36 protein-coding genes (1 of these 36 running past the window's edge) are annotated in these 57,671 nt (G+C 73.4%); 20 read left to right on the forward strand and 16 right to left on the reverse strand.

Annotation, left to right across the window (positions count from 1 at the left end; genetic code table 11):
* Nucleotides 1–1,609: phosphoketolase (locus FH608_RS14365; protein ID WP_139631009.1), on the reverse strand; the 1,609-nt coding region annotated here is incomplete at its 3' end.
* Between the two features lie 61 nt (nt 1,610–1,670).
* Between FH608_RS14365 and FH608_RS14370 the strand changes: the two genes are divergently transcribed.
* The 6 genes from FH608_RS14370 to FH608_RS14395 all read left to right on the forward strand — a co-directional run bounded on the left by FH608_RS14370 (nt 1,671) and on the right by FH608_RS14395 (nt 8,146).
* Nucleotides 1,671–3,377 (forward strand): IlvD/Edd family dehydratase, encoded by a 1,707-nt coding sequence (locus tag FH608_RS14370; protein WP_139631010.1) that lies wholly within the window; start codon nt 1,671–1,673, stop codon nt 3,375–3,377.
* 112 nt (nt 3,378–3,489) lie between these two features.
* Nucleotides 3,490–5,121, forward strand: a complete 1,632-nt coding sequence (gene pgi, locus FH608_RS14375) for a glucose-6-phosphate isomerase (RefSeq protein WP_139631011.1) — start codon at nt 3,490–3,492, stop codon at nt 5,119–5,121.
* Nucleotide 5,122: 1 nt separating this feature from the next.
* On the forward strand, nt 5,123–6,583 hold the full coding sequence (gene zwf / locus FH608_RS14380; RefSeq protein WP_139631012.1) for a glucose-6-phosphate dehydrogenase: 1,461 nt from the start codon (nt 5,123–5,125) through the stop codon (nt 6,581–6,583).
* A 39-nt stretch (nt 6,584–6,622) separates the two neighbouring features.
* Complete coding sequence (locus FH608_RS14385) at nt 6,623–6,976, forward strand: GerW family sporulation protein (protein ID WP_139631013.1); 354 nt, start codon at nt 6,623–6,625, stop codon at nt 6,974–6,976.
* Between the two features lies 1 nt (nt 6,977).
* On the forward strand, nt 6,978–7,514 hold the full coding sequence (locus tag FH608_RS14390; RefSeq protein ID WP_139631014.1) for a cupin domain-containing protein: 537 nt from the start codon (nt 6,978–6,980) through the stop codon (nt 7,512–7,514).
* Nucleotides 7,511–8,146 carry a LysE family translocator gene (locus tag FH608_RS14395; protein WP_139631015.1) on the forward strand — a complete coding sequence of 212 codons (636 nt, stop codon included), beginning with the start codon at nt 7,511–7,513 and terminating at the stop codon, nt 8,144–8,146. Before FH608_RS14390 ends, FH608_RS14395 begins: the two co-directional genes overlap by 4 nt.
* Nucleotides 8,147–8,315: 169 nt before the next feature.
* On the opposite strand, the gene FH608_RS14400 is transcribed toward FH608_RS14395, so the two are convergent.
* From FH608_RS14400 to pulA, 4 genes are all read right to left on the reverse strand, one after another.
* Entirely contained in the window at nt 8,316–9,038 is a 723-nt protein-coding gene (locus FH608_RS14400; protein ID WP_139631016.1) for a VIT1/CCC1 transporter family protein, read from the reverse strand.
* Between the two features lie 559 nt (nt 9,039–9,597).
* Nucleotides 9,598–10,239, reverse strand: coding sequence for a hypothetical protein (locus FH608_RS14405; RefSeq protein WP_226899510.1), 642 nt, complete (start codon nt 10,237–10,239; stop codon nt 9,598–9,600).
* A 184-nt stretch (nt 10,240–10,423) separates the two neighbouring features.
* Nucleotides 10,424–11,170, reverse strand: a complete 747-nt coding sequence (locus tag FH608_RS14410) for an SDR family NAD(P)-dependent oxidoreductase (RefSeq protein ID WP_139631017.1) — start codon at nt 11,168–11,170, stop codon at nt 10,424–10,426.
* Complete coding sequence (gene pulA, locus FH608_RS14415) at nt 11,167–13,728, reverse strand: pullulanase-type alpha-1,6-glucosidase (protein WP_226899512.1); 2,562 nt, start codon at nt 13,726–13,728, stop codon at nt 11,167–11,169. Before pulA ends, FH608_RS14410 begins: the two co-directional genes overlap by 4 nt.
* A gap of 186 nt (nt 13,729–13,914) precedes the next feature.
* Here pulA and FH608_RS14420 point away from each other — a divergent pair, with 186 nt between their 5' ends.
* The 5 genes from FH608_RS14420 to FH608_RS14440 all read left to right on the forward strand — a co-directional run bounded on the left by FH608_RS14420 (nt 13,915) and on the right by FH608_RS14440 (nt 22,251).
* Complete coding sequence (locus FH608_RS14420; RefSeq protein WP_139631019.1) at nt 13,915–16,050, forward strand: hypothetical protein; 2,136 nt, start codon at nt 13,915–13,917, stop codon at nt 16,048–16,050.
* Between the two features lie 102 nt (nt 16,051–16,152).
* Nucleotides 16,153–19,557 carry a phosphodiester glycosidase family protein gene (locus tag FH608_RS14425; protein WP_226899516.1) on the forward strand — a complete coding sequence of 1,135 codons (3,405 nt, stop codon included), beginning with the start codon at nt 16,153–16,155 and terminating at the stop codon, nt 19,555–19,557.
* 199 nt (nt 19,558–19,756) lie between these two features.
* On the forward strand, nt 19,757–20,245 hold the full coding sequence (locus FH608_RS51450; RefSeq protein ID WP_153262586.1) for a hypothetical protein: 489 nt from the start codon (nt 19,757–19,759) through the stop codon (nt 20,243–20,245).
* A gap of 66 nt (nt 20,246–20,311) precedes the next feature.
* The gene (locus FH608_RS14435; RefSeq protein ID WP_226899523.1) at nt 20,312–21,193 is read left to right on the forward strand and encodes a thiamine pyrophosphate-dependent dehydrogenase E1 component subunit alpha; all 882 of its coding nucleotides are present in this window, start codon (nt 20,312–20,314) and stop codon (nt 21,191–21,193) included.
* Nucleotides 21,190–22,251 carry an alpha-ketoacid dehydrogenase subunit beta gene (locus FH608_RS14440; protein WP_139631021.1) on the forward strand — a complete coding sequence of 354 codons (1,062 nt, stop codon included), beginning with the start codon at nt 21,190–21,192 and terminating at the stop codon, nt 22,249–22,251. Before FH608_RS14435 ends, FH608_RS14440 begins: the two co-directional genes overlap by 4 nt.
* 16 nt (nt 22,252–22,267) lie before the next feature.
* Here the strand turns inward: FH608_RS14440 and FH608_RS14445 are convergent, their stop codons facing one another.
* Nucleotides 22,268–23,461, reverse strand: coding sequence for an RNA-guided endonuclease InsQ/TnpB family protein (locus FH608_RS14445; protein ID WP_226899525.1), 1,194 nt, complete (start codon nt 23,459–23,461; stop codon nt 22,268–22,270).
* 176 nt (nt 23,462–23,637) lie between these two features.
* On the opposite strand from FH608_RS14445, the gene FH608_RS14450 reads away from it, so the two are divergent.
* On the forward strand, nt 23,638–24,930 hold the full coding sequence (locus FH608_RS14450) for a 2-oxo acid dehydrogenase subunit E2 (RefSeq protein ID WP_139631023.1): 1,293 nt from the start codon (nt 23,638–23,640) through the stop codon (nt 24,928–24,930).
* 39 nt (nt 24,931–24,969) lie between these two features.
* Here the strand turns inward: FH608_RS14450 and FH608_RS14455 are convergent, their stop codons facing one another.
* Genes FH608_RS14455 through FH608_RS14470 form a run of 4 tightly spaced genes read right to left on the reverse strand, consistent with a single transcriptional unit; the run spans nt 24,970 to nt 39,541 of the window.
* Nucleotides 24,970–30,411, reverse strand: coding sequence for a non-ribosomal peptide synthetase/MFS transporter (locus FH608_RS14455; RefSeq protein WP_139631024.1), 5,442 nt, complete (start codon nt 30,409–30,411; stop codon nt 24,970–24,972).
* The gene (locus FH608_RS14460; protein WP_139631025.1) at nt 30,408–36,599 is read right to left on the reverse strand and encodes a non-ribosomal peptide synthetase; all 6,192 of its coding nucleotides are present in this window, start codon (nt 36,597–36,599) and stop codon (nt 30,408–30,410) included. The genes FH608_RS14455 and FH608_RS14460 overlap by 4 nt, the downstream gene beginning before the upstream one ends.
* Nucleotides 36,596–38,086 (reverse strand): condensation domain-containing protein, encoded by a 1,491-nt coding sequence (locus FH608_RS14465; protein ID WP_139631026.1) that lies wholly within the window; start codon nt 38,084–38,086, stop codon nt 36,596–36,598. The genes FH608_RS14460 and FH608_RS14465 overlap by 4 nt, the downstream gene beginning before the upstream one ends.
* A 3-nt stretch (nt 38,087–38,089) precedes the next feature.
* Nucleotides 38,090–39,541 carry a class I adenylate-forming enzyme family protein gene (locus FH608_RS14470; protein ID WP_139631027.1) on the reverse strand — a complete coding sequence of 484 codons (1,452 nt, stop codon included), beginning with the start codon at nt 39,539–39,541 and terminating at the stop codon, nt 38,090–38,092.
* A 168-nt stretch (nt 39,542–39,709) separates the two neighbouring features.
* On the opposite strand from FH608_RS14470, the gene FH608_RS14475 reads away from it, so the two are divergent.
* The 3 genes from FH608_RS14475 to FH608_RS14485 are packed head-to-tail and all read left to right on the forward strand — an operon-like array spanning nt 39,710 to nt 43,777.
* The gene (locus FH608_RS14475; protein WP_139631028.1) at nt 39,710–39,943 is read left to right on the forward strand and encodes an acyl carrier protein; all 234 of its coding nucleotides are present in this window, start codon (nt 39,710–39,712) and stop codon (nt 39,941–39,943) included.
* Nucleotides 39,936–41,351, forward strand: a complete 1,416-nt coding sequence (locus FH608_RS14480; protein WP_139631029.1) for a condensation domain-containing protein — start codon at nt 39,936–39,938, stop codon at nt 41,349–41,351. The genes FH608_RS14475 and FH608_RS14480 overlap by 8 nt, the downstream gene beginning before the upstream one ends.
* Nucleotides 41,348–43,777: a N,N-dimethylformamidase beta subunit family domain-containing protein gene (locus tag FH608_RS14485; protein WP_139631030.1), complete on the forward strand. Its 2,430-nt coding sequence runs from the start codon at nt 41,348–41,350 to the stop codon at nt 43,775–43,777. Before FH608_RS14480 ends, FH608_RS14485 begins: the two co-directional genes overlap by 4 nt.
* Before the next feature lie 170 nt (nt 43,778–43,947).
* On the opposite strand, the gene FH608_RS14490 is transcribed toward FH608_RS14485, so the two are convergent.
* From FH608_RS14490 to FH608_RS14505, 4 genes are read right to left on the reverse strand one after another with little or no spacing between them, the layout of a single operon-like run.
* Nucleotides 43,948–45,783: an NAD-dependent epimerase/dehydratase family protein gene (locus FH608_RS14490; RefSeq protein WP_139631031.1), complete on the reverse strand. Its 1,836-nt coding sequence runs from the start codon at nt 45,781–45,783 to the stop codon at nt 43,948–43,950.
* On the reverse strand, nt 45,768–46,703 hold the full coding sequence (locus tag FH608_RS14495) for a methionyl-tRNA formyltransferase (protein ID WP_139631032.1): 936 nt from the start codon (nt 46,701–46,703) through the stop codon (nt 45,768–45,770). Before FH608_RS14495 ends, FH608_RS14490 begins: the two co-directional genes overlap by 16 nt.
* Entirely contained in the window at nt 46,700–47,389 is a 690-nt protein-coding gene (locus FH608_RS14500; RefSeq protein ID WP_139631033.1) for a PIG-L deacetylase family protein, read from the reverse strand. Before FH608_RS14500 ends, FH608_RS14495 begins: the two co-directional genes overlap by 4 nt.
* Complete coding sequence (locus FH608_RS14505; RefSeq protein WP_139631034.1) at nt 47,376–48,380, reverse strand: NAD-dependent epimerase/dehydratase family protein; 1,005 nt, start codon at nt 48,378–48,380, stop codon at nt 47,376–47,378. Before FH608_RS14505 ends, FH608_RS14500 begins: the two co-directional genes overlap by 14 nt.
* Before the next feature lie 164 nt (nt 48,381–48,544).
* On the opposite strand from FH608_RS14505, the gene FH608_RS14510 reads away from it, so the two are divergent.
* The 3 genes from FH608_RS14510 (at nt 48,545) to FH608_RS14520 (ending at nt 53,354) form a co-directional block, all read left to right on the forward strand.
* A complete protein-coding gene (locus FH608_RS14510; RefSeq protein WP_226899527.1) occupies nt 48,545–49,711 on the forward strand; it encodes an amidohydrolase family protein in 1,167 nt (388 codons plus the stop codon).
* A gap of 205 nt (nt 49,712–49,916) precedes the next feature.
* Entirely contained in the window at nt 49,917–50,564 is a 648-nt protein-coding gene (locus tag FH608_RS14515) for a carboxymuconolactone decarboxylase family protein (protein WP_193318418.1), read from the forward strand.
* 132 nt (nt 50,565–50,696) lie between these two features.
* A complete protein-coding gene (locus tag FH608_RS14520; protein WP_139631036.1) occupies nt 50,697–53,354 on the forward strand; it encodes an AAA family ATPase in 2,658 nt (885 codons plus the stop codon).
* Nucleotides 53,355–53,371: 17 nt separating this feature from the next.
* Here FH608_RS14520 and FH608_RS14525 read toward each other — a convergent pair whose 3' ends face one another.
* Both FH608_RS14525 and FH608_RS14530 read right to left on the reverse strand, forming a co-directional pair.
* A complete protein-coding gene (locus FH608_RS14525; protein WP_139631037.1) occupies nt 53,372–54,202 on the reverse strand; it encodes an SDR family oxidoreductase in 831 nt (276 codons plus the stop codon).
* Nucleotides 54,203–54,452: 250 nt separating this feature from the next.
* Nucleotides 54,453–55,745 carry a helix-turn-helix domain-containing protein gene (locus FH608_RS14530; protein WP_193318419.1) on the reverse strand — a complete coding sequence of 431 codons (1,293 nt, stop codon included), beginning with the start codon at nt 55,743–55,745 and terminating at the stop codon, nt 54,453–54,455.
* 65 nt (nt 55,746–55,810) lie between these two features.
* On the opposite strand from FH608_RS14530, the gene FH608_RS14535 reads away from it, so the two are divergent.
* Together FH608_RS14535 and FH608_RS14540 are read left to right on the forward strand one after the other, a co-directional pair.
* A complete protein-coding gene (locus FH608_RS14535) occupies nt 55,811–57,046 on the forward strand; it encodes a lipase family protein (RefSeq protein WP_139631039.1) in 1,236 nt (411 codons plus the stop codon).
* Nucleotides 57,047–57,050: 4 nt separating this feature from the next.
* Nucleotides 57,051–57,671: the 5' portion of an alpha/beta hydrolase gene (locus tag FH608_RS14540; protein WP_139631040.1), read on the forward strand. The gene runs 261 nt beyond the window's last position; 621 of the gene's 882 nt are visible here — the first part of the coding sequence; its start codon is at nt 57,051–57,053; its stop codon lies beyond the right edge, outside the window.

Consider the following 57,671-nt stretch of genomic DNA (forward strand, 5'->3'; position numbering starts at 1 on the left):
TGGCGTCCGGCGGCAGGTAGACCCGCACCACGGACGCCTTCTTGTTGAGCACCACGTCGAGGAAGCCGGGGTCCTGGTGGCTGAAGCCGTTGTGGTCCTGGCGCCACACGTGCGACGACAGCAGGTACGTCAGCGACGCCACCGGCCGCCGCCACGGGATCTCGTGCGCCGTCTCCAGCCACTTGGCGTGCTGGTTGAACATGGCGTCGATGATGTGGATGAACGCCTCGTAGCAGTTGAACAGCCCGTGCCGGCCGGTCAGCAGGTAGCCCTCCAGCCAGCCCTGGCACAGGTGCTCGCTCAGCACCTCCATCACGCGCCCGCCGGGGGCCAGGTGCTCGTCGGTCGGCAGCACCTCGGCGTCCCACGCCCGGTCCGTGGCCTCGAACACCGCCGACAGCCGGTTCGAGGCGGTCTCGTCCGGACCCATCAGCCGGAACGTGCGGGGGTTCGCGGTGATCACGTCGCGCAGGAACCCGCCGAGCACCCGCGTGGGCTCGCTCGACTGCGTGGCGGGCGACTTGACCTCGACCGCGAACCGGCGGAAGTCCGGCAGCCGCAGCGGCTCCAGCAGCTCGCCGCCGTTGGCGTGCGGGTTGGCGCTCATCCTGCGCGTCCCGCGCGGCACGCCGTCCAGGATGGCGCGTACGGGTGCGCCGCCCGCGTCGAACAGCTCCTCCGGCCGGTACGAGCGCATCCACTCCTCCAGCATGGCCAGGTGGGCGGCGTTCTCGCGGACCTTGGCCAGCGGCACCTGGTGCGCCCGCCACGTGCCCTCCACCGGCTTGCCGTCCACCTCGCGCGGCCCCGTCCAGCCCTTCGGCGTCCGCAGGACGATCATCGGGAGCCGTTCGGCCTCGTTCCTCTTGTACGCGGCCATCTCCTCGAACACGGTGTCGAGGGTGGCGGCCATCTCCTCATGCGAGGGGCCGACGACGTGCGGGCGGTAACCGTACCCCTCCATGAGTTTGCGCAGTTCGGGCTCGGGGATGCGGGCGAGCACGGTCGGGTTGGCGATCTTGTAGCCGTTCAGGTGGAGGATGGGCAGCACGACGCCGTCGCGGCGGCGGTCGGCGAACTTGTTGGAGTGCCAGCTAGCCGCGAGCGGCCCCGTCTCGGCCTCGCCGTCGCCCACGACGCACGCCACGACCAGGTCCGGGTTGTCGAACGCGGCGCCGTACGCGTGCGCGAGCGCGTAGCCCAGTTCCCCGCCCTCGTGGATGGAGCCGGGCGTCTCGGGGGCGACGTGGCTGGGGACGCCGCCGGGGAAGGAGAACTGGCGGAACAGCCGCCGCATGCCCTCGACGTCCTGGGAGACGTCCGGGTAGCGCTCGGAGTAGGTGCCCTCCAGCCACGCGTGCGCCACCGCCGCCGGTCCGCCGTGCCCCGGCCCGACGATGTAGATCATGTCCTGGTCCCGCTCCTTGATCACCCTGTTGAGGTGGGCGAAGCAGAAGTTCAGGCCGGGGGTGGTGCCCCAGTGCCCGAGCAGGCGCGGTTTGATGTGCTCGGGTCGCAGCGGCTCGGTGAGCAGGGGATTGTCCAGCAGGTAGATCTGCCCGACGGACAGGTAGTTCAGCGCTCGCCAGTACGCGTCGATGTGTTCCATCCCCTCCAGCTTCCTCCCCCTGCCGGGCTGAATCCCTTTACGGCCCGATAAGGTGCCGTGCATGGCTTTGAGGAGTTCGCTCTGGTACTCGGGAAACGACCGCAACTCCTACATCCACCGGGCCTGGATGCGGCGTGGGCTGCCGCGCGAGGCGTTCGAGGGCGGCAAGCCGCACATCGCGATCGCCAACACCGCCTCCGACCTCACCCCGTGCAACTCCCACCTGAACGAGGTGGCCGAGAGCGTCGCGCACGGCGTCTGGGAGGCCGGCGGGGTGCCGCTCAACCTGCCGGTCGTCTCCCTCGGCGAGACGAACGTCCGCCCGACCGCCATGCTCTGGCGCAACCTGGCCGCCATGGCGACCGAGGAGATGCTGCGCGCCAACCCCGTCGACGGCGTGGTGCTGCTCGGCGGCTGCGACAAGACCATCCCGTCGCTGCTCATGGCCGCCGCCTCCGTCGACCTGCCCGCCGTCGTGATGCCCGGCGGTCCCATGCTGACCGGCCACTTCCGCGGCGCCCCGCTCGGCTGCGGCACCGACGTGTGGCGGCTCAGCGAGGAGGTACGCGCGGGCACGCTCTCCCGCGAGGAGTTCCTGCGGTCCGAGTCGTCCATGATCCGCAGCCGTGGCCACTGCAACACCATGGGCACGGCCTCCACCATGGCCTGCATGGCCGAGGCGCTCGGCATGACCATCCCGGGCACCGCGGGCACCCCCGCCCCCGACAGCCGCCTGCTCGAGCGCTCCCATGAGACCGGCCGCCTGGCCGTGGAGCTCGTGGCGCGGGAGCGCCGGCCCAGCAGGGTGATGACCAGGGGCTCGTTCCTCAACGCGATCGTGACGCTGGCCGCCGTCGGCGGCTCCACCAACGCCGTCGTCCACCTGCTGGCCATCGCCGGGCGGCTCGGCGTCGACCTGTCCCTTGACGACTTCGACCGCACCGGCTCCGGCGTGCCGCTGCTCGTCGACCTCCAGCCGGCCGGGCGGCACCTGATGGACGACCTGTTCAGGGCCGGCGGCCTGGCCGCCGTGCTGAAGGAGGTCGAGGACCTGCTCGACCCCGAGGCGGTCGCCGTCACCGGGCGGCCGCTCGTCGAGCACCTGGCGGGCGCCGAGATCTGGGACGAGAGCGTCATCCGGCGGCGCGCCGACCCGCTGCTGCCCGACGCCGGCATCGCCGTCCTGCGGGGCAACCTCGCGCCCGGCGGCGCGGTGATCAAGCCCGCCGCCGCCTCGCCCGAGCTGTTACGGCACCGCGGGCGGGCGGTCGTCTTCGAGTCCATCGAGGACGTGCACGCCCGGCTCGACTCGCCAGCCCTCGACGTCGACGAGACCTCCGTGCTCGTGCTGCGCGGCTGCGGGCCCAAGGGTTATCCCGGCATGCCCGAGGTGGGCAACCTGCCGCTGCCCGCCAAGCTCCTGGAGAAGGGCGTGCGCGACATGGTGCGCATCAGCGACGCCCGCATGAGCGGCACCGCGTACGGCACCGTCGTGCTGCACACCGCGCCCGAGGCGGCGGCCGGCGGGCCGCTGGCGAAGGTGCGCACCGGCGATCCGATCGTGCTCGACGTGGCCGCCAGGCGGCTCGACGTGGACATCCCCGACGCCGAGCTCGCCGCCAGGCGGCCCGCCACCACCGGGTACGCCGAGCCCGCGCGCGGCTGGGAACGCCTCTACGTCGACCACGTCACCCAGGCCGACCGCGGCGCCGACCTGGACTTTCTGATCGGTTCCAGCGGCGACCGGGTAGGCCGGGAGTCCCATTGACCTTCCCCAGCATCGGGTCAGCAATCATGGCTCCGCCGTGCGCGGAATCAACCGTGCTGGGTACGAGGTTACGGGACGATGGCCATCCGGCTTGGCGACACGAGGAGGAAGCGTGAACGGCGACATCACCCAGAGCCAGGAGTGGGCGGCTCTCGGCAAGCATCACGAGGAGCTGGCGGGCAGGCACCTGCGCGAGCTGTTCGCCGGCGACCCGGGCCGGGCCGGGCGCATGACGGCCGACGCCGGCGACCTCCACCTCGACTACTCCAAGCACCGCGCCACCCAGGAGACCATCGACCTGCTGGTGGCGCTGGCCGAGCGGGCCGGGCTGCGCGACCGGATCGCCGCCATGTTCGAGGGCCGGCACATCAACGTAAGCGAGGACCGCGCCGTGCTGCACACCGCGCTGCGCCTGCCCCGCGACGCCGAACTCGTGGTGGACGGGCAGGACGTCGTCGCCGACGTGCACGCCGTGCTCGACAAGATGAGCGCCTTCGCCGACCGGGTCAGGTCCAAGGAGTGGAAGGGCGCCACGGGGCGGCCCATCGAGACCGTCGTCAACATCGGCATCGGCGGCTCCGACCTGGGCCCCGCCATGGCCTACGAGGCGCTGCGCGACTACGCCGACGCGGGCGTCACGGCCAGGTTCGTCTCCAACATCGACCCCGCCGACATCATCGGAAACCTCGCCGGCCTCGACCCCGCGACCACGCTGTTCGTGGTCAGCTCCAAGACGTTCACCACGCTGGAGACGCTCACCAACGCCAGGGTGGCCCGCCGCTGGCTGATCGACGCGCTGGGAGCCGACGCGGTCGCCAAGCACTTCGTGGCCGTCTCCACCAACGCCGGCAAGGTCGAGCAGTTCGGCATCGACACCGACAACATGTTCGGCTTCTGGGACTGGGTGGGCGGCCGCTACTCCTACGACGGCGCCATCGGCCTGTCCCTGATGATCGCGATCGGGCCCGAGCGGTTCCGCGAGATGCTGGCCGGCTTCCACGCCATCGACGAGCACTTCCGCACCGCGCCGTTCGAGTCCAACATGCCGGTGCTGATGGGCCTGCTCGGCATCTGGTACGCCGACTTCTTCGGTGCCGAGACCCACGCCGTGCTGCCCTACAGCCAGCGGCTGCACCGCTTCCCGGCCTACCTGCAGCAGCTCACGATGGAGTCCAACGGCAAGTCCGTGCGCGCCGACGGCACCGCGGTCACCGCCGAGACCGGTGAGATCTTCTGGGGCGAGCCCGGCACCAACGGGCAGCACGCCTTCTACCAGCTCCTCCACCAGGGCACCCGGCTGGTGCCGGCCGACTTCATCGGCTTCGCCGAGCCGTTCGACGACCGCGAGGGCATGCACGACCAGCTGACCGCCAACCTGCTGGCGCAGACGTCGGCGCTGGCGTTCGGCAAGACGGCCGAGGAGATCGCCGCCGAGGGCACCCCGGCCGACATCGTCCCCCACAAGGTGATGCCGGGAAACCGGCCCACCTCCACGATCCTCGTCCCCAAGCTGACCCCCTCGACGCTCGGGCAGCTCGTCGCCCTCTACGAGCACATCGTGTTCGTCGAGGGCACCGTCTGGGGCATCGACTCGTTCGACCAGTGGGGCGTCGAGCTGGGCAAGAAGATGGCGCTCGACCTGGCTCCCGCGCTCATCTCCGAAGATCCGCCCACCGCGTTCCCCGACGTGTCCACCGAGCACCTCGTGCGGCGCTACCGCGAGCTGCGCGGGAGGCGGGTCTGACATGGCACACGCATCGAGGAGCGGCCAGACGCCTGAGGGCGGCCACACCACCACCGGCGGCCACGCCCACGGGGGCGGGGCGCATCGGCGGGGGGCCGAGCGGGCCGGGGCGCTGGTGCTGTTCGGCATCACCGGCGACCTCGCGCGCAAGCTGGTCCTGCCCGCCCTCTACCGCCTGACCGCGGACGGCCGCCTCGACGTGCCCATCATCGGCGTCGCCAAGACCGACATGGGCCTCGACGGCCTGCGCGAGCACACCCGCGAGGCCGTGGGCGGCGTGCGCGACGCGGCGTTCGACAAGCTGGCAGGCAACCTGCGCCTGGTGTCGGGCGACTACCGCGACCCCGAGACGTTCGCCAGGCTCCGCGACGAGGTGGCCGGCAAGGGCTTCGTCGTCCACTACCTCGCCGTCCCGCCGTCGCTGTTCGCCGCGGTCGCCGAGGGCCTGGCAGGAGTGGGCCTCAACCACGACGCCAGGCTCGTCGTGGAGAAGCCGTTCGGCCACGACCTCGACTCCGCCCGCGCGCTCAACGACGAGCTGCTCAAGCACTTCGACGAGGACCACCTGCGGCGCGTCGACCACTTCCTGGGCAAGGAGCCGGTCGAGGACCTCATGGTCTTCAGGTTCGCCAACACCCTGCTCGAGCCGATCTGGAACCGCAGCCACATCCGCAGCGTCCAGATCACCATGGCCGAGGACTTCGACGTGCGCGACCGCGGCGCCTTCTACGACGCCAACGGCGTCATCCGCGACGTGGTGCAGAATCACCTGCTGCAACTGCTGGCCATCCTCGCCATGGACGCGCCGCCGTCCACCGACGCCCGCGCCCAGCTCGACGAGAAGTGGCGGGTGCTGCGCGCCGTCCAGGCCATCGACCCGTCCGACACCGTACGCGGCCAGTACTCCGGCTACCTCGACACCCACGGCGTGCGCCCCGGCTCCACGACCGAGACGTTCGTGGCCCTGCGCGCCTACGTCGACAACTGGCGCTGGGCGGGAGTGCCGTGGTGCATCCGCTCGGGCAAGGCGCTGCCGACCACCGACCTGGAGGTCGTGGCCGAGCTGCGCAAGCCGCCGGTGACGATGTTCCGCGGTGGCGACATGCCGCCCGGCCCCAACCTCATCAGGTTCCGGCTCCAGCCGGACGCCGGGGTCACCTTCGACCTGCTGGCCAAGGAGCCGGGCAAGCAGCACACCAGGCCGGTGCCGATCAGCGTCGACTTCACCAAGGTGCTCGGGCCGATGGAGGCCGCCTACGAGCGGGTGCTGTCCGACGCCGTCAGCGGCGACCCGCGGCGGTTCGCCCGGTTCGACCTGGTGGAGGAGTCGTGGCGGATCGTGCAGCGGGTGCTCGACGTGCCCGAGGCGCCGCTGCCGTACGAGCGGGGCTCCTGGGGGCCCGAGCAGGCCGCGAAGATCGCGCCGGGTGGCTGGCACGAGATCTCCACCACGTTCGACTGAAAGAGGACGGTCCGGGCCTTCCACGGGAATGATGGGGGAATGGACATCATGCAGCTGGTCGAGCAGGCGAAGGACACCGCGACCGTCCGCCGGGTCTTCGGCGAGCCGATCCACCACGGCGACATCACCGTCATCCCGGTCGCCAGGGTCGCCCAGGGCGGCGGTGGAGGGCACGGCCAGGGCCGGGGCGAGAAGGGCGAGGAAGGCGGGGGGAGCGGCGGGGGCTTCGGCCTCAGCGCCACGCCGGCGGGCGTGTTCGTGCTCAAGGACGGCGACGTGCAGTGGCGGCCGGCGGTCGACGTCAACCGCATCGTCATCGGCGGCCAGATCGTGGCCGTCGTGCTGTTCCTGACCGTGCGCTCCATCCTCAGGAAATGGGCGCGCAGGCGCTGACGTGCTGGTCGACCTGCTCGCCGCGGACCTGCCCGGCCGAGACTTCCTGCTCCCCGGCACCAACCTCCCGGTGCGCCGGCAGCGGCTGAACGGCTCCGCCTGGCTCGTCCGTCTCCCGCCGGGCTGGGCCCGCGCCGAGCACGGGCACTACCTGGCGGGGGAGGAGTTCGTGCTGCTGGAGGGCGAGCTGTGCGTCTCCGGCGTCACGTACCGTCAGGGGCAGCACGGGTGGCTCCCGGCGGGGGCGCTGCGCCATTCGAGCGCCGCTCCCGGCGGGGCGCTCGTGTTCACGTCCTTCGACGGGGAGGACACGTGGGTGCCCAGCGAGCTGGACGAGCCCGACGGCCCGACCCTGCGCACGCCGCTGGAGAGCGTCGTCATCCCCGAGGGCGGCCTGCGGCTGACCCCGCACTCCGCGCTCCTCGACACGCCCGTGCCCCTTCACCGCCCCGCCGAGATGATCACCGTGCCGACCTGGACGTGGGAGCTGTCGACGTTGATCCCGGAGGGCCGGGTCCTTGTAAGGTGGCCCGCATGAGCTCTATGGCGCAGGTTGCGGCTTTTGGCGGGATTGTGCTGCTCGGGGCGATGTCGCCCGGCCCCGACTTCGCGGTCGTCGTACGCCGCTCCGCGCTCTCGGGGCGCCTGCACGGCATGTCCGCCGCGACGGGCACCGCCGTCGGAGTGTTCGTCTGGGTGGTGGCCGCCGCCACCGGCATCGCGGCGGTGCTGGCCGCCTCGGCGGTGGCGTTCACCGTGGTGAAGGTGGTGGGCGCCGCCTACCTGTTCTACCTCGGGGCCCGCGCCCTGATCTCCGCCCTGCGCACGGGTGGCGGCTTCGCCCTCGACGCGGCCGGCCCGGCGCGCCGCGGCGCCGGGGCGGCGTTCGTGGAGGGCCTGCTCACCAACGTGCTCAACCCCAAGGCGGCGCTGTTCTTCGTGGCCCTGGTGCCGCAGTTCGTCAGCTCGGGGGCGTCGGCGGGGGAGACGCTCGTGCTGTCGGTGATCGCGCTGGCCGGGACGGTCGCGTGGTTCCTGCTGGTGGCCAACGTGGTGGGCACGCTGCGCAAGGTGTTCGCCCGGCCGGCCGTCCGCCGGGTCGTCGACGGCTTGACGGGCGCGGCCCTCATCGGCCTCGGCATCAAACTGGCCGCCGCCACCCGCCCCTGACGCCCTCAAGCGGCGCCATCCGCGGGTGTGTGACGCCCCTTGAGCAGCCATCAGACGGCATCCCGACCGCGTCATGCGAGAGACGGCATCTCCGATCGCGTCAGGAGATTCGATCGCGTCAGGAGAGACGCATCGGCCACCGCGTCATGAGCCGTCATCCCCTGCCGCGTCATGAGACGGCCACGCCCAGCAGATGCCCCAGGCCGAACGTCACGGCAGCGGCCCCGGCGCCCAGCGTGAGTTGTCGCAGGCCGCCCAGCCACCACGGCCGCGCGGTCATCCGCGCCACCACCGCCCCGAACCCGAACAGCGCCAGCACGCTCACCACCAGAGCCGCCACCAGCCCCGACGCCCCGAACAGGAACGGCACCAGCGGCACCAGCGCCCCGGCCGCGAACGCGCAGAACGACGAGCCGGCGGCCACGTAGGGCGAGGGCAGGTCGTCGGGGTCCACACCCAGCTCCTCCCGTACGTGGACCCGCAGCGCCTGCTCGGGATCCTCCGACAGCCCCGCGGCCACCTGCCGGGCGAGGTCGTCGTCCAGCCCCCGGGAGCGGTACAGCGCCGCCAGTTCGGCCCGCTCGCCCTCCGGGTCGCGGGCCAGCTCCCGCCGCTCGACGGCGATCTCCGCCCGCATCAGCTCGGTCTGCGACTTGACCGACGTGTACTCGCCGGCCGCCATCGAGCACGCCCCCGCGACCAGCCCGGCGCACCCGGCCAGCACCGCCCCCCGCCCGGCCCCGGCGGCACCCACGACTCCGGCGATCAACGCGAAGTTGGACACCAGCCCGTCCATCGCCCCGAACACCGCCGGCCGCAACCATCCACCGGTGACATCGCGGTGACTGTGGTGCTTTTCCGGCGAATAGGGTCGTGTCAGCTCAATAGTCATGAAATACCTCCGATCACGATATTGCGAAATGTAGACAAATATCACCAAGATCCGCAACGCAGGAAAGGCTTACCTGACCTGCGGAAAGGCATCTGCCGACGAGTTTCCGGAAACCGCGCCTGACCGGGTCAACGGACGGTAATGGCGCCGCGTCACTCGCTGTGATCACGTGAACGCAAAATAGTCGCTTGAAGGCGCGCGCGCATGCGTGGCTCGACCCATGGAAAACGGCGGGGACATGAGCGCTCCGCCGGTGGGGGGCTGGTTAGCCGCCGAAGGGGAAGGACAGGCGCTGCAGGCCCTTCCCCGTGTCGTTCGATCCCGCGGAACTGCTGGGAAACTCAGGCGGCGCCCGGTGGGCGGGCGCCGCGTGAGAGCCTCCAGGCCCGGATCGGCCGCGGGCCCGTGGAGGCGCGGAACCACGCGCCCTCAGCGCCGGAGCCGCTCGGTCGCGGAACGGCGCGGCTTCAGTGCTGGTGCCGGTCGGTCGTGGGTCGGCAGGGCTGACGTGCCGGCGCCGGTCTCTCATGGATCGGCGCGGCTGAGGCGACGGTGCCGGTCAGGCGTGGATCGGGGTAGGGGCGGTCGTCGGCTCGGGAGCGGGGCGGATCAGGGCGGCGCAGTCGTCGATGGCCTCCTCCAGGAGCCGGCGCAGGAGCGCGTCCGGGTCCGGGATGCACGCCTGGACGATGCCCACCACCGACAGCTGCACCGCGTTCGGCGCCGCGTACCGGCGGAAGCCCTTCTGGGTGATCCTGGCCGCGCGGCTGAAGCGCCGGGCCTGTTCGGCCGCGTGCGGCACCGCCTCCATCGCCTGGCGGCTCAGCTCCCCGAGCCGGCCGGGCGGCGCCCCGTCGAGCCGGGCGAGCATCTCCTCGGCCGCCAGCACCGACACGGCCAGGGCGAGCTGGCGTTCGGCCGCAGCCACCGGAAGGGCGGTCGTGGCGCAGCGCAGCGCGATGCGCGCGTCCACCCGCAGGTCGTCGCCGGCCAGCCCGATGATGGACGGCACCAGCCGGACGAGCTGGGCGCGGCTTTCGTCGCCGGTGTTGTCGTTCACCAGGCGGGCGAGGGCGGCCAGCAACGGATGGGTGCAGGCCGGGTGGTCGCTCCACCGTTCCCCGGCCAGGTAGGAGGCCAGTTCCATGAAACAGGCACCGCGTTTGGGGTTGCGATGCCTGCCGCGGGACAGGACCGGCATGTGATCAAGGTGATTGTCCACGGGTGCTCCACTGCTCCACGCGATCGCGGTCTACCCAGTCTGCGCTGTCGTGACCGCCAACGCCAGTGATGTGCCTTTTCCGTCCTTGATGTTCTCTCTACCCGTCTCGCCGCACTCATATCCGCACGACGGATCCGTACACGGACAAGGTCCATCCGACGGGTCAGACCGCCGTGCGGCCGCCGTCCACCGCGAGTGTCGCCCCCTGGACGAAGCCGGCGCGCGGCGACGCGAGGAACGCGATGGCCTCGGCGACCTCCTCTGGCGTCCCGGCACGGTCCGCGGGGGCGGCCTGCGCGAGCCGGTCGAGGTCCTCGCCCATGCCGGAGGTCCCCTCGGTGCGGATCGGCCCCGGGCGCACGGCGTTGACGCGGACGCCGTGCGGGCCGAACTCCGCCGCCCACGCCTTGGTCAGCAGCTCCACGGCCGCCTTGCTCGACCCGTACAGGCTCATGCCCGCCATGCCGAACTCCGCCACCATCGTGGTGACGTTGACGATCACACCGTGCCCCCGTTCGGCCATGGCGGGGGCGAGCTCGGCGACCAGGAAGTAGGGGGCCTTGACGTTCAGCCCGTACACCCAGTCGAAGTCCTTCTCGCTCATCCGGTCCGTGGGCCCGAACGGGTAGACGCCGGCGTTGTTGACGAGCACGTCCACGTGGCCGAGCAGGCCGGCCGCGGCGCGGGCCAGCGAGCGCGCGGACTCCTGGTCACGCAGGTCGGCCGCCGCGAAGTGGGCGGTGCCGCCGATCTCGCGCAGCTCGGCCACGGCCTGCTCGCCGCGCCCCGCGTTCCGGCCGGACAGGACGACCTCGGCGCCGAGCCGCACCAGCGCCCGCGCCGTGGCCAGGCCGATGCCGCCGCTCCCACCGGTGATCAGCGCCCCGGACCCCGACAGCTCTCCGTTCATCGACCCTCACCCCCGGTTGCTCTCTGTGTCCATCCCATCACATCGACGAAGACCGCCACCGTCCGCCCCGGCACCGTCAGCGTGCCGGTGGCCGGGTCGAACGCCGCCTCCCTCACCACGGGGTCGCCGGAGGCCGCCTGTACGGGGTGCGGCGCCACCGCCCGGCCGGCCAGCGCCTCCATCGGCTGGGCACGCGCGTACGGGGTGGCGTTGAAGACGACCGTGACCGACGACCAGCGCGGATCGAGCCCTGACGTGTCCACGTGCATGGCGATCACGCCCTCCGCCGACGGGGGGAACGACAGCCGCCGCGTCACCTCCGCCGCCGACCCCAGCGCGAACGCCGGGGAGGACGCCCTGATCCGCAGCAGCTCCCCGAACCGGGCCCGGCAGGCGCGGATCGCCGCGCAGTCAGGCCGCAGCGCCGGGTCGGCGAGCAGCGGCGCCGCGTACGGCCACCTGGCCTCGTTGTCGGCCCTGGGCGGCAGGCCCGCGCCGAACCCGTTGCCGCGCTCGCAGTCCCACAGCAGCCGGTTGAACCAGTCGCCGGAGTCGTAGGAGTTGCGGTCGAGCGACTTCGACCGCAGCCGCTCGCTGCCCGCGTGCACGAACGCCGTCCCCTGCCCCAGCAGCACCGTGGCCAGCGACAGCACCTGCATCCGCACCCGGTCCGCCATCGGCGTGTCCTGCGGCAGCTTGTACGCCAGCGCGTCGAAGAGCGTCTCGTTGTCGTGCGCGTCCACGTACGCCACCGCCTCGCCAGGCTCGGCCGCGTAGCCGGTGGGGGAGCCGTTGTGGTCGACCTCCGACCCCTTGCGGCCGCAGGGCAGCACGTAGTCGCGCAGGCTCCCGGTCAGCCCGACCCTGATCACGTCGGCGTAGTGCGCCAGCCTGGCCCGCTGCTGCTCGGGCGGGCCGTTGGCCGGGGAGCCGTTGGGCGCGCCCGCGAGGCCCGAGCCGAAGCCCTGCACGCGGGGGTCGGCGTCGAACGGGGCGCCGCCGCGCACCGCGTCGCGCAGGCGGTCGGTGAACGTGCCGATGCCGGTGCCGGCCAGGTTGGCCTGTGTGGCCTGCTCGAACCTGGCGCCATCGGCCACCTCGCCGAAGTTCCATCCTTCGCCGTACAGGATGATCGACTTCCCGTCCACGCCGTCCCTGGCCACGGTCAGCGCGTCGAGGGCGCGGCGGACGGCGAGAAGGTTGGCCTTGGGGTGGTGGCCCATGAGGTCGAAGCGGAAGCCGTCGATCTTGTACTCCCGCGCCCAGGTGACGACCGAGTCGACGACGAGCCTGCCCATCATGAGGTGCTCGGGCGCGGTGTTGGCGCAGCAGGTGGAGTCGGCCACCCGGCCGTCCTCCAGCAGCCGGTGGTAGTAGCCGGGCACGATCGGGTCGAGCACGGCGGTGGAGTGGGTGTGGTTGTAGACCACGTCCATGACCACGCGCAGCCCGGCCCGGTTGAGCGCGGCGACCATGCCGCGGAACTCCCTGATCCGCTCGCCCGGCTCGGTCGCGTACGAGCCCTCGGGCACGGTGTAGTGCAGCGGGTCGTAGCCCCAGTTGAAGGAGTCGGTCGCGGCGGTGCGGGCCACGAGCTCCTGCTGCAGTTCCGAGTCGGGCGGCAGCGCGGCGAGGTCGCCGTCCGGCTCGGTCCGGTCGGCGGCGCGCTCGGGGACGGTGGCGAAGTCGAACACCGGCAGCAGGTGCACGTGCGTCAGCCCGTCGGCCGCCAGCGACCGCAGCTCGCGCGTCCCGGCCGAGTCGACGCCGAAGGCCGCGTACGTGCCGCGCAGCCCGGCCGGGACGCTCTCGTCGGAGGCGGAGAAGTCGCGCACGTGCAGCTCGTAGATCGACGCCCGGTGCTGCGGCACGGCCGGGGGCTTGGCGAGGCGGTCCCAGCCGGGCGGCTTGTGCGCGTAGCCGTCCAGCCGGACGAGCCGGCTGTGCCCGCCGTCCGGCGTCACGTCCAGCCCGTACGGGTCGGTGACCTCGTGGGTGCCGGAGAGGTGCGTGACGAGGAACGTGTACTCCCGCCCCCACCAGGTGGGCAGCCCGCGCACCGACCAGATCCCCGTCTCGTCGTCACGGCGCATCGGGTGGACGGTGCGGCCGCGCGGGCCGTACAGGGCCAGCTCGACCGTGCGTGCGGTGGGCGCCCACACCGACAGCCTCGGGAAGATCCGGCCCGCCGGCCCGAGCCGGGCGCCGGCCGCCGCGGCGTAGAGGTCGTCGAGCACGCCGGGAATCTGCACCCCGGTCGCCGCCGCCAGGGCGCCGGAGGCGTCGCGCGCCTCGGCCACGACGCGGTCGCGCAGCGCCGCGCGCACCAGGCCGGCGTCACGCGGGTCGACCTTCAGCGCGGTGTACGAGGCCAGGTGCGGCCACGCGCGCCGCTGGCCGTCGCTGAGCGTGCCGGGAGCCAGCCGGAGGACCCCCGAGCCGGAGGCCAGGCAGTGCCGGTACGACGGATCGACCTGCCAGGCCACCGTGTCACGGTCGATCCAGTGTGCCCTCGCCTCGCCGGTCACGGCCGCCGCGCACCCCTTCCTGGAAGTCACGATGGGAGCCCCGGTCAGCCGGTGATCCCCCGGTGATCTTGGCTCCACCATAGGCGACTGCCTGCGCGAACGCCGGTGGACACGGCGTGCGGCCCCCGCATCTTGACGGCGGAGCCCACCGCCCGATCGCCCGGAACGGTAGGGTTTCCGCCGTTCCCTGCGCGAGCATCCCAAGGAGGTCCGACGGTGAGATGGCTGCTCCTCCTGCTGGCGTCGTCCGCCCTGTGGTGGGCGGTGCCGCCCGCGCACGCGGCGGAAGCGGCCACGAAGGCGCCGCCGGGGCGGGTGGCGTTCATCGGGGTGCCGGGACTGCTCTGGGACGACCTCGACCCGGACGACACCCCGCACCTGTGGCGGCTGGCGGGCGAGAGCGGGCTCGGATCCGTGTCGGTGAAGGCCGTCGGCACCGTGACCTGCCCGTACGACGGATGGCTGACCGTGTCGGCCGGGGTGCGCTCGGCCGTCGGGCACAGGTGCGGGCTGCCGCCCGAGCCGGTCGCGCGCGGCGGCGGGGCCGTCGTCGGCGAACTGCGCGAGCTGCGGGAGCGGCGTGACGGCACCTACGCGGGCACGCTCGGCACCGCCGTGCACGCCGCCGGGCAGTGCACCGCCGCCGTCGGGCGCGGTGCCGCGCTGGCCCTGGCCGACCAGGACGGCAAGGTGGACCTGTACGCGCCCGCGCCCGACGGGCTGGCCGACTGGTCGCGCTGCCGGGTGCTGGCCATGGACGTGGACGCGCTGGTGAAGCCGTACCTGGTGGACGACCGGCTGCCGCAGGACGCCGAGCCGATCGCGCCGGAGCGGCGGCGCGCCCTGGTGCGCGAGGCCGACGCCCAGGTCGGCGCGGCGCTGGACCGGCTGCCCCCGGACACCGAGATCCTGCTGGCCGGCATCGGCGACCACGGCTCGGTGCCGCACCTGCGCGTGGCGATGTGGAAGCGCGCCGGCGCGACCGGGGCACGCGCCGCAGGGGGCGCCCAGGGGCCGGTCGAGGGGCCGTCCGTGGGCGCCAACTCCACCAGGCGCGACGACATCACCGTCCTGCCCGACATCACGCCGACCGTGCTCGCCGCCGCCGGCATCGCGCCGCCGCCCACCGTGGTCGGGGTGCCGTGGCGGCTCGGCGGCCCCACCACCTCTGATGACCTGCGCAGGGACGACCTCAAGGGCACGACCGTACGCGGCACGACCGGCGTGTTCTTCACCGCCTTCGCCGTCGTCCAGGTCGCCTTCTACGCGCTGGCCTACTTCCTGCTGTCCAGGCGCAGGCGGCTCGGGCTGGTGGGCACCGCCGCCATCGTGCTGGCCGCCGTCCCCGTCTCGACGTACGCGGTCAACCTGCTGCCGTGGGAGCGCAGCCCGTACCCCGTGGCGACGCTGATCGGCGGGGTGCTGGCGGGCACGGCGGCCATCGCGGCGCTCGCGCTGGCGGGGCCGTGGCGGCGCGACCCGCTGGGGCCGCCCGCCGCCGTGGCCGCGACGACCGGCGCCGTGCTGGTGGGCGACCTGCTGACGGGGACGACGCTGCAGTTCGACAGCCTGATGGGCTACACCGCCGTGGTCGGCGGGCGCTACTACGGGCTGGCGAACATCCCGTTCGCGCTGCTCGCCACCGCCGTGCTGATGGCCACCGCGGTGGCGGCCGAGCACCTCGTACGGGCGGGCCGCAGGACGGCGGCCGTGGCCGTGGTGGCGGGGCTCGGCGTGGCGACGATGCTGCTGGCCGGCTGGCCCGGCGTGGGCAGCGACTTCGGCGGCGTGATCGCGTTCGTGCCGGGCATCGCGGTGACGGCGCTGCTCGTCGCGGGCAAGCGGGTGTCGGTGCTGAAGCTGGCCGGGTTCTGCGTGCTGGGCGGCGTGGCCGTGTCGGTCATCGCGGTGCTCGACCACCTGCGCCCGCCCGCGTCGCAGACGCACCTGGGCCGGTTCGTGGGCCAGGTGATCGACGGGACGTTCCTGCCCATGATCGGGCGCAAGCTGGGCGCCATGCTCAACACCATGCTCTCGCCGAACCTCATGCCGATCGTCCTGGCCGGCCTGGCCTTCCTCGTCTTCGCCGTGCTGCGGCCCGGGCAGATCAGCGCGGGCATCGTGCCGCGGGCGTTCGCGCGGGCGCCCATGCTGCGGGCCGGGCTCGTCGGAGCGCTGGTCAGCGGCGTGGTCGGCATGCTGGTGAACGACTCGGGCACCGCCGTGCTGTCGATGGTGGTGGCGCTGGCCGTGCCGCTGGTGCTGCACGCCGGCGTGCGGTCACCGGAGCCCGCCGCGAGCCCGGTGGAGGAGCGCGGCCGCGCCGGCGACGTGCTGGCCGGCGAGACGTAGGCGGCGCGGCGGGCGGGGGCGTCGGGGCGGCAAGATCTGAAATTTTCTTTTAGTTCACGCCTAAGACTTGAAAGTTATATCCACGGGCGATTGAGTTCGGTCGTGCAGTCCCTCAGAATCCTGACAGCATCGGCGCTCGCGTTAGCCCCCCTGGCCCTGGCCGCCGCGCCCGCGCACGCCGATCCCGCACCCCCCTCAGAGGACGCGCCGAAGGCGTCGTCCTACCCGCCGCCGTCCACGCTGCTCGCCCACGACGCCGGCCAGAAGCTGGAGACCGCCAAGAAGACCCGGCCGGTCGCGCCGGGCATCTCCCTGACCTCGTTCGACACCTATGACGAGCTCGGCTGGCTGCGCGCCGACGCGATCACCGCCGAGCTCGGCCCCGCCCGCGCCGACTACGTCTTCTCCGGCGAGGTGTCCAGGACCGAGCCGCTGTCCGGGCCGGCCACGCGCTCGCACGCCGTCGCGGCCGTCAACGGCGACTTCTTCGACATCAACAACTCCGGCGCCGCCCAGGGCATCGGCGTGCAGGACGGCTCGCTGATCCAGTCGCCCGTCGCGGGCCACGAGAACGCGGTCGCGATCACCGGCGACGGCGTCGGGCGCGTGCTCAAGATGTACTTCGAGGGCACCGCCACGCCGGACGGCGGGTCGCCGATCGCGCTGACCCAGTTCAACCAGATCGTGCAGAGCGGCGGCGTCGGGCTGTTCACGCCGCTGTGGGGCTCCTACACGCGGGAGCGCGCCGTCGCGGGCGCGACCGCCGTCACCGAGGTCGTCCTGGCCGACGGGGTGGTCTCCGAGGTACGCACGTCCGCGGGCTCTGGACCGATCCCCGCCGGGACGACGATCCTGCTGGGCCGCGACGCCGGGGCCGCCGCGCTGTCCGCGCTCAAGGCCGGCGACCGCGTGGACGTGCGCTACCAGCCCAAGTCGTCGGACGGCAGCGAGGTCAAGGCGGCCGTCGGCGGCAACTGGGTGCTGGTCAAGGACGGCGTCCCGCAGAACTCCACCGACGCCTCCGCCCACCCGCGCACCGCCGTCGGCTTCTCCGCCGACGGCAGGAAGATGTACCTGCTGACCGTGGACGGCCGCCAGGCCGACAGCCGCGGCGTGACGCTCGACGAACTGGCCGCCATGATGGTCGACCTCGGCGCCGCCAACGCGCTCAACCTCGACGGCGGCGGCTCCTCCACGATGCTGGCCCGCGAGCCCGGCTCCGCCGGCGTCCAGGTGGAGAACAGCCCCTCCGACGGTGGCGAGCGGCACGTCCCCAACGGTCTCGCGCTCTACGCGCCCGAGGGCAGCGGCAAGCTCAAGGGCTTCTGGCTGGAGACCGCGAGCGACCCCGCGGGGGCGCCCGGCGTCGGGCCCGTCGCCGGCGGCCGTCCCGACCGGGTCTTCCCCGGCCTCAGCAGGCGGCTGACCGCCGCCGGCTACGACGAGACGTACGGGCCCGCCGCGGGCTCCCCGCTCTGGCGCGCCACGCCCGCGGTGCACGGCGTCGTCCGCGACGGCGTCTTCCACGCGCTGGTGCCCGGCCAGACCACTGTCACCGCCTCGCGCGGCAAGGCCAAGGGCACCATCGAGCTGACCGTGCTCCAGCCGCTCCAGCGGCTCGGAGCCACCGCCGACCGGCTCGGCCTGGCGGGAGCGAGCGGCCCGGACGAGCCCGGCGCCACGTTCGGCGTGGTCGGCTACGACCGCAACGGCAACTCCGCGCCCATCGAGCCCTCCGACGTCAGCCTCGACTACGACAAGAGCCTGTTCGAGGTGACCCCCGCCGAGCAGGGCTACTTCTCCGTCAAGGCCAGGAAGGACACCGGGTCGGGCCTGATCACCGCCAAGGTGGGCAAGATCAGCACCGCCGTGCCGGTGACGGTCGGGTTCGAGGACAAGCCGGTCGCCGACTTCGAGGACGCGGCCTCCTGGACCTTCGCCGCCGCCCGCGCCACCGGCTCGCTGTCGGCCGCGCCGGGTCAGAGCGGCGGCGGGCTCAAGCTGTCGTACGACTTCACCGGCTCCACCGCGACCCGGGCCGCGTACGCCAGCCCGCCGCAGCAGATCGTGATCGACGGGCAGCCGCAGGCGTTCGGGCTGTGGATCAACTCGACCGGCAAGGGCGAGTGGCCCAGCCTGGAGTTCTACGACGCGCTCGGCCAGTCGCAGATCCTGCGCGGGCCGTACATGACGTGGACCGGCTGGAAGCACGTCGAGTTCACCGTGCCGCCCGGCGTGAACTACCCGCTCAAGCTGCGGCGGTTCTACGTGGCCGAGACCAAGGCGGACGCCCGGTACACCGACGACATCCTCATCGACGGGCTGGTCGCCAAGGTGCCGCCGTCCGTCTCCGCGCCCGAGACGCCCACGATCGCCGACCCGGTCGTCAAGACGGACGTGGCGCGGATGCCGTGGCGGTTCGCGGTCATGTCGGACGCGCAGTTCGTGGCCAGGGACCCGGACAGCGACCTCGTCAAGAACGCGCGCCGCACGCTGCGCGAGATCAAGGCCGCCAAGCCGGACTTCCTGCTGATCAACGGCGACCTGGTGGACGAGGCGTCGCCCGAGGACTTCGCGCTGGCCAAGAAGGTCCTCGACGAGGAGCTCGGCGGAACCCTGGAATATCACTACATTCCGGGCAACCACGAGGTCATGGGCGGCAAGATCGACAACTTCAAGGCCGTCTTCGGTGACACGTACGGCGTCTTCGACCACAACGGCACCCGCTTCATCACCCTGGACACCTCGCGTCTGAACCTGCGGGGCGGCGGCTACGACCAGGTGGCCATGCTCCGCTCCGAGCTCGACAAGGCCGCCGAGGACCGGTCGATCGGGTCCGTCGCGGTCGTCTTCCACGTCCCGCCGCGCGACCCGACGCCCGGCAAGGGCAGCCAGCTCGGCGACCGCAAGGAGGCCGCGCTGGTGGAGGGCTGGCTGGCCGACTTCCAGCGCACCACCGGCAAGGGCGCCGCCTACATCGGCGGGCACGTGGGGACGTTCCACGCCTCGCACGTGGACGCGGTGCCGTACTTCATCAACGGCAACTCCGGCAAGAACCCGGCCACCTCACCCGACGACGGCGGGTTCACCGGCTGGTCGCTGTGGGGCGTGGACCCGGTGACGGCCTCGGAGGCGGAGCACGTGCGGCGCAACTGGTTCGCCGACGCGCCCGACTGGATCGGCACGCAGGTCCGCCCGCACGTGGACGACCTCGTACTCACCGCCCCGGCGACGGTCGAGGTGGGGACGCCCGGCACGGTGAAGGCGTCGGTCGAGCAGGCCGGCCGGACGGTGCCCGCGGCCTACCCGGTCTCGGTCGCCTGGTCCGGCTCGCCGAACCTGCACGTCGGCAGCCGCCGTACGGCCAAGCCGTGGCACGTGGCCGTCCTCGACCCCGAGACGGGGACGCTGACGGCGCTGAGGAAGGGACAGGTGACGGTCGCCGTCACGGTGAACGGGGTCACGCGGCAGGCCGCCGTGGCCCTGACCGCCCGGGCCGCCGCCTGACCCACACCTCTGGAGGTCGCCGGACGGCCGCCGCCCACGCCGCCTGTCGCGGCGCGGGCGGCGGCCGACGGCAAGAGTCCTGAAAGCGGCGGCCGTACGGCGGCAAGCGGGATGAAATCAGCGGCCCTCCGGCGGCAAGCCGGATGAAATCGGTATGCCGCACATTGTCGTCATCTCACCACGAAAGGACGGCCCCCCGATGACGATCTCCCGCACTCTCGCCGCCACGACCGCCGCCATCGCCGCCACCGTCGGCGCCCTCGCCGCAGTCGCCCCCGCCGCCCAGGCCGCCACCTCCTCCGAGTTCGCCCGCACCACGTGGGGCCCGTACTACGCGCCCGGGCGCGCCGCCCAGGCGGCCGGCACCCTGACGGCCACGGGAGAGGACCACGCCGACCTGCCCACCGCCGACGTCGTCCGGGTCTCCGGCAAGGTGTACGACCGCACGCGCCGCACCTCCACCTGCGGCTGGGCGGTCTTCCGCATCACCTACCGCTCCGGGAACGAGCTGCCCTTCCGCCACCGCTGGGCCCGCACCTGCACCTACCGCACCCCGAAGCACTTCTCGTTCTCCGCCAAGAACGTCTACCAGGTGGAGCTCAAGGTCTGCTCCGAGGCCAAGTCCAGCAAGCCGTCCCTCGTCTGCCTGTACGCCGGCACGTGGAAGACCCTCTACCTGTCGAAGTAGGGGCCTGGACGGGAAATGCGCCGGTTGTTAGCCTTTCAGGAGGTTTTCCTGGTGCTCGAGAGGCCAATGGACAGACTCTCTGACGACGACCTGGCGCTGTTACTGCTGATCCGGTGCTTCGAGCGGAAGCTGCTCGCGCTCTTCGAGCAGGGCGAGCTCAACGGCACCACCCACACCTGCCTCGGCCAGGAGTACATCCCCGTCGCCCTGCGGACGCTGCTGCGCGAGGACGACTGGGTGTTCAGCAACCACCGGGGACACGGCCACTACCTGGCCAGGTTCGAGGACCCGGAGGGGCTGCTGGCCGAGATCATGGGCAGGAAGGGCGCCGTGTGCGAGGGCGTGGGCGGCAGCCAGCACCTCAAACGCGACCGCTACCTGTCCACCGGCGTGCAGGGCCAGAGCCTGCCCGTGGCGGCCGGGGTCGCGTTGCGGCTCAAGCGGCACGAGCCCGGGGCGCTGGCCTGCGCCTACGTCGGCGACGGCACGTGGGGCGAGGGCGCGGTGTACGAGGCGCTCAACCTGGCCGCGCTCTGGCGGCTGCCGCTGCTGGTCGTGGTCGAGCACAACGGCATCGCCCAGTCCACGCCGACCGCGTTGCAACTGGCGGGCACGATCGAAGGGCGGGCGCGGGCGTTCGGCGTCGAGCACCACCGGATCGGCGTCCCCGACATCCCGGTGATCCGGGCCGGGCTGGCGCCGCTGGTCGAACGGGTCAGGACGGACCCGGGCCCGCTGGTGGTGGAGTTCGCCACCCACCGCCTCGGCCCCCACAGCAAGGGCGACGACACCCGCCCGCCGGACTTTCCCCGCACCGACTGGTACGCCGCGTACCGGGCCGCCCACCCCGTACAGTCGGCCACGATCGAGGAGGCGGCCCGCACCCGGATCGACCGCATCGCCGCCGAGGTCGCCGCCCGCCCGCCGGCCGTCTGGACGGCCGCGTGAGGGTCGGCGAGAACCTCAACCGCGCCCTCCACGGGCTCCTGGCGGACGACCCCTCCGTGTACGTCCTCGGCGAGGACCTCCTCGACCCCTACGGCGGCGCCTTCAAGATCACCAAAGGGCTGTCGACCCGCTTCCCCGACCGCGTGCTCACCACCCCGCTCAGCGAGGGCGCCGTCGTCGGCGCCGCCTCCGGGCTGGCGCTGGCGGGCGGCAAGGCGGTCGTCGAGATCATGTTCGCCGACTTCGTGGCGCTCGCCTTCGACCAGATCCTGAACTTCGCCGCCAAATCCGTCACCATGTACGGCACCAGGGTGCCGCTGCCGCTCGTGATCCGCTGCCCGTCCGGCGGCCACCGCGGCTACGGGCCCACCCACAGCCAGAGCCCGCAGAAGCACTTCATCGGCATCCCCGGCCTGTCGCTGTTCGAGATGTCGCCCTTCCACGACAACCGGGCCGTCCTCGACCGCATGCTGGCGCTGGGGGAGCCGTGCCTGCTGTTCGAGGACAAGGTGCTGTACACGCGGCGCATGTACGAGGTGGACGAGCTGTTCAGGTGGGACCTCGTGGACGACGTCGCCGTCGTCCGCCTCGACCCGGGCGGCCCGGGCGGCTCGGGGATGTCGCGCGGTGACGCCGGGCCGGGCGGCCTGGAGATCCCGGACGGCGATCTCGACTACGTGCTCATCGTCCCGGGCGGGCTCGCCCACCGGGCGCTGGCCGCCATGCGGGCGCTGCTGCTCGGCCACGACCTGGCGGGCGTGCTGCTCGTCCCCTCCCGCCTCTACCCGTTCGACCCCTCGCCGCTGCTGCCCATCCTCGGGAGGGCGCCGCTGGTGTGCGTGGCCGAGGACGGCAGCGCAGGCGGCACCTGGGGCGGCCACGTGGCCGCCGACCTGCACACCCGCCTCTGGGGCCGGCTGCGCCGCCCCGTCAAGCTGGTCCACTCCGCCGACAGCGTGATCCCCACCGCCGCCCACCTGGAACGCGAGGTGCTGGTGCAGGAATCCACGATCCGCCGCGCCGTGCTGGAGGGGCTCGGTGACTCCTCCGCTCCTTGAAGGGAGCGGCTTCTCGCTAAGCCGCTTCCGCAGCCTGGCGAAGGGCAAGCCCTGCCCTCAGGATGTTCTTGGCCGCGTTCACGTCGGCGTGCGCAGCGTGGGCGCACGCCATGCATCGGAACTCGGCTTGGGTGAGGCGGTTGTCCTTCGCGCAGTGCCCGCAGCGGGCACAGGTGCGGGAGGTGCTGGCAGGGTTCACTGCGATCAGCTCTCGACCGGCGCTTTCAGCCTTGTGCGACAGGATCGTCAAGAACACCCCCCAGCCCGCGTCGTGGATGCTTCGGTTGAGCCCGGATTTCGCGGATCCCCGGTTGGGCAGGTAGCCGTCGTCGCCGTCCGGCTTGGGTGTGGCGCGCCTGGTCATGCCCGCGACGTTCAGTGCCTCGTGCACGATCACGTCATACTCGCGAACCAGGTGCAGGGTGGCCTTGTGCGCGCCGTCCAGGCGCTGCCGTCGCACCTTGGCGTGCAGCGCGGCCACGCGTGCGACGGCCTTACGGCGACGCTTGGAGCCGCGCTTCTTGCAGGCCAGGTCCTGCTGCGCCGCCGCGAGACGGTCAGCGGTCGCTGCCAAGTGACGCGGGTTGGCCACGTGCTCGCCGTCGCTCGTGGTGACCAGCGACGCCACGCCCATGTCGATCCCGGCGACCGCACCGGTCGCGGGCAGGGTCTGCGCGGGGACGTCCTCGCACGACAACACCACGTACCAGCGGGAGCCCTCCCGCTTGACGCTGATCGTCTTCACCCGGCCCTTAACGGCGCGGTGCTGGTGCACCCGCACATGCCCGATGCCGAGCAGGTAAACGCGTGTCGCCGGTTCGTGTGGCTGGGAGTCCCAGGTTGCGCCGTTCTTGATCGCAGGCCATTCGACCGTGTCGAATCGGCCCCGGCCCCTGAAGCGCGGGTAACCCGGCTTCTGCCCCGCCTTCACCCTGCGGAAGAACGCCGCGAATGCCCTGTCGAGACGGCGCAGGGTCTGCTGCTGGGAGCCTGCCGACCAGCGGCCCTGACCGCCAGGGTCCGCCTTGCGGATCTCCTTCAGCTCCGCCGACTGGTCGCCGTAGCGGATCGTGACACCGGCCTTGGCGTAGGCGGTGCGGCGGTGCTCCAGAGCGGCGTTGTACAGCTGCCGGTGGTCCTCCAGACACTGCGCGAGCACGGCGGCCTGTCTGCTGGTGGGGCGCAACAGGAACGTGAACGACCTGCGCACACCCACCTCCCACGTTCGGTAACGAGACGACCACGGTATCGGCCGGCACCGACACAACCCGGAAGGACGTCTGTGATGCGCGGACCTGGCAGGTCAGGGCACGCTCGAACCTTGACGGCCCTCCCGCTCCCGATTCCCCCGACGGCTAAAGCCGCCGGTCCCCTCGAGAGGTTCTGATGGCTGAGATCCGGGTGCCGAAGCTCAACACCAACGACGAGGCGTACGTGCTGCTCGAATGGCTGGTGGCCGACGGGGCGGCGGTGCGCGCGGATGAGGTCGTGGCGTCGGTGGAGACGTCCAAGACGGTGGAGGAGCTGGTCAGTGCGTACGAGGGCGTCCTGACGCACCTGCTGCCGGCGGGCTCCGACTGCGCGCCCGGCCAGCCGATCGCCCGCATCGCAGAGACCCCGCCACCCGGCTTCCCGCCCGTCGCCGCGCCGGCCCCAAGGGAGAGCCTGCCCGCACCGGTCGAGGGCGTGCCTGCTCCCGTCGGAGACATGCCTGCTCCGGCCCCTTCGGCTCCTGCGCGGGCGCCGCTCATCACGGAGCCCGCGCAGGCGCTCATCGACGAGCTCGGCATCGACCCCGCGCGGGTGCTCGCCCTGCCCGTGAAGGTCGTGCGGCGCGCGGACGTCGAACGCCTCGTAGCCTCGGACGCGCAGTTGCCGCGTCAGCCGGCGCCCACCACCGACATCGCCGGGCGCGCCGGTACCGGCGGCCCCGCTGAGGCGGTCGGCCCGGGAGAGCCGTCCGGCCCCACCGAGGATCGGGGAGGGTCGTCCGGCCCCGGCGAAACCGATGACCTCGGTGGAGCGGTGCGGGGTTCGAGTGCGCGGGCGCTCAGTGCGAACCAGCGGGCCGTGGGCAGGACCGTGAGCCTGTCCCACCGGACGATCCCCGCCGCCTACGCCGCCATCAAGGTCGACGTCGGCAGCGCCACGAAGGCCGCCCGCGACCTCACCAAGCGCCTGCGCACGCTCGTCGGCCTGCCCGACCTGCTCGTCGCCGCCGTGGCCCGCCTGCACCCCGACTTCCCGCTCTGCTTCGCCACCCTCGTCGGCGAGGGCACCGCGGCGGTGCCGGGCAGCCCGCACGTGGGCGTCACCATCGACCTGGGCAGCGGTCTGTACGTGCCGGTCGTCAGGGACGCGCACCGCAAGAGCGTGCCGGAGATCGCGAAGGAGCTGGCCGGGTTCCGCAGGCTGGCGCAGCACGGCGGCTTCCGGCAGGAGCAGCTCGACGGCGGCAACATCGTCGTCACCCTGCACCACGACCCCGACATCGTGATGGCCGTCCCCATCGTCTTCCCCGGGCAGGCGTGCGCCGTCGCGCTCACCTCGCCGCAGCGGGAGGGCGAGCGCACGGTGGCGGTCGTCGGCCTGGCCTACGACCACCGGCTGGTCAACGGGCGGGACGCCGTGCTGTTCCTCCAGGCGCTCAAGGAGGCCCTGGAGACGCCCGAACCCTAGGGGCAGGCGTTTGTTCGAGCGTCTGGAGACGTCCGAGCCCTAGAGGCGGCGTTGTTCGAGGGCCTGGAGGCCGACGAGGTCGTCGGGGGTGGCGTCGGCGCCGCCGTCCACGAGCCCGGGCAGCCGCGAGCGCAGCGCCACGACCGCCAGCACCGCCATCGCCACCGCGAACGCCACGTACATGAGCCCCACGCCCCGCCCCTCCCCGGTCCCGATGAGCGCGCCCACGGTGGAGGCGAGCGGCCCGTCCGGGGTGAGCAGCGGGTCGAGCACGGCCGCCCCGTACGGCGCCACCAGCCCGAAGCCCACCGGCAGCGTGGACCAGGCGATCAGCGTGTTCAGCGCGAACACCCGCCCGTGGAAGCGCTGCGGCACCTTGACCTGCACGATCGTGGCGTAGATGCCGTTGAGCAGCGTCACCCACAGCGACATGCCGAACGCCCCGACCCCGATCACCACGAGGTCCGCCCGCACCCCCGTCACCAGGCAGAACCCGGCCAGCGCGAGCGTGCACCAGAGCACGCCCCGCATCCGGCGGTGCACGGGCCCGCCCCACACCGTCATCCCCAGGCCGCCGACCAGCACCCCGAGCCCGGACAGGAACGAGATCCGCCCCACGTCCTGCAGCCCCGCGAACGACAGCACCAGCGGCGAGATCATCAGGAAGAGCGGCGACAGGAACACGTTCAGCACCGCGAAGAACACCAGCATGCGGCGGAAATCGAGCCGCCCCCACGAGTAGCGGAACCCGGCGACCAGCTCCGTCATGACCGGCTCCTTGCGCCGCCACGCCATCGTCGCGGGGAAGCGCACCAGCAGGGTCACCACGATCGCGAACACGTAACTGGCCACGTCGAGGACCAGGATGCCCTCCAGCCCGATGACCGCCAGCAGCCCGGCCGCCGCCAGCGGCACGATGAGCTGGCTGACCCCGTTGGCCATCTGGACGATGCCGTTGGCGTGCCCGAGGTGCCGCTTCGGGACGAGCTGCGGCACGGCTGAGCTGTAGGCGAGGCGCTGGAACGTCAGCGCCACCGACAGCAGCACGAGCAGCGGGTAGAGGTACGAGGTCCGCAGCTCGCCCGTCCACAGCAGCACGCCGAGCAGCAGTTGTGTGCCGAGCGCGCCGAAGTCGCCGTAGAGCATGACCTTACGGCGGTCGCCGCGGTCCACGATGGCGCCCGCCAGCGGCGCGACGACCATGCCGGGCACCAGGTTCAGCACGGCGAGCAGCGCGAACTGGGCGAGCGAGCCGGTGGTGAGGTAGATCCAGATGGGCAGGGCGAAGCCGGTCAGCGCCGAGCCCACGATCGAGACGAGCTGGCCCGCGGCGACGCCGAGGAAGCGCCGCATGCTCGGCTGCGGCCCCTCGCCGGGTCCCTGCCGCGCCGGGCCCCGGGCGGGCCGGCCGGCGTGGGAGACCTCGCGTAACCGCCAGTTGGCCGCTGCCGTCGAAGCCCCCGAGGTCGAAGCCTCCGAGGTCGAAGGTTCCGAGGTCGAAGGTTCCGAGGCCCGGGGTTCCGCCGCCGTGGGGGCGTTCCGTTCCAGGGCCGGGTGGACACGGGTGACGATCTCGGCCAGCTCCCGCGCCCGGTACTTCAGGAAGAAGTGCCCGGCCTCGTCCAGCTCCACCACGGCCGCCGTCGGGCTCAGGAAGTGCCACTCGCGGTAGCGCTCCTCGAAGTACTCGGTCGCCGGGTCGTGCTCGCCCGCCACGCTGATGATCGGCGCCCGCAGCGGCGTCACGGCGCGGTCGAAGAGGCCGGTGAAGTACTCCTCGGCCGCCTCGGTGTCCTCGCGCATGTTCCTGATGATGTGCCGCGCCTGCCCCGGTTCGAGCTCGCTCATGTCGAGCCCCATGGACGTCAGCCAGTTGGCGTAGCTGCGGTCGCCGCGCAGGTATTCGCGCCGGGCCAGCCGGGACAGCGCCGCCAGCGCCCGGTTCCCCGGCCGGGCGAACGGGAAGATCGCCCCGATGTAGACCGCTTCGAGCCGCCGTCCGGCCTCCTCCAGCCGCCGCGCGATCGCGACCGTCAGGGCCGACCCGACCCCGCAGTGCCCGTACAGCGCGAGCGGGCCGCGTACCTTCTCCAGGATCTCGCGCACGCACCGGTCGGCCACCTCCTCCAGCGGCAGCCGGTCCTCCTCCAGCCCCACGTCGTGGCCGGGGATGGCGACCGCCCACAGCGCGTGCGTGGCGGGCAGCGCGTCTGCCAGCGGCTGGTAGGCGACGGCCGAGCCGCCGCCGTACGGGACGCACACGTACGTGAGCTCGGTGCGGGTCCTGCGCGGCGTCAGCTCGTGCAGCAGCCCGCGCGGCCCGGCGGCGCCGGCGTCGGCGAACGCGGCCAGCTCCCGCACCGTCGGGTGCTTGAACAGGTCCACCACCGCGACCGGCGAGGCGAGCCGCCTGCGCAGCTTGGCCACGACCTTGATGGCGAGCAGCGAGTGGCCGCCGAGCTCGAAGAAGTCGTCGTCGACGCCGAACTCGGCGCCGTCCAGCACCTCCGCCCAGACGGCGCTCACCACCCGCTCGGTCTCGGTGCCGGGCGGGGTGCTCGTTCCGGCCGGGGCGCCAGCGGGTGTGCCAGTGGGTGTGCCGGTGGGGGCGGGCAGGCGGCGGCGGTCCACCTTGCCGTTGGCCGTGAGCGGGAGCCGGTCGAGGGCGACGAACCTGGCGGGCACCATGTACGCGGGCAGCGTCTCGGCCAGGTGGGCGCGCAGCCCCGCCGGGTCGGGGCGCGAGGTGACGACGTACGCGACGAGCTGCGTCCCCGTGCCCGTCCCGTCGGTGGTGACCACGCACTCGGCCACGTCGGGGTGGCGGGCGAGGTGGGTCTCGATCTCGCCCAGCTCGATCCGGTAGCCGCGGATCTTGACCTGGGCGTCGGCCCGGCCGAGGAACTCGATGACGCCGTCGGCGCCGTACCGGCCGAGGTCGCCGGTGCGGTAGAGGCGCTCGCCCGTGACCGGGTGGGTGAGGAAGGAGGCGGCGGTGCGCTCGGGGTCGCGCCAGTAGCCGGTGGCGACGCCGGCGCCGCCGATGTACAGGTCGCCGGGCACGCCCACCGGCATGTCGCGCAGCCCCGGGCCGAGGACGTGGAAGCTCTGGTTGGCCAGGGGCCGCCCGTACGGGATGGAGGTCCAGGACGGGTCCACCTCGCCGATGGGGTACGCGATGGACCAGATGGACCCCTCGGTGGCGCCGCCCAGGCTGATGACCCGCGCGTCCGGCGCCAGGGCGCGGATGCGGCCGGGGAGCGTGAGCGGGATCCAGTCGCCCGACAGCAGCACCAGCCTCAGCGAGCGCAGGTCGGTGCCCTCGTGCTCGGCGTGGTCCACCAGGAGCTCCATGAGCGCCGGTACGGAGTTCCAGACGGTGACGCGTTCCCGCTCCACCAGGCGCGCCCAGGCGGCCGGGTCCTTGTCGCCCGCCGGGTCGCCCATGACGAGCGTGGCCCCGGCGGCGAAGGCGCCGTACACGTCGTACACGGACAGGTCGAAGCCGAGCGCCGACAGGGCGAGGAACCGGTCGGCGGGGCCGACGCCGAAGCGGTGGTTGAGGTCGCGCACGGTGTTGAGCGCGGCCCGGTGCTCGATCATCACGCCCTTGGGGGCGCCGGTGGAGCCGGACGTGAAGATCACGTACGCGAGGTCGTCAGGCCCGGCCGGGCAGTCCGGCTCCGGCGCGTCGCCGCCGGGGACCGTCAGGCGGGTCACGCCGTCCGGCCAGGCCAGCTCCAGCCAGGGCTGGACGACGGCGATCGCGCACCCGCCGCGCTCGATCAGCTCGAAGCGCCGCCGCTCCGGCAGGTCGGCCTCGATCGGCAGGTACGCCGCCCCCGCCAGGTTGATCGCCGTCACCGCGACGGCCTGCTCCCAGCCCCGCTCCATCACCACCGCGACCAGCCGCCCCGGCCCGGCCCCGGCCGCCCGCAGCTCGGCGGCCAGCGCCCGCGCCCGCCGGCGGAGCTCCCCGTACGTGATCCCGCCGCCGGGGTGGCGCACGGCGACGGCGTCCGGCGGCGCGGCGGCCATGGCCGGCTCGTGGAGCAGGCCGGGCGGGCCGAGGTCGACGGCGGTGTCGTTCCAGCGGCGCCGCTGCTCCCGCTCCTCCGCCGTCAGCAGCTCCAGCCGCGACACCGGCGCCGCCGGGTCGGCCGCCACGCCCTCCAGCAGCGTGACGAGATGCCCGGCCATGCGCGCGATCCGCTCGCCGGAGAACAGCGCGGTGTTGTAGACGAACAGGCACGACCCGCCGCCCCCGCCGTAGAGCTCCAGGTCGAAGCGGGTCGCCCACACGCCCGGCTCGAACCCCTCCAGCGTCAGCGGCCCCGGCTCCGGCTCGCCGCCGTAGTACTGCATGGCCAGGATGACCTGGAACACCGGCGACCTGGACGGCTCCCGCGCCACGTTCAGCTCCTGCACCAGCCGCTCGAACGGCACGTCCTGGTGCGTGTACGCGTCCGTGGCGAGGTCGCGCACCCGGCACAGCAGCTCCGCGAACGACGGATCCCCGGACAGGTCCACCCGCATCGCCAGCATGTTGACGAAACACCCGATCAGGTGGTCCAGCTCGGGCAGCGACCGCCCGGCCACCGGCGAGCCGATCGCCACGTCGTCCTGCCCGGCGTACCGGCCGAGCAGCACCGCGTAGGCGGCCAGCAGCACCATGTACGGCGTCGCGCCGTGCTCGCGTCCCAGCCGGTCCAGCCGCGCGGCGAGCTCGGGGGCGATCGCGAAATGGTGCGCGGCGCCCGCGTAGGTCAGCTCGGGCGGCCGGGGCGCGTCGGCCGGCAGCTCCAGGGGCTCCAGCCCGGCCAGCCGCTCGCGCCAGAACTCCACGTCGCCGCCGGGCCGGGCGCGCTGCCAGGCGGCGAAGTCCCCGTACGTCACGGGCAGGGCGGGCGCCGTCCCGCCGGTGCAGAACGCCAGCAGCTCGCGCAGCAGCAGGTTCGCCGACCAGCCGTCGGCCGCGATGTGGTGCACGGCCAGGGCCAGCACGTGGTCGGCGGGCGCCAGCCGTACCAGCAGGGCCCTGATGACGGGGCCCGACGCCAGGTCGAACGGCTCGGCCAGGAACGGCCCCACCAGCTCCCGCGCCGCCTGCTCCGATCCCGCCTCGGCGACTGTGAGCGGCACCTCGGCCTCGTCCGAAACCAGCACGTCCGGCTGCCCGTCCGGGCCTTCGGGGAAGCGGGTGCGCAGCGGCTGGTGCCGCTCGCACACCCGGCGCAGCGCCGACCTGAGGGCGTCCGCCGTGAGCGGCCCGCGCACCCGCCGCACCAGCGGGATCGTATAGGCGGCGTTGCCGGGGGCGTACTGCTCCATGAACCACAGCCGCTCCTGCGCGTACGACAGGGGCGGCGCCTGGTGGGCGGGCAGCGCCGGGATCGCGGGCGCCGGGTCGCCGTGCCGGCGGTCGCGCCTGCGCAGCCGCTGGGTCAGCAGCGCCCGCTGTGCCTCGCTCAGCTCCGTCACGAATCCTCCCCCCGCAGGAGGCTCATGGCCTGCTCGTCGGAGAGCCCCGCCACCTCGGCCACCAGCGCCTCCTCCACGGCCTGCGCCAGGGAGGCGACCGTACGGCGGTCGAAGAGCGTGCGGATCGGCAGGTCCACGCCCGCGAGCGCGCGCAGCCTCGCGGCCACCCGGATGGCGAGCAGCGAGTGGCCGCCGAGGGCGAAGAAGTCGTCGAACGCGCCGATCTTGTCCGCGCCGAGCACCTCCGCCCAGACGTCGGCGACCAGTTCCTCGGCGTCGGTCCCGGGCGGGGTGGCGTCGTCTCCCACCGGGCCGTCCGGGGGCGGCAGCGCGGCCCGGTCCAGCTTGCCGTTGCGGGTGAGGGGCAGCGCGTCGAGCAGCACCCAGTGCGCGGGCACCAGGTACGGCGGCAGCACCCGCCCCGCATGGGCCGCGAGGGCGGTGGGCGCCAGGTCGGGGGAGCGCGGCACGACGTAGGCCACCAGATCCCCGTCCCTGGCGAGCACGGCCGCCTCCCGCACGCCGGGGTGGGCGAGCAGGCAGTGCTCGACCTCGCCCGGCTCGACCCGGAAGCCGCGCACCTTCACCTGGGAGTCGAGCCGGCCCAGGAACTCCAGCTGCCCGTCCCGCCGCAACCGCACCCGGTCGCCCGTGCGGAAGTAGCGACCGTCCGGGAGTGTGACGAAGGGCGCGTCGGAGGCGTTGAGGTAGCCGCGGGCCACGCCGGGACCGCCGATGTACAGCTCGCCGGGGGCTCCCGGCGGGGTGGGCGCGCCGTGCCGGTCGAGGATCTTGACCGGGGTCCCGGGCAGCGGGCGGCCGATCGGAGGGCGCACGTCGCCGCCCGTCGGCTCGTCGCCCGTCGGCTCGGTCCCGGTCGGATTGGTGCCCGTCGGATTGGTGCCCGCCGGGTCGGCGTCCGTCAGCTCGGCGGCCGTGGCGATGATCGTGGTCTCCGTGGGGCCGTACGTGTTGAGCAGGCGCACCCGGTCCCCGAAGCGGCCGCGCCAGCGCGCCACCGCGTCCGCGCGGACCTGCTCGCCGCCCAGGATGACCAGGCGCAGCCGTTCCGGCCAGGCGATCTCGTCGATCAGGTCCACGAGGTGGTGGAAGTAGGCGGTGGGCAGGTCCAGCACGGTCAGGTCGGGGCGGCGGGCCAGCAGGTCCGGGAGGGTCGCGCCGCCGTCCGGCAGCAGCTCGACCGTGGCACCGGCGGCCAGCGCGGGGTAGATCTCCTCGGCGTGCGTGTCGAAGCTCAGGGAGGCGAGCTGGACGACGCGGTCACCGGGGCGCAGGCCGTACGCGGTGCGCATCCACCGGACCCGCCCGGCCAGCCCGGCGCGCTCGACGGCGACGCCCTTGGGGGTGCCCGTGGAACCCGACGTGTGGATCACGTACGCCAGCCCGGGGAGCGGCTCCCGTCGCGTCCCGGCCGTGATGGCGGGCCCTTCCGAGACGGTCAGCGAGGTGCCGGCGGCCAGGGCGCGCAGGCGTTCCGGCGGGTACTCCGGGTCCAGCGGCACGTAGGCGGCGCCCGCCCGCCAGATGGCCAGCATGGCCACCACGGCGTCGATCGAGCGGCCCATCCGGAGCCCGACCAGGTCGCCGTCGCGCGCGCCCCGCTCGGCCAGCTCGGCGGCCAGCCGGGCCGCCCGCCGGTCCAGCTCGGCGTACGTCACGGACCCGGCACCGCACCGCACGGCCACCTCGCCGGGATGCGCGGCCACCGACTCGGCGACCATGTCCAGCACATCACCGGCCGACCCGCCGGCCCGCTCACCTGACACCATCCGGGAGTGGTCGGCCGGGGTGAGCAGCGGCAGGCGCGACAGCGGCACCCGCCGGTTCCCCTCGTCGGCCACCCCCCGCAGCACCACCGCGAACCGCTCCGCCAGCTCCGCCACCGTCTCCGCGTCGAACAGCCCGGCGTCGTACCCGAACGCCACCCGCAACCGCCCCGGCGAGCGCCACGCCTCCACCGTCAGGTCGAACTTGGCCTGCCGGAACCCGTCGTCGAAGAACGACATCCGAGCAGCCCCGAGCCGGTCGCGCTCGCCGGTGGCGGTCTGGCTGTTCAGCGTGAACAGGGTCTGGAACATCGGTTTCCTGGACAGGTCACGCTCGACGTCCAGCTCGGCCAGCAGTTGCTCGAAGGGCACGTCGTGGTGCGCCATCGCCTCCAGCACCGTCCCGCGCGTCCTGGCCAGCAGGTCCTCCAGCGCAGGGTCGCCCGACAGGTCGCCGCGCAGCACGAGCGTGGTGCTGAGGTAGCCGACGATCGGCTCCAGCTCCACCCGGTCCCGCCCCGCCGTCGGCGTCCCCACCAGGATGTCCTCCTGTCCCGTGTGCCGGGACAGCAGGATCTGGTACGCCGCCAGCAGCACCATGAACAGCGTGACCCGGTGCCGGCGCGCCGTCGCCTCCAGCTGCGCCAGCAGCTCGCCGGGCACCTCCATCACGTGGAAGTCGCCCCGCGTCGGGCCAGGGCGGTGCGGCCGGTCCGTGTGCAGGTCCAGCGTGGGCGGGTCGGCCAGCCGCGCCCGCCAGTACTCGAGCGCCGCGCTCCGGTCCTGCTCCCGCCGCCACCCGGCGACGTCCCCGTGCTGCACGGCCAGCGGCGGCAGCTCGGCCGAGCCGTACAGGGCGGCCAGGTCGTCCAGGAACACCGTGATCGACCAGCCGTCGGCCACGATGTGGTGCAGCACGACGCAGAGGACGTGGTCGTCCGGGCCGAGCCGGATGAGCGTGAGGCGCAGCGGCGGCGCGGCGCCGAGGTCGAGCGGGGCGTTCGTGCGGGCGGCGACGAGGGCGCGGGCCTCCGCCTCGTCGCGGGCGTCCAGGCGCTCGATCCGGGCGGGCGCGGGGCGCTCGACGACCGCCACCGGCCGCCCGTCCACCTCGGGGAACCGGGTCCGCAGCGACTCGTGCCTGGCCACCAGCCCGGTCAGCGCCCGCTCCAGCGCCGCCACGTCCAGCGGGCCGTGGAGCCTGCGCACGATGTACATGTTGTACGAGGCGTCGGACGGGTCCAGCCGGTGCAGGAACCACAGGCGTTCCTGCGCCGGGGAGAGCGGCGGCAGCGTGCCGGCCGGGCGCGGCACCAGCGGGCTGCCCTGCTCGCCCGCCAGGTCCTCCAGCGTCGCGGCGAACCCGGCCACCGTCGGATGCGTGAACAGCTCCCGCAGCGGCGCCGTCGTCCCCGCCGCCGCCAGCCGGGCGATGACCCGGGTGGCCAGCAGCGAGTGGCCGCCGAGGGCGAAGAAGTCGTCGTCCGCGCCGAGCGCGCCGGTGCCGAGCACCTCGGCGAAGATCCGCGCCACCTGCCGCTCGCGAGCGGTGGCGGGCGCCCCGCCCCGGCCCGCCGCCGGGCGCTCCGGCCGGGGCAGCGCCCGGCGGTCCACCTTGCCGTTCGGGGTCAGCGGCAGCGCCGCCAGCGGTACCACCACCGACGGGATCATGTACGGCGGCAGCCACTCGGCGGCCCGCTCCAGCAGGTCCTCCGGCAGGTCCATCGGCAGGTCCTCCGGCAGGGCGCCGTCCGCGGAGGCGGGCACCACGTACGCCACCAGCTCGCCGCCCCGCGCCATCACGGCCGCCCGGCGCACCTCCGGGTGGCGTTCGAGCGTGGCCTCGACCTCGCCGGGCTCCACCCGGTGCCCGCGCACCTTGACCTGCCCGTCGCCCCGCCCCAGGAACTCCAGCGTGCCGTCGCCGAGCCAGCGCACCCGGTCGCCCGTCCGGTACCACCCGCCGGGGAACGGCTCCGGCGGCTCGCCCGGCGAGCGCAGGTAGCCGAGCGCCAGCCCGGCCCCGCCGATGACCAGCTCCCCGGGGACGCCGACCGGCGCGGGGCGGCCCCACGGGTCGAGCACCCGGACCGTGGTGTTCGCGATCGGCCGCCCGATGAGCACCCGGTCGGGGGACGGCGGCACCTCCCAGGCGGTCGACCAGATCGTCGTCTCCGTCGGCCCGTACATGTTGAGCAGCCGCCCCACCCGCCTGCGCAGCCGCCTGGCCAGCGCGAGCGGCAGCGCCTCGCCCCCCGCCAGGGCCACCAGCCCGGACGGGTCCAGCCCGCCGGACAGCAGCATGCTCCACCCCGACGGCGTGGCCTGCACGTGCGTGACCCCGGCCGCGCCGACCAGCCGGGCCAGCGCCACTCCGTCGCGCGCGGTGGCGTCGTCGGCCAGCACCAGCCGCCCGCCCGTCACCAGGGGCAGGTAGAGCTCCAGCCCGGCGATGTCGAACGACAGCGCCGTGCTGCCCAGCCACACGTCCTCCGGACCCGACCCGAGGAGGTGCTCCATGCCGGCCAGCAGGTTGACGAGCGCCGCATGCGGCACCGCCACCCCCTTGGGCGTGCCGGTGGAGCCGGAGGTGTGCAGCACGTAGGCGGGCGCGCCGGCCGCCTCGGGAAGCGCCGCCCCGGGAAGCGCCGTCTCTGGAAGTGCCGTCTCGGGAAGCGGCGTCCCAGCGTGGAGGGCCTCCGGGCCGAGCCGTTCGACGTGCTCGGGCAAGGGGGCGGACGGCCCGGCCAGCGCGAGCCGTACCCCCGCCTGGTCGAGCATGGCCGTGACGCGCGCGCCCGGCAGCGCCGGGTCCACCGGCAGGTACGCGGCCCCGGCCGCCAGCACGCCCAGCAGCGTCCCCGGCAGGTCGGCCGAGCGCGGCACGCACACCGCGACCACCGACCCGGGACCGGCCCCGCGCGCCGCCAGCACCCCGGCGACGAGCCGGGCGCGCGCGGCCACCTCGCCGTAGGCGCGCCGCTCGGAGCCGCACTCCACCGCCACGGCGTCCGGCCGCGAGCCCGCCCGCCGCAGGAACAGGTCCACGACGGTGCCGGACGGCACCTGCAGCGCGGTGCCGTTCCACGAGTCGAGCAGCCGACGCTCGTCCTCCGGCATCGGCTCCAGCTCGGACAGCCGCGCGCCGGGATCGCGGACGGCGCACTCCAGCAACGCGCGGTAGCGCGCCGCGAACCGCGCCACCGTCTCCGGCGAGAACAGCTCGGCGGCGTAGACGAACGCGCCGCGAAGGCCGCCGTTCCGCTCACCGTCCGGCCACAGGTCCACCCGGAGGTCCACCATGGCGGGCGGCGCGCCGTGCGGGAACGGCTCGCTCTCCAGCCCCGCGAACGTCGTGGCCTCGCCGTACCCGACCGCCGCGTTGTGCAGCCCGAACATGGTCTGGAAGAGCGGCGTGCGGCTGAGGTCGCGTTCGATGTCGAGCGCCGACAGCACCCGCTCGACAGGCGTCCCGCCGTGCGCCATCGCCTCCAGCACGGTACGGCGGGTGCGCTTCAGCAGCTCGGTGAACGGGGGATCGCCCGACAAGTCGCCCCTGAGCACCATCGTGGAGGCGAACATCCCGACCATCGGCTCCAGCTCGGGCCGGTCGCGCCCGGCCGTGGGGGAGCCGGCCACGATGTCGTCCTGCCCGGTGTGCCGGGCGAGCAGCGCCTGATAGGCGGCCAGCAGCACCATGAACGGCGTGCACCGCTCCGCCCTGGCCAGCCGCCGCACCGCGCCGACCAGGGCCGGGTCGAGGTCGAACCACACCTCGGCGCCCGCGCTGCCCCGGCGGGCCGGGCGCGGCCGGTCCAGCGGCAGCTCCAGCGGCGCGGCGCCGTCCAGCCTGGCCGTCCAGTAGCCGACGTCGGCGTCCGCGGCCCGCTGCGCGTCGGCGTACTCGCCGTACGTCGTGGCCAGCGGCGGCAGGTCGGCGCGCGTGCCGTCGAGCCGGGCGGTGTAGCACCTGGCCAGGTCGTCCATGAGCACGTTCAGCGACCAGCCGTCGCCGATGATGTGGTGCAGCACGACGCACAGCACGTGGTCGGCGGGGCCCAGCCGGACCAGCGTGACGCGCAGCGGCGGCGCGGAGCCCAGCTCGAACGGGGTGTTCGCGCGCTCCTCCAGCAGCCGGGCGGCCTGCTCCGGCGTGTCCAGGTCGACCCGCTCGACCGGTACGGGGCCCGGCGGGTCGACGACGGCGACCGGCCGGCCGTCGTGTCCGGGGAAGCGGGTGCGCAGCGGCTCGTGCCGCGCCACGACGTCGGCGAACGCGCCGGTCAGCGCGCCGGCGTCGAGCGGGCCGCGGATCCGGCGCACCACGGCCACCCGGTAGGCGGGGTCGGCGGGGTCGAGCCGGTGCAGGAACCAGAGGCGCTCCTGGCCGAGTGAGATCATGCGCGCAGCTCGCTGACCGCCGCGGCCACGCCGCCGACCGTGGGATCCTCCAGGAACACGTCGAACGGCACCTCGACGCCGAGCCGTTTCCTGATCCTGGCGCTGATCTGGGTGATGGTCAGCGAGTGGCCGCCGAGGTCGTACAGGTCCTCGTCGGGGGAGATGTCGTCGATGCGCAGGACCTCCATCCAGATGTGCCGGATCTGCTCGACCAGCTCGCCGTCGAGCGTCGCGGCGTCCGCGTGCGGTACGGGCGCCTCGACCGGCGGCGCGGCTCCGGGCGCGGCGTTCCTGGCGGCGGCGGGCAGGGGCAGGTCGGCGAGCCGGAGCGCGGGATCGCAGGCCAGCACCGCCCGCAGGTGCTCGCCGGCCGCCGCCACGTGCTCCCGATCGATGAGGTCGGGGCTGTAGTGCAGGGTCAGCCGCAGCCCGTCGTCGCCGTCCACGGCCTGCAGGTGCAGCACGTTCCGCACCATGTGGTTGGACATCTTCCACTCGGCGCTCACCGACAGCCCGGGGAAGGCCACGTCGGCCGCGCGCCGCCGGAAGCTGATCGACACGGGCGCCAGCGCGGGCCGCGGCCGGATGCCGCCGGCGGCCCTGGCGGCGGGCACGTCGCGGATGCGGTTGAGCTGCCGGAGCTGCGCCCGCAGCTCGCCGGCCAGCTCGGCCAGGGTCGTGTCCGGCGCTGGCGCGGAGTAGACGGGCAGCTCGGTGGCGAACAGGCCGATGTGGTCCCGCGTCTCCCGGCTCCTGGTGGACATGGCGATCGCGACCGCCGCCTCGGCGTTGCCGTACCCGAAGAGCAGGGCGTGCACGCCCGTCAGGAACCACTCGAACCGGCTGCCCCCGGTGCGCTCCCACCCGGACATCGCGTCCGTCAGGTCGAGCAGCACCGTCTCGCCGCGGCCCGCCGTGCGCGCCGTCCGCGCTTCGCCGCCGATCACGACCGCGGTCAGGTCGCGCCAGCGCTCCCGCCAGTACGCCGCGGCCTCGGGCGGGATCGCGGCGGCGGACCCGTACGGCATGGGCAGCGGCGGCAGCGGCCGGCCCGAGTACGCCGCCGCCAGGTCGCGCACCAGCAGGTCCTTCGACATGCCGTCGAACACCAGGTGGTGCCCCACGAACAGCAGCAGGTGCCGCGACGGCGTCACCTCCGCCAGCGTGAACCGCGCCAGCGGCCCCCGCCCCGGGTCGAACGGCCGGGCGATCTCCTCGCGGAGCAGCGCGTCCGCGTCCGGCGCCCGCGTGAACTCCACGGGCGGCCGGTCCGCGGCCGGCACCAGGTGCAGCTCGCCGTCGCGGTCCTCGAAAGCGCACCCCAGCACCGGCTGGCGGGCGAGCACCGACTCGCACGCCTTGAGCATCGCCCCCCGGTCCAGCGGCCCGTCCAGCCACAGGGCGAACGGCATGTGGTACGTCGTCCCGGTGCCGTGCATCATCTCGGTGATCCACATGCCGTGCTGGGCCTGCGAAGCCAGGACCATGCGTCACTCCTCTGCCATACGGCGCAGTTCGCGCTTGATGACCTTGCCCGCGGCGTTCCTGGGCAGGGCGTCCAGGGTGAGCAGCACCGTGGGGAGCTCGTGGGCGGCCAGCCGGGGGGCGAGGAAGGCCCGCACGTCGCGGAGCGCCAGCGGCCCGCCTGCCACCACGGCGGCGGCCACCGCCATGCCCATCACCGGGTGCGGCACCCCGAACACCGCCGCGTCCGCCACGGCCGGGTGCTCGTGCAGCGCCGCCTCCACCTGGAGGGTCGACACCTTGAACGCGCCCGACTTGATCACGTCGCTGTCGCGGTCGACGAGATACAGGTAGCCGTCGTCGTCGAGGTAGCCGAGGTCGCCCATCCGCACCCAGCCGTCCCGCCGGAAGGCGTCGTCCCGGTCCCCGCCGTAGGAGGTGCGGGGGTGCGCCGCGGCCCGCAGCCACACCTCGCCGGTCCGGCCGGGACCGGCCGGAGCGCCGTCCTCGCCGGCGACCTTGAGCGCGGAGCCGCCCGCCGCGCGGCCCAGCGAGCCGGGGCGGTCGGGGTCGTAGATCATGATGGTCTGGGCCGGGGCCGCCTCGGTGGAGGTGTAGTAGTTCGCGACGGTCGCGTTGCGGAACGCCCCCGTCAGCCCGGCGGCCACCGCCGGGGGCAGCGCGGCGGCGGCTGAGCCGAGCAGCAGCACGCTGGACAGGTCGTGGCGCTCGTGCACGCGGGCGCTCAGCAGCTCGGCGGCCATCGCGGGCACGACGAAGACGGTGCCGGCCGCGTACGCCTCGATCAGGGCGGCGAAGCGGGCCGGGGTGAACAGCGGGAGCGTGACCACGGCCGGCGCGGCGGTGAGCGCGTGCAGCAGCATCACCTGGCCGGCGTTCGTGCCGATGGGGAAGGCGTGCACCAGATGCCGGGAGTGCGCGAAGGGGCGGCGCTTGGGGTGGACGGGCGGGGAGGTCAGGTTCGCGTGGGTGGCGGCGACGGCCTTGGGGCGGCCGGTCGTGCCGGAGGTGTAGAGGATCTGGGCGAGCGCCAGCGGGTCCAGCTCCGGCAGCTCGCCCGTGCCGCTTTTTCCCGATAATTCGCCGTACGGGATGAGCGGCGGAAGCTTGTGCGGGACCTCGTGCGGGAACGCGGTTCCGCCGCCGCCGTGCACCACCGCCGCGGCCCCGCAGTGCTCGATCATGTACGCCAGCTCCGGCGGCGCCAGCCGGTCCGGCAGCGGCACCGCCACGCCGCCCGCCTTCAGCACGGCCATCCAGCTCACCGCGTAGTCCAGCCAGTCGCGGGCGCCGAAGACCAGCGCGATCCGGGCGCCGCCGAGGGGGCCGGGGAGCGCGCGGGCGACGGAGGTGGCGCGCTCGTCCCACTCGGCCAGGGTCAGGCTGCCCTGTCCGGCGACGATCAGCGCCTCGTGGTCGGGGTCGGTGGCGGCTCGGGACGTCAGGAGATCGGGCACTGGAAGGGCCGACTGAACCACCCCCAGAATTATTTTCGCCGTGCGGCTTGACGCTAGAAAAAATGCACATACGCGTCAAGCCCTTGCCCGCGGGCGCTTGCCGACGTCCGCCGGCGCGTGACACACTCGCCCCGGATTCCCCGACAAGGGAGGGTTCGCCAGGTGCTGATGGATGGGGAGCTACACGAACGGCTCGCCGACATGATCGCCAAAGCCGCCGACGGGGCGGTCGATCCAGCCGAGGTGCTGGCCGGGCAGGCCCGGCTGAGCGATCTCGGCGTCACCTCACTGGCCTATCTGCGGTTGATCGACGCGGTGGACGCCGAGTTCGGGGTGGAGCTCGATCCGGCGGCCGTCGACAGCCTCGACTCGCTGGTGGACTACATACGGCTCCATGGGTGAGACCTGTGAGGAGCAGCCGCCGACCGGGTTGCTGACCGGGCCAACAGCCGGGCCGTCAACAGGGCCGTCAACAGGGCCGCCGACAGGGCCGTCGGCCGGAGCGTCGGCCGGGCCGCTGACGTGGGGGCAGCAGGACATCTGGCGGGCGGTGGTCGCCGCCGCGCCCCAGGAGCGCTACCTCACCATCGTCCGCTCCTTCGCCGCCCCCAGGCGCCGCCCCGTCACCGTCGAACGCGCCGCCCTGGCACTGGAGCGGCTGGTCGCCAGGCACGAGTCCCTGCGCACCCGGCTCACCGGGCCCCGCGACGCGCCGCTCCAGCAGGTCTCGGCGGTGGTGCGGCCGCTCTACGAGGTGGTCACGGAGCCCGTGGAGGAGGTGTGCGAGCGGCTGGCGGCGGAGCCGTTCGCGTACTGGGACGAGTGGCCGCTGCGGGTGGCGTTCGTGGTGGACGGGGGATATGTCCGGCATATCGTGCTCATCCTGTGCCACCTCGCCGCCGACGGGCACGCCGCCGAGCTCCTGGTCAAGGACTTCCGCCTGCTCCTGCTCCGCGACACCCTGCCGCCTCCGGACGGCGCCACCCCCCGCGAACTGGCCGCCTGGCAGCACTCGGACGCCGGGCGGCGGGTCTCGGAGGAGGCGATCGCGTGGTGGCTGGAGGAGTACGCCCGGATGGATCCCGTGCCACCGTACGCGCACACGCCTGAGGAGCCGCGCTTCCTGGAGGCCACGCTGCGCTCGCCCGGCCTGGCCGCCGCCACGCGGGCGGTCGCCGCCCGCAACCGCGTCAGCTCCTCGACCGTGCTGCTGGCCGCGGCGATGCGGCTGGCCGGCGGGCTGACCGGGCAGCGGCACTGCGGCATGCGGGTGATCGTCAACAACCGCTTCGCGGCCGGCCGGCGTGACGCCGTCGCCACGATCTCGCAGGAGGCGCTGGTGGTGCTGGACCTCGACGCTCCTTCCTTCGACGCGCTGGTACGCCAGGCGTGGGGGAGGGCGATGCGGGCGTACCGGCAGGCGCAGTACGACCCGTACGCGATGGAGGCGGCCGTCACCGGCGCCGGTCCCGGGATCAGGTCGTTCGGCTGCTTCAACGACCAGCGGCTCGCCCAGGAGGACGGCGCCGCCGGCGCGAGCACCGAGCCGGCGGCGAGGAGGAACGGCGCCCCCGGGGAGAAGATCGAGATGGCGGCGGCGCGTACGGACGGCACGGGCGAGGGGAAGACGGAGGTGGCCTGGACCGACGCGATGGACCGCAACATCTGCGACTTCCGCCTGCACGTCGGCGGCGAGCCGGGCGGCATGGAGGTCTCCTGCTACGCCGACACCGCCCTGCTGCCGCCGTCCGGCATCGAACGCTACCTGCTCGACCTGGAGGGGCTGATCCTGGAAGCCGCGCGAGCATGAGCCTGTACGCCGAGGCGACGTCCTGCGCGCAGGGGGAGGCACTGCGCTTCCGGCTGCTCGACGGCGAGGGCGGGCCGATCGCGGTGGAGGACGTGCCGTCGGGGCGGCTGGTGCTGCGGGACGCGGCGGCGCCGGGCCCTGCCTGGACGCTCAAGGTAGGATCCGACTGGCCCAGCTCCCTCTACCGAGCCATTTACCACGATTTTTCGGCATATTTCGTGGTTCGTGCGGCGGCGCCCGCTTCGCCCATCCTGGTGTCGATCCCGTTCCCCACATGGGAGGCGTACAACCGGCCCGGCGTCCCCGGCGAGGGCCTCTACCAGTCGGAGCAGCCCGACCGGGCCGTCAAGGTCACCTTCGACCGGCCGGGCGCCGGACCGCAGATCGAGGAGTGGGAGCTCGGCCTGTTGCGCTGGCTCGACCCCGCCGGCTACACCGTCGACTACTGCTCCGGCCTCGACCTGCACGGCGGCCTCCCCCTGCTCTCCCGCTACCGCCTGCTGGTCGTCAACGGCCACGACGAGTACTGGTCGTGGGAGATGCGCGACGCGGCCGAGGAGTTCGCCCGGCGCGGCGGGAACATCGCCATCTTCTCCGGCAACACCTGCTGGTGGCAGGTCCGCTTCGAGGACGACCTGCGTACCATGGTCTGCTACCGCGACGCCGCCACCGACCCCCTCGCCGCCACCGACCCCGGCCGCGTCACCGTCGAGTGGCCGAACGAGCCCGTCAACCGCCCCGAGAACACGCTGACCGGCCTGTCGTTCAGGAACGGCGCCGGCTGCTGGGTGGACTCGCGCGTCATGGCCCAGGAGTCCTACACCGCCCGGTTCACCGACCACTGGGTCTTCGAGGGCACCGGGCTGGCGGACGGCGACACGTTCGGGCGCGGGGCCATCGGCTACGAGACGGACGCCGCCGACCTGGAGTGGGTGGCCGGCGTGCCCAGGGCGTCCGGCCGCGACGGCACCCCGCCGTCCTTCGTCGTCCTCGCCACCGCCGACCTGTCCCACTGGCGCCGCTACGGCAAGGGCGGGGCGGCCACGATGGGCGTCCACCGGCTCGGCTCCGGCACCGTCTTCAACGCGGGCACCATCAACTGGGGCAACACCCTCCACGACCCGGTGCTGGCCACCATCACCCGCAACGTCCTCAACCGCCTCTCCCACCCGCCCCCCACCCCCACCTGGGACCCGATCGGCCCCACCCCACACCCCACCCAGCCTGACCCACCGGCAGCGGCACCCCCGATGGTGGAAGGCGGCGCACCGGCAGCGGCACCTCCGGTGGCGGAGGGCGGCCCATCGACTGCGACGCCCCAGGTGGCGGAGGGCCGCCCGCCGGAGGTGGCACCCCTGGCGGTGAAGGGCGGAGCGCCGGAGGCGGCACTCCATGGGCCGGAGGAGGGCACACCCGACGCAGCGGCTCCGGCGGCGGATGGTGGCACGTCTGATGTGGTGGGGCGCCCAGCGTCTGCTCCGGCCGCTTCGCCCGCGCGGGCGGCCGCGCACCTTGCGCCGGACTCCGCCGTACACCTCCTCGCCGACGCGGCGCCTGGAAAGGCGAGGGAAGGCACACCGGCTCTGGCGGCCCACGAGAGGGATGATGGCACCTCAGATGGGGCGGGCCAGGGGGCCGAGAGTGACGGGCTTCATGTGACGGCGCGCGGGACGGAGGACGGCGGGTCCGATGGGGTGGGCCAGGGAGCGGGGGGCGGCGCGTCCCATGTGGCCGCTCACAGGACGGCGGGTGGGCGGCGGCGGGGTGGGGCGGTGCGGGCGTTGGTGTGCTGCGAGAGCCGCCTGTACGCCGTGTGCCCCGACGGGACGCTGGCCGTGCGCGACGTCTCCGGCCAGAACCTTCCCTGGCAGACGATCGGCGAGACGGACGCGCTCGCCCTCGCCGCGCCCCGCGAGGCGCACGGCGGGCCACCGGCCGGCCTGTACGGCGTCGCCCCCGACGGCACGATCCGCTACCGCGACCCCGTCGAGCAGCCGCGGCCGTGGCGGGACGTGAGCCGGGCTCCGGACGGCACCATCGGGCTGGCCGCCGTGGACGAGGGGCTGTTCGCCGTGACCGCGGCCGGCGAGCTGTGGCATCTGCCCATCCGGCGGCTCGACGAGCACGACTGGCGGAGCGTGGGCCCGGCCGCCGGGACGGCCCCGCCCACCCCGGCCACGCCGGTCACTATCTCAGCCGCGTCGGTCACCCCGGCCACGCCGGTCACCCCGGCGGCCGGTCTGACCGCGATGAACGGCCGTCTGTTCGCCATGGCCGCGGACCGCATCCTGATCAGGACCGCCGAGCGGCATGAGGCCCCTTGGAACGACCTGGGCCCCGCTGCGGGCTGCACCGCGCTGGCCGCCACCGGCGGACGGCTCATCGGCGCCGGCCCCGACGGCCTCCTCCGCTGGCGCTCCCTGTGAGCGGCCCCTGAGCCCCCGCGTGACGTCCCACGGCCGACCCAGGTGGAAGGTCCCATGGGCGGGATCCGCGTGGAAGGCCCCATGGGCCGATCCGGGTGGAAGGCCCCAGAGGCCGCATGACGTTCACCGATCCCCTCGGGGGACCTCGAGCCGACGGGAACCCGTGGCCGCTACGCCCGGTCGCTCTCGTACGCGAGCCACTGCGCGACCGTATGCACCCCGTAATCCAGCGGCACCCCAGCCCGCCACCCCAGCTCGGCCGCCGCCCGCTCGACGTTGACCAGCGGTCCCGGAGGCTCGTCCGCGGCCTCGAAGGCCATCGGCCGGACGGCCTTGCCCACCGCGTCCGCCAGCTCCCCCATCCGGAGCCGCTTGCGGTTGGCGACGTTGTAGACGCGCCCGGCGGCCCCGTGGTCCAGCGCCGCCAGCACCGCGCCGGCGACGTCCTGGACGTGGACGAGCTGCACGGGCGGGCCTGAGACGTGCGCGGGCCGGTTGAGCGACGAGCTCAGCACCAGTTCGGCGACGGGCCCGCGCTGCGGCATGCCCGGCCCGTACGGCTCGCCGAGCCGCAGCACCACCGCCCCGGCGGCGGCCTCCTCCACCCGGAGCAGCGCCCGCGCCGTCGGGGCGGCGGCCGGGCTGACGGGCGTCTCCTCGTCCACCCACTTGCGCTCCGGGTAGACGTGGAACGAGCTGAGCAGCACCCCGCCGGAGCCGCCGGCGAAGGCCGCGCGCGCCAGGCGTACCTCTTCCTCGGGGTCGGCGTCCGGCGCCCAGCCGAGCGCGCACACGTGCACCGCCGGCACGTCGCCGCCGCCCGGCGCGGTGAGGCGGAAGCCGCGGTCGGCGAGCGCGTTCGCGAGGTGCTCGCGGACGAACGTGTCGGCACCGCTCACCGCCACCGGTCCGGCGTCCACGGGTCGCGGCGCGGAACCCCCGGGCGGCCGCGCGTATGGGGAACGTTCGGCCAGGCCCGCCTCCAGGCCCGCCCGCGCCACGTCGCGCAGCTCCGCGACCCGACCGGCCAGCTCCCGCCACCCCAGCTCGTGGCAGAGCCCGCCCGGCCCCATCGTGGTCAGCGCCTCGTCCAGCACCCGCGCGTCGCCGCGCTCGCCCCGGTGCACGACCCCCATGGTGTACGCGGTGAGCCACAACGGCCAGTGCCGCCCGGCGCCCGCCCTGGCCCGCAGCGCGTCGGCGTCGATCCCCAGGCCCGCCAGGTAGTCCTCGCACCGCAGGTCCCGCCACCGGTCCGTGCCCGGCACGCGTACGGCGCACTGCGCGACGCCCCGCTTGAAGAACGGGATCACCGGCAGGTCGAGCGGCGCCCCCGCCTCGCCCTGGTCGGCGAGCGGGTCGTCGGAGAAGAAGCACGGCGAGCGGCGCAGCCCCTGGAAGTCGTTGTCGACCAGGCTCGCGAGGTCTTCGTGCTCGGCCAGGCTCGGCACCGCCACGTACACCGGCACCCCGGCCTGCCGCAGGTATCGCCCCATGAGCACGTCGTCGGGCCAGGTGTCGCCGCGACCGCGCGCCCACTCGACGTACCCCTCGGCGACCTGCTTGGGCAGCAACAGCGCCGCCACCGGCGTGTACTCGCCGGCCCCCGCCACCCAGCGCGCCCCGGCCAGGGCCCCCTGGCGCACGGCGGCGCCGTTGCGGGAGTTCCAGAACGCGAACAGGGCGAGCGCGGCCTCCGGCATGGCGCGGGCGGCCCGCTCGGCCCGCTCGAAGAACGTGCTGGACAGCACCATGTCGTCGTGCAGGAGGATGTGGTGGGTGGACTCGTCGGGGATGCTCGACCAGGCCAGCAGCGACGTGCGGAACGCCGAGGGCCGCCCGCCCGGATCGGGATCGGTGACGACGTCGAACAGGTCGCCGGCCAGCCGCGCGGCGGCCTCCCTGCGCTTGGGGTGGGCCATCACGGCGCCGCTCAGGCGTACGGCCGCGATCGAGCGCACCTCACCGGACAGCCGAGCCCCGGCCCCGGTCAGGTTCCCAGGCATGCGCCTGCCGCGAGCTCGCCCGCTTCCACCAGCTCCAAGGCGTCGCGCCGCCGTTCCTCGCCCTCCCATTGCACCTCTCGCACCACCAGCAGCCCGGACCCGCAGGCCACCAGCACCCCGCCCACCCCAGTAGACCACACGGGCGCGAGCACGGTTCCGGGGGGCTCCCCGCCGCCGTGGTCGATGAGGTCGGCGCTGTGGACGTACAGCCGGCGCCCGGACAGCGACGTGAACGCCCCCGGATAGGGGGCGGCCAGCGCCCGCACCCAGTCGTAGAGCTCGGGGGCGGGCCGCGCCCAGTCGATCAGCCCGTCCTCGGGCCGCCGCTTCTCCCACCACGACCCGCCCGGTCCCTGGGCGCGGGCCACCACGCGGCCCTGCAGCAGCAGCGGGATGTACGTGGCCAGCAGGTCCACGTTGATCTCGGTGACCTTGCGGTAGACGGCGGTGACGTCGTCGCGCCGGCTGATCGTGAACTCCCGCTGCGCGATGAGGTCGCCCGTGTCGGCCCCCTCGTCCAGGAAGAACAGGCTGACCGCGCTCGTCTCCAGCCGCTTGATGATCGTCCACGGCAGCGCGGCGCGGCCCCGCCCCTCCGGCAGCCGGGTGGGATGCAGTCCGATCGAGCCGAGCGGGCACGCCGACAGCAGCGGCTCGCGCACCAGCTGCGACCATCCCGCGATGACGAACAGGTCCATGTCCTTGACCAGCTCGTACGCCTGCCCGTCGTTGATGTCGGCCGTCTCCAGCAGCGGGATGCCGTGCTTCTCGGACACCTCCCGCAGCGGCGCGTACCCGGAGCGGTGCTGCAGCTTCGGCGGGTAGCCGATCAGCAGCGACGGGGCGGTGCCCTGCGCCACCAGCACGTCCACCGCCGGAGCCGCGAACTCCATCCCGGTCGCGAACGCGAACGTCTTCAAAGGACCTCCCTCAGCACCCCGAACGCCTCGGCGTACGCTACGCCGATCTCCGCGCCGCGCAACGTGGCCAGCGCCGTCACCGACTCCTCGCTCCTGATGTGGGGGGAGGGCCGGTGCTGGCTCTTGTACGCCCGCAGCGCCGCGAGCTTGCGTTCCATGTGGTCGCCGATGTCGCAGTACGCGGTGGAGCGGGGCATCGGCTCGGAAGCCCACTGGATCTTCGACATCTCGTACATGAAGACGTTCGGCACCAGCCACTTGCCGAACTGCTGCCCGATCGGGCGGGCGGCGGCGAACCCCGCGTCGAAGACGGCGACGTGGTCCTGGTCGTAGTCGGCGAAGCTGGGCAGCAGCAGCAGGTCGGGCCGCCGGTCGTTCAGCGACTGCTCGAACAGGTCCACCAGTTCCCGGCGCGGCAGCGTGTCGAGCCGCTCGGTCATGCCGCGGTCGCCGTACGCGATCTCGCAGCTGAAGCCGAGCAGGCCGCGGACCGCCTCGATCTCCTGCAGCCGCTGCCGGTAGGTCGTGGCGCCGTCCAGCCCGTAGTGCCGCATGCCGTCCACCGCGAGATACAGGACGTGCACCTCGGCTCCCGCCTCTGCCTGCGCGGCCAGCAGGCCGGCACAGCCCAGGACCTCGTCGTCGGCGTGAGGGGAGATCACCAGGACGCGGTCAAAGCGGCGCATTCACTGCCCTTCGGTCCTCGCGGGCGCGGTAGTAGTCGGCGGTGGCCATGATCAGCTCGTCGAGCGTCACGCGGGGCCGCCAGCCCAGGTCGGTGGCGGTCCTGAGGGCCGGGATCTTGTGGAACGACTCCGCCTCGGCGTAGTCGGGGCCGTGCACGCTCCTGCCATCGACGCGGACGATGGGGGAGTCGCTGCCGAGCAGGGACTTCACCCGCGCGGCCAGGTCGGCGATGGTGACGGCGTTGGCCGGGTTGCCGACGTTGATGATGACGTCGTCGCCGTCCAGCGCCGCGTCCATGTGGTCGAGCAGGAACGTCGTCAGGTCGCTCGCCGCGACGAACGCCCTGACCTGCTCCCCGCCCGCGAACACCGTGATCGGCCGCCCCGCCAGCGCCTGCTGGACGAACGTGGGCATGACGAACCCGCCCGCCCGCGACTGCCGCGCGCCCGCCACGTTGAACGGCCTGATGACGATCCCGCGCAGCCCCTGCCGGCGGCTGTTGCAGACCATGGCCTCGGCCAGCGTCTTGGCCACGGCGTACTCGATGCGCGTGTTGTACTGGGTCGGCACGACGATGTCGTCCTTCTCGTCCAGCACGCCGCTGCGCCCGTACACCTCGGCTGAGCTGAACATGCACAGCGGCACCCCGGCGCGCGCGCACGCCTCGATGACCGGCGCGGTGCTGCCGATGATGTCGTGCCCTAATCGCCCCGAACGCGACAGGATGCTGGCCGGGCCGACGTAGGAGGCGGCGTGGATGACGCGGTCCGCGCCCGCGAAGTCGCCGCCGGCGGCCAGGTGGTCCTCCACCCGCTCGCGGATGACCGTGCAGCGGGGGTCGGCGTCGTAGTCCTCGCCGTCGATGACCGCTCCGGCGTTGGAGTCGATGATCCGTACGTGGTGGCCCGCCGCGAGGTAGGCGTCCACCAGATGAGAGCCGATGAAACCGAGACCGCCGGTGATGACAACTTCGCCACCTGGTGCTCGCACGGACCCGCCTTTCCCGCTCGAGGAAAACGGTCACATTGGGACCTAGGCACGGATTAAAACAGTTTTCGCCGTTCTTGTCACGCATGGCCACAACTTTTCATCGGCGTGCGTAAACCGCCTTCCCGGCGGGTACCTCCCTACGTTGACCTCGGGAGACGTCAACGATGTCCATTGAGCTCGACCTCGTGCCCAGCGGCCTCGTACGCGCGATCGAGGAGATGGCGCTGGTCGACCACCACGTGCACGGCGCCACCTCCCACGACCTGTCGCGCACGGCGTTCGAGGAGTTGATCAGCGAGTCGGACCGGCCGGTGCCCGCGTGGATGACCCGGTTCGACTCCCAGCTGGGCTACGCCATCCTGCGCCACTGCGCACCTGTGCTCGGGCTCGAGGAGCACTGCACGCCGGAGGAGTACCTCGCCCGGCGGGCCCGTCTCGGCGCCGCCGAGACCAACCGGCTGCTGCTGACCGCGAGCGGCGTCGGCCACTTCCTCGTCGAGACCGGCCACCGCGGGGACGAACTGCTCGGCCCGTCCGGCATGGCCGAGGCCGCCGGCGTGCCCGCCGACGAGATCGTGCGGCTGGAGAGCGTCGCCGAGCGGGTCGCCGCCGGCGGGTGCGAGGCGGGCGCGTTCGCCGGCCGGTTCGCCGAGGCCCTGTGGGAGCGCGCCCGCACCGCGCGCGGCCTCAAGACCATCGCCGCCTACCGGTACGGCCTCGACTTCGACCCGGCGCCGCCCACCCGCGAGGAGGTCACCGAGGCCGCCGGCCACTGGCTGTCCGCCGGAGGCGGCCGGCTGACCGACCCCGTGCTGCTGCGGCACCTCATCTGGACGGGGCTGGAGTGCGGGCTGCCCCTGCAGTTCCACATCGGGTACGGCGACCCCGACCTGGACCTGCGCCGGTCGGACCCGCTGCTGCTGCGCGGGCTCGTCGAACGCGCCGAGCCGACCGGGGTGCCGCTGCTGTTGCTGCACTGCTACCCGTACCAGCGGCACGCGGGGTTCCTGGCGCAGGCGTACCCGAACGTCTTCTTCGACGTGGGGCTGGCCGTGACCCACACGGGGGCGCGCAGCGTGGCGGTGGTGGCCGAGAGCCTGGAGGTGGCGCCGTTCGCCAAGATCCTCTTCTCCTCCGACGCGTTCGGACCCGCCGAGCTCCACCACCTGGGGGCGCTGCTGTGGCGGCGCGCGATGGCGCGGGTGCTGGGCGGGTTCGTGGCGGAGGGGGAGTGGTCGGTGGCGCAGGCGATGCGGGTGGCCACCATGGTGGGCTCGGCGAACGCCCGCCGCGTCTACGGCCTGGGGACTCCAGCGGGGCCATTCGAGTGATGACGTGCTCGGACTCACACCGAGCCCGAACACGCGCTCTCGTGGTTGGCCGGGTGGGGTGGTGGGCATTTCAGCAGATCGGACTCGAATCCCTGCCTCGCCAGATCGGCGACGCCACATCAGGTCGAATGACTGATTCGCCGGCCTCTCGCCGGACGTAATGTCGCTCACACCACCTCGAGCCCATCCTGATCGGAGAACACCGATGCCCCAGCTTGCCGGTGCCGAAGCTCTTGTCCGGCTTGACCCCGTCTTCGCACAGTTGGCCGCCGGCGTCGGGCACAACCTTTGGGGGCTGGCGCATCTGACCATGCGGGAGAAGGCGTTCGTCTGCCTGACGGCTGATCTGTGCCATCCGCATCTGGACGTCCCGTTGGCCATGCACGTCCAGATGGCCCTGTCCAACCAGGTCGAACCCGAGGCGATCCGCGAGCTCTACCGGCATCTCGCACCGTACGTGGGTTATCCGATCCTGGTCACCGCCTTCCAGCGCCTGGCGGAGCTCGGCCTGCCGGAGGCGCGGGATGACAAGCCCGTCGAGCTCACTCCGCTGCGTGGGGAGCTGGCGCGTGCCGTACACGATCTGGCGGCTGTGGACCAGGGGCTGGCCGAGTTCAGCGAAGAGCAGCTCGCCCAGCGCTGGGCCAGGCCTGGGCTCAGTGTCCGGGAACGGGCGATCGCGTGCCTGGTCGTGGATGTCTGCTACCAGACGCTGGGCGAGTCCCTGCGGCTGCACGCCGCGCTGGCGAGGTCTGCGGGCGCCACCGATGACACCCTTCGTGATCTGGTACGCGGTGTGGCCGAGTTCGGGATGGCCCGTAGCTGGGCAGCGGCCCGGGCGCTGGGCCTGTGACAACAGGGAAGGCTCCGGAAGGCGGTCGATCCTTAAGCATTCCGGCCTCTTGTCAGCATTGAGGTGGACTGCGAAGATCATCTGCTATGGGGCCTCGCGTCCCGGAGATCGTCCGCGGCGTAAGGTGAGCGTGTGCTGGCCGGGCGGGAGAGGGAACGAATCGCGATCGACCGCCTCCTGGCGGACGCCGGGGACGGTGTCAGCGGTGTCCTGGTCATCCGCGGCCAGGCGGGGATCGGCAAGTCCGCCCTGCTCGACTACGCCGCCGGTGCGGCGGATCCGCTGCGGGTCATGCGGGGGACCGGGCTGGAGTCGGAGGCCGAGATGCCGTTCGCGGCGCTGCACCTGCTGCTGCGCCAGGAGCTGCACCATCTCGACGGCCTGCCGGAGCCGCAGGCGCAGGCCTTGCGTACGGCGCTCGGCCTGGGGACGGCACCGCCTCGCGACCGGTTCCTGGTCGGGCTGGCCGTGCTCTCGTTGCTCACCGAGCTGAGCAACGACGGCCCGCTGCTCATCCTGATCGACGACGCGCAGTGGCTGGATGTCGATTCGGCCCAGGCACTGGTGTTCGCGGCGCGTCGGCTCGGGGCGGAGGGCATCGCCGTCGTCTTCGCCGCGCGCGAGGCCGGGTTCACGGCCCGGGGGCTGCCTGAGCTCGTACCGGAACCGCTTGGGCGTGAGGACGCGGCCGCTCTGCTGGCCGCCCACGCGCTCCGGCCCGACGAGCTCGAGCGCGTCATCGAATGGGCTCAGGGCAACCCGCTCGCGCTCAAAGAACTGCCCGCCTCACTGGGATCCGGGCCGGTCAGCCCTACCGTTCGGGACATCTACTCCGGGCGGATCCAGCGTCTTCCCGAGCGGGCACGGCGGGCGCTGCTCGTGGCCGCCGCCGACGACTCCGGCGAGCCGTCCGTGGTTCTGCGCGCCATGGAACGGCTCGGGCTGCGTTCGGAAAGCCTGGCGCCGGCGGAACACGATCGTCTCGTCACCATCTCGGGCGAGACGGTGACCTTCGGCCATCCCCTGATCCGCGCGGCCGCCTACCATGGCGCGGCCATCAGCGAACGGCACGCCGTGCACCGGGCGCTCGCCGACGCCGTCACCGACGCGGACCGCAGATCATGGCACCTGGCCGCGGCCGCCGCCGGTGCCGACGCGTCCGTCGCCGCGGAACTGCACAAGACGGGGCAGGCGGCTGCGGGGCGGGGCGCCCACGAGTCCGCCGCCGCGGCTTATGAGCGCGCCGCCAACCTGGCCCCCGAACCCGGGCAGCGCGGGCACCTGCTGGTCGGGGCCGCGGTGGAGGCGGTCACGGCGGGTTCGCTGGAGCGGGCTCAGGACCTGGCCGAGCGTGCCGCGGACCTCATCGCCGTGCCCGCCGACCTCGCAGCGCTCGCCCACGTGCAGGCGACGGTGGAATCCACTCGCGGATCGCCGCGACTGGCCGCCCGTATCCGGGTGCGCGGCGCTGTCCACCTGCGGGACCCGCGCGAGCGCGCGCTCACGCTCATGGAGGCGGGCCGTGACGCGTTCTACGGAGGCGACCACGCGACCCTGGCGGAGATCTCCGCCGAAGTGAACGGGCTCGGCCCGCCCGGCGCGCTCGTCGCGTCGTGGGCCAGGGGCGCCGAGGCCATCATGCGCGGCGACATGGCCGATGGCCTGCCGCATCTGCGTACGTTCGTGGCCCAGATCTCCGGGAACGGCACATCGGCGCCGGCCCGCATGATGGCGGCCAACACCGCGCTGTTCATCGGGGACGACGAGGCACTCAGCCTGCTCACCGAGCACCTGGCGAACGACTGCCGGCAGCACGGGATGATCGATTTGCTGCCCTTCGTCCTGCAGCTCCAGGCGGTCGCGGAGATGTTCCTGGGCGCTCACGACGTCGCGCACGCCACCGCCGGCGAGGCGCTGCGCATCGCCGCCGACACCGGGCAGACCCTGCGGCACGCGCACGTCGCGGGGGTGCTGATGCGGCTGGCGGCCATCGCGGGCGACGCGGACGAGTACGACCGCCTGTTCAGGCAGACCAGTCTGCCCGCCGCCGGGCAGCACCGGCCGTCGGAGGCATGGGCCGGCGCCGCGGGCGGCCTGCTCGACCTCGGAGCGCACGACTACGACGCGGCTCTCGACCGGCTGGAGGGCGTGGTCAACGGCCCCGGCTGGTATACGGCGATCGCCGTCATGGCACTGCCCGACCACGTGGAAGCCGCCGTCGCCGCGGAACGCCCGGAGCAGGCGGAGCGGTCACTGGCCAGATTCGCCCCGTACGCGCAGAACAACGGCCGGCACTGGGCGCGAGCGGTGGCGCTGCGCTGCCGCGCCCTGCTGGCGCCCGACCACGATGAGGCCGCCGAGCACTACGCGGCGGCCGTCGCCGTACACAAACTGGGCGGGCGGCCCTTCGAACGGGCCAGAACCGAGCTGCTGTACGGCGAACGCCTGCGCAGAGCCAGGCACCGAGCCGAGGCACGCCCGCTGCTCCGGTCGGCCCTCGGCACGTTCGAACGCATCGGCGCGGCCCGATGGGCGCAACGCGCCCGCGTCGAGCTACGCGCCACCGGCGAGGCACCGCCGGCCGCCGCCTCGCCGGGCGGCCTGCTCAGCGCGCTGACTCCTCAGGAGCAGCAAGTGGTACGGCTCGCCGCGACAGGCGCGAGCAACCGCAGCATCGCGGCGCAACTGGTCCTCAGCCACCGGACCGTGGGCTACCACCTGTACAAGGCCTTCCCCAAGCTCGGCATCACCTCGCGCAGAGAGCTGCTCCTGCTGGACCTCAACGGCTGAGGGGCGGCTGTCCGTTCTCATCGTTTGCCCTTGGCGAGGCCCAGTGCCCGCAGGCGCAGCCGATCCAGGGCGCGCTGGGGCAGCAGCCGGGCGAGAGTGCTCATCATGCGCGACTCCTTGCCCACGGGATAGCGGACGCGCGGCCTGGGCGCGGTCACGGCGTGCAGGACCGCGCGGGCGACCACGATCGGGTCGGAGCCGTCACGCTCGCGTTTGAGCGCGGTCCTGGTCATTGTTCTGTACGCCTCGCCGTACAGAGCCCTGCCTTCCGGGCCGATGGCGGCCAGGCGCGGCTCGATCTCGGCTTCGAGTTTGTCGACCGCGGAGCTGTGCACCGAGCCGGGTTCGATGAGGACCGCCTCCATCCCCCAGGGTTTGAGCTCCATGCGCAGGGCGTCGTTGAGCGAGCGGATCGCGTGCTTGGAGGAGCAGAGCGGGCCGCCGAACGGCAAGGTGATCCAACTGCCCACCGACCCGATCGTGATCACCCGCCCGCGCGTGGCGCGGAGCTTCGGGAGCATGGCCTGGGTGACGGCGATCTGGCCGAAGACATTGACCTCGTACTGCCGGCGAAGAGCCTCCAGCGGTACGGACTCGACCGGGCCTGTCACGCCGATTCCCGCGTTGTTCACCAGGGCGTCCAGCCTGTCCATGCGCTCGGCGGCCTCCGCGATCGCTCCGGTGTCGGTGACGTCCAGTTTGATCGGGATCACGGTGGGGCCCAGAGCCTCGCCGTCGGCGTCCTTGCGGACTCCCGCGTAGACGGTGAAGCCCTCCCTGGCCAGCAGCAGGGCCGTGGCCCGGCCGATTCCGGTGGAGGCGCCGGTCACCAGTACGACCTTCGACATGCTCTGACTCCTCACTCTGCGACCGTCCCGAGACTCCGCGACCGTCCCGAGACTCCGCGACCGTCCCCAGACTCCGCGACCGTCCCGAGACTCCGCGACCGTCCCCAGACTCCGCGGCCGTCGCGAGACTCTGCGAACATCTCGAGCCAAGCGGAAATCGGGTGCCTGGCGCATCTGTCGAACGACCTGATTGAGGTCCGCGTCCACCGGCACGCCGACGACCTTCACGTCCTGCCGGCCGCGACGGGTGTCAGGGGCGGAGCGGGTCGGGGGGTGGGGTGCCGGTGGCGGCGAGGGCGTCGCGGTAGGCGCGCAGGGCGCGGGCCGCGTCGCCGCGTTCCTCGTGCAGGGCCGCCACCCGTCCCCATGCCCGGACCGTGTCCGCCGTCGCCGGCCGGTGCTCCAGGACCTGGTCGACCGTGGCCAGGGCCGACTCCAGCTCGGCGTCCTCCCCGCGCAGGTGCGCGATCTCGGCGCGGGTGACGTACGCGAGCGCCGTCCAGGTCGCGTGGCCGGTGCCCGTAAGCCGCTCGCAGGCCAGCTCCGACCAGCGCAGCGCGTCGGCCACCTCGCCCAGTCGCAGCGCCGCCCGGGCGAGCCTGTCCTCGCACTCCCCGATCGCCCCGCGTACGTCCATCGCGATCAGCCGCTCGCGTGCCTCACCAAGGATCCGCCGTGCCCGGACGGGGTCGGACGGGATGAGCAGTTCGCCGTACACGGAGCGGAGCGTGGCGACGTTGCGGACGTATTCGGTCTCTGCCAGCAGCGCCATCGCCCGCTCGGCCAGCAGGGCGGCGTCGGCGTGCCGCTGCTGGTCCGAGGCGACCAGGGCGGCGTTCCAGTACGCCGAGCCGCGTGCCACGGGGCTGTCGAGCCGCTCGGCGAGCTCCATCAGCCGCTCCAGCAGCCGGCGCGCCCGGCGGACGTCGCCACGGCAGCGGTAGGCGTCCGCCAGGGTCACGCCGAGCCGGATCGACGCGTCGGCCCACTCCAGGTCGAGGGCCTCGAAGGTGGACATGGCCTGCTCACCGACCTCGATCGCGTAGGCGAGGTCGTCGCTGTCCCTGGCGCAGCGCACCACGTCGGTGGCCCGTTCAGCCCACATGGTCGTACCGGGATCGGCCTGCCGCCACAGCGCCTCGAACTCCTCGGCCGCCTCGTCACTCCGGCCGCACAACTCCAGGGCCCTGGCCCGGCCCAGCGCCGCCCGGTCCCGCAGCTGCCGCCGCCCGCCGGCCAGCACCGCGTCGAAGTCGGCCAGTGCCTCCTCGGCCGACCCGTTGAGAACCTTCATCTCGGCGAACGTGAGCCGCCGCTCCAGCTCGTACCAGGAGACCGGGTGTTCGCCGGTGGCCAGGAACTCGGTGGTGCTCCCGAGCCGCTCGGCGAGGTGGCGCAGCACCTCGGGCGAGGGGCGGCGCTTGCCCGATTCGATCAGCGACAAGTAGCTGGCCGACAGCAACCCGGGCACGACGAGCTCGCTCTGCGGCCGGTTCAGCTCCGTACGCAGCTCGCGGATCCTCTGCCCGACACCCTGCCCCATGGAGAGAACCATAGCTGTAATCAGAACCGTTGACAGATCATTACAACAGCTTTTACGTTCGCCGCATGCGCTTACCACTGCGGCACCTCCTCGCCGCCCTTCTCGCAGCCATCGCCACGACCACCGCGGCCGGAGCCGCCTCCGCCGACACCGACTGTGATCAGGCCTGTCAGCTCGAAGCGGCCTGGCAGCAACAACGCCAGAACGCGCTTCCCCGCACCGCCTTCTACGACGCCCCGGACCCGCTGCCGTGGGCGCCCGCCGGAACCCTGATCAGACACGCTCCCGCCGACTACACGATCGGCCGGGCGACCCGGATCCTGTATCACTCGCGCACGTCCTCGGGCCGCGACGTGGCCGCCTCCGGCGTGGTGCTGGTGCCGCCGGGCACCCCGCCCGCGGGCGGCTGGCCGGTGGTGGTCGACGCGCACGGCACCAGCGGCATCGCCCGCGACTGCGCCCCCTCGCTGATGAAGGACCTCTACCACGGCGACCAGATGACGCGCTTCGTGGAGCAGGGGTACGCGGTCGTCGCGCCCGACTACGCGGGCCTGGGCACCACGGGCCGCCAGGAGGCGGTGAACAAGACCGCCGAGGCCAACGACCTCCTCTACGCGCTGCGCGCGAGCCGCCACCTCGGCCTGGAACTGTCCCGCGGCTGGGTGATGTGGGGCCACTCCCAGGGCGGCGGCGCCACTCTGGGGCTGGCGGAACGCCTCGCCCACCATCGAGAACCCGGCTACCTCGGCGCCGTCGTCACCTCGCCCGCCGCCGACCTGCGCACCCTGATCGAGGCGTTGCCGGACTCGTCGTACCTCGGAGGCTTCGTCGCCCTGCTCGCGCAGGGTGCCTCCTACAGCGATCACCGGATCCGGCCGGAGCGGCTGCTCACCGACGAGGCGGTACGCCGCCTCCCGCTGACCACCTCAGGCTGCCTGAACGTGGTGCTGACCGGCTACCAGGATCTGACCGGTACGGCTCTCGTACGGCAGGACTTCGCGGACGACCCCGCGTTCGCCCGTTACCTGGCCCGCAACACCACCGGCCAGCGGCCCGTCGGCGGTCCCGTCCTGCTCCTGCAGGGCGACGCCGACACCGTCGTCCCGCGCGCCGTCACCGACCGGGTCGCGAGCACTCTGTGCGGCCTCGGCTCCGCCGTCGACTACCGCACCTACCCCGGCCTCGGCCACGACACCGGCTACGGAGTAACCGGCATCGACGACGGGGCGATGCCCGACATTCTCGGCTGGATCCAGGACCGGTTCGCCGGCAGGCCGGCCGCCACGACCTGCGAGGAGTAGCACCGTGGACGTGACCTTCCCGAGCAACGGCGCCCGGCTGTCCGGCACCCTGTACCTGCCCGAGGGCGAGGGGCCGCACCCCGCCGTCGTGCTGACCGGGCCGTTCGCCGGCGTCAAGGAGCAGGTGACCGGCGGCTACGCGGCGCTGTTCGCCGAACGCGGGTATGCCGCCCTGGCCTTCGACCACCGCAACTGGGGTGCCAGCGAGGGCACCCCGCGCCAGCACGAGGACGCGACCGCCAAGGTCACCGACCTGCGCGCCGCGATCGGCTACGTCGCCGGCAGGCCCGAGATCGACCCCGGACGCATCACGGTGTGCGGGGTCTGCCTCGGCGGGATCTACGCCACCCAGCTGGCCGCCTTCGATCCGCGGGTCAGGGCGCTGGCGCTCGTCGCCGCCGCGTACAACAACCCGGAGCTGATCAGGGACCGGTTCGGCGCGCAGAACTTCGCCGCGCTGATGACCACGTTCGCGCAGATCGCGCAGCGGCAGGCCGAGACGGGAGAGATCGAGTACTGGCCCGCCATCAACCCCGAGGGCATGCCCGCCGGCAACCCGGGCCAGGAACCGTTCGAGTACTACGGCACCGAACGCGGTGCCCGTCCCGGCTGGGAGAACCGGTGC

This window comes from Nonomuraea phyllanthi (assembly GCF_006334985.2).
GTDB classification, from domain to species: Bacteria; Actinomycetota; Actinomycetes; order Streptosporangiales; family Streptosporangiaceae; genus Nonomuraea; species Nonomuraea phyllanthi.

Excerpts from the sequence above, each read along its gene's own strand:
- FH608_RS14450 (WP_139631023.1), top strand. The coding sequence starts at position 23,638 with ATGGCTGAGATCCGGGTGCCGAAGCTCAACACCAACGACGAGGCGTAC.
- FH608_RS14530 (WP_193318419.1), bottom strand. The coding sequence starts at position 55,745 with ATGGGGCAGGGTGTCGGGCAGAGGATCCGCGAGCTGCGTACGGAGCTG.
- FH608_RS14480 (WP_139631029.1), top strand. The coding sequence starts at position 39,936 with ATGGGTGAGACCTGTGAGGAGCAGCCGCCGACCGGGTTGCTGACCGGG.
- FH608_RS14400 (WP_139631016.1), bottom strand. The coding sequence starts at position 9,038 with ATGACTATTGAGCTGACACGACCCTATTCGCCGGAAAAGCACCACAGT.
- FH608_RS14535 (WP_139631039.1), top strand. The coding sequence starts at position 55,811 with ATGCGCTTACCACTGCGGCACCTCCTCGCCGCCCTTCTCGCAGCCATC.
- FH608_RS14475 (WP_139631028.1), top strand. The coding sequence starts at position 39,710 with ATGGATGGGGAGCTACACGAACGGCTCGCCGACATGATCGCCAAAGCC.
- FH608_RS14515 (WP_193318418.1), top strand. The coding sequence starts at position 49,917 with ATGCCCCAGCTTGCCGGTGCCGAAGCTCTTGTCCGGCTTGACCCCGTC.
- FH608_RS14485 (WP_139631030.1), top strand. The coding sequence starts at position 41,348 with ATGAGCCTGTACGCCGAGGCGACGTCCTGCGCGCAGGGGGAGGCACTG.
- FH608_RS14460 (WP_139631025.1), bottom strand. The coding sequence starts at position 36,599 with ATGATCTCACTCGGCCAGGAGCGCCTCTGGTTCCTGCACCGGCTCGAC.
- FH608_RS14525 (WP_139631037.1), bottom strand. The coding sequence starts at position 54,202 with ATGTCGAAGGTCGTACTGGTGACCGGCGCCTCCACCGGAATCGGCCGG.
- FH608_RS14510 (WP_226899527.1), top strand. The coding sequence starts at position 48,545 with ATGTCCATTGAGCTCGACCTCGTGCCCAGCGGCCTCGTACGCGCGATC.
- FH608_RS14405 (WP_226899510.1), bottom strand. The coding sequence starts at position 10,239 with ATGCCGGTCCTGTCCCGCGGCAGGCATCGCAACCCCAAACGCGGTGCC.
- FH608_RS14395 (WP_139631015.1), top strand. The coding sequence starts at position 7,511 with ATGAGCTCTATGGCGCAGGTTGCGGCTTTTGGCGGGATTGTGCTGCTC.
- FH608_RS14435 (WP_226899523.1), top strand. The coding sequence starts at position 20,312 with ATGGACAGACTCTCTGACGACGACCTGGCGCTGTTACTGCTGATCCGG.
- FH608_RS14370 (WP_139631010.1), top strand. The coding sequence starts at position 1,671 with ATGGCTTTGAGGAGTTCGCTCTGGTACTCGGGAAACGACCGCAACTCC.
- FH608_RS14490 (WP_139631031.1), bottom strand. The coding sequence starts at position 45,783 with ATGCCTGGGAACCTGACCGGGGCCGGGGCTCGGCTGTCCGGTGAGGTG.
- zwf (WP_139631012.1), top strand. The coding sequence starts at position 5,123 with ATGGCACACGCATCGAGGAGCGGCCAGACGCCTGAGGGCGGCCACACC.
- FH608_RS14410 (WP_139631017.1), bottom strand. The coding sequence starts at position 11,170 with ATGAACGGAGAGCTGTCGGGGTCCGGGGCGCTGATCACCGGTGGGAGC.
- FH608_RS14385 (WP_139631013.1), top strand. The coding sequence starts at position 6,623 with ATGGACATCATGCAGCTGGTCGAGCAGGCGAAGGACACCGCGACCGTC.
- FH608_RS14500 (WP_139631033.1), bottom strand. The coding sequence starts at position 47,389 with ATGCGCCGCTTTGACCGCGTCCTGGTGATCTCCCCTCACGCCGACGAC.
- FH608_RS14465 (WP_139631026.1), bottom strand. The coding sequence starts at position 38,086 with ATGGTCCTGGCTTCGCAGGCCCAGCACGGCATGTGGATCACCGAGATG.
- FH608_RS51450 (WP_153262586.1), top strand. The coding sequence starts at position 19,757 with ATGACGATCTCCCGCACTCTCGCCGCCACGACCGCCGCCATCGCCGCC.